53 protein-coding genes (1 of these 53 only partly in view) are annotated in these 57,114 nt (G+C 60.9%); 33 read left to right on the top strand and 20 right to left on the bottom strand.

The window, feature by feature from the left end:
* The 4 genes from ABNU55_RS00265 to ABNU55_RS00250 form a co-directional block, all read left to right on the top strand.
* Positions 1-104, top strand: partial view of an ectoine synthase gene (locus ABNU55_RS00265; RefSeq protein WP_290754477.1) — the 3' portion only. The gene continues 298 nt to the left of window position 1, outside the view; 104 of the gene's 402 nt are visible here — the last part of the coding sequence; its start codon lies off the left edge, out of view; the stop codon is at positions 102-104.
* A gap of 85 nt (positions 105-189) precedes the next feature.
* On the top strand, positions 190-1,623 hold the full coding sequence (locus tag ABNU55_RS00260; RefSeq protein ID WP_290754476.1) for an aspartate kinase: 1,434 nt from the start codon (positions 190-192) through the stop codon (positions 1,621-1,623).
* A complete protein-coding gene (locus tag ABNU55_RS00255) occupies positions 1,623-2,963 on the top strand; it encodes an MFS transporter (protein ID WP_348764173.1) in 1,341 nt (446 codons plus the stop codon). Before ABNU55_RS00260 ends, ABNU55_RS00255 begins: the two co-directional genes overlap by 1 nt.
* The gene (locus ABNU55_RS00250; protein WP_290752678.1) at positions 2,960-4,417 is read left to right on the top strand and encodes a sodium/proline symporter; all 1,458 of its coding nucleotides are present in this window, start codon (positions 2,960-2,962) and stop codon (positions 4,415-4,417) included. Before ABNU55_RS00255 ends, ABNU55_RS00250 begins: the two co-directional genes overlap by 4 nt.
* A 79-nt stretch (positions 4,418-4,496) precedes the next feature.
* Here the strand turns inward: ABNU55_RS00250 and fghA are convergent, their stop codons facing one another.
* The 3 genes from fghA to ABNU55_RS00235 form a co-directional block, all read right to left on the bottom strand.
* Positions 4,497-5,330, bottom strand: coding sequence for an S-formylglutathione hydrolase (gene fghA, locus ABNU55_RS00245; RefSeq protein ID WP_290752675.1), 834 nt, complete (start codon positions 5,328-5,330; stop codon positions 4,497-4,499).
* A 59-nt stretch (positions 5,331-5,389) separates the two neighbouring features.
* The gene (locus ABNU55_RS00240; protein ID WP_290752672.1) at positions 5,390-5,731 is read right to left on the bottom strand and encodes a YMGG-like glycine zipper-containing protein; all 342 of its coding nucleotides are present in this window, start codon (positions 5,729-5,731) and stop codon (positions 5,390-5,392) included.
* A gap of 210 nt (positions 5,732-5,941) precedes the next feature.
* On the bottom strand, positions 5,942-6,262 hold the full coding sequence (locus ABNU55_RS00235) for a hypothetical protein (protein ID WP_290752670.1): 321 nt from the start codon (positions 6,260-6,262) through the stop codon (positions 5,942-5,944).
* A 59-nt stretch (positions 6,263-6,321) separates the two neighbouring features.
* On the opposite strand from ABNU55_RS00235, the gene ABNU55_RS00230 reads away from it, so the two are divergent.
* Positions 6,322-7,416 (top strand): glutathione S-transferase N-terminal domain-containing protein, encoded by a 1,095-nt coding sequence (locus ABNU55_RS00230; RefSeq protein WP_290752667.1) that lies wholly within the window; start codon positions 6,322-6,324, stop codon positions 7,414-7,416.
* On the opposite strand, the gene ABNU55_RS00225 is transcribed toward ABNU55_RS00230, so the two are convergent.
* Positions 7,413-7,790, bottom strand: coding sequence for a VOC family protein (locus tag ABNU55_RS00225; RefSeq protein ID WP_290752664.1), 378 nt, complete (start codon positions 7,788-7,790; stop codon positions 7,413-7,415). The two genes, ABNU55_RS00230 and ABNU55_RS00225, sit on opposite strands and share 4 nt — an antisense overlap.
* 52 nt (positions 7,791-7,842) lie before the next feature.
* The gene (locus tag ABNU55_RS00220; protein WP_290752661.1) at positions 7,843-8,952 is read right to left on the bottom strand and encodes an S-(hydroxymethyl)glutathione dehydrogenase/class III alcohol dehydrogenase; all 1,110 of its coding nucleotides are present in this window, start codon (positions 8,950-8,952) and stop codon (positions 7,843-7,845) included.
* Between the two features lie 185 nt (positions 8,953-9,137).
* Here ABNU55_RS00220 and ABNU55_RS00215 point away from each other — a divergent pair, with 185 nt between their 5' ends.
* On the top strand, positions 9,138-9,974 hold the full coding sequence (locus ABNU55_RS00215) for a PRC-barrel domain-containing protein (protein WP_290752659.1): 837 nt from the start codon (positions 9,138-9,140) through the stop codon (positions 9,972-9,974).
* 74 nt (positions 9,975-10,048) lie between these two features.
* Here the strand turns inward: ABNU55_RS00215 and ABNU55_RS00210 are convergent, their stop codons facing one another.
* Both ABNU55_RS00210 and ABNU55_RS00205 read right to left on the bottom strand, forming a co-directional pair.
* Entirely contained in the window at positions 10,049-10,669 is a 621-nt protein-coding gene (locus ABNU55_RS00210; protein WP_290752656.1) for an ABC transporter substrate-binding protein, read from the bottom strand.
* Between the two features lie 10 nt (positions 10,670-10,679).
* The gene (locus ABNU55_RS00205) at positions 10,680-11,471 is read right to left on the bottom strand and encodes a VacJ family lipoprotein (RefSeq protein ID WP_290752653.1); all 792 of its coding nucleotides are present in this window, start codon (positions 11,469-11,471) and stop codon (positions 10,680-10,682) included.
* 180 nt (positions 11,472-11,651) lie between these two features.
* Between ABNU55_RS00205 and ABNU55_RS00200 the strand changes: the two genes are divergently transcribed.
* The 8 genes from ABNU55_RS00200 to metH are packed head-to-tail and all read left to right on the top strand — an operon-like array spanning position 11,652 to position 19,799.
* Positions 11,652-12,608, top strand: a complete 957-nt coding sequence (locus tag ABNU55_RS00200) for a metalloregulator ArsR/SmtB family transcription factor (RefSeq protein ID WP_290757846.1) — start codon at positions 11,652-11,654, stop codon at positions 12,606-12,608.
* Positions 12,605-13,513, top strand: coding sequence for a methylenetetrahydrofolate reductase [NAD(P)H] (gene metF / locus ABNU55_RS00195; RefSeq protein ID WP_290752648.1), 909 nt, complete (start codon positions 12,605-12,607; stop codon positions 13,511-13,513). The genes ABNU55_RS00200 and metF overlap by 4 nt, the downstream gene beginning before the upstream one ends.
* Complete coding sequence (locus tag ABNU55_RS00190; RefSeq protein ID WP_290752646.1) at positions 13,513-14,559, top strand: homocysteine S-methyltransferase family protein; 1,047 nt, start codon at positions 13,513-13,515, stop codon at positions 14,557-14,559. The genes metF and ABNU55_RS00190 overlap by 1 nt, the downstream gene beginning before the upstream one ends.
* 12 nt (positions 14,560-14,571) lie before the next feature.
* The gene (locus ABNU55_RS00185; RefSeq protein WP_290752643.1) at positions 14,572-15,141 is read left to right on the top strand and encodes a pyridoxamine 5'-phosphate oxidase family protein; all 570 of its coding nucleotides are present in this window, start codon (positions 14,572-14,574) and stop codon (positions 15,139-15,141) included.
* Positions 15,138-16,514, top strand: coding sequence for a sulfatase-like hydrolase/transferase (locus ABNU55_RS00180; protein WP_290752640.1), 1,377 nt, complete (start codon positions 15,138-15,140; stop codon positions 16,512-16,514). The genes ABNU55_RS00185 and ABNU55_RS00180 overlap by 4 nt, the downstream gene beginning before the upstream one ends.
* A complete protein-coding gene (locus ABNU55_RS00175) occupies positions 16,511-16,948 on the top strand; it encodes a gamma-glutamylcyclotransferase family protein (RefSeq protein WP_290752638.1) in 438 nt (145 codons plus the stop codon). The genes ABNU55_RS00180 and ABNU55_RS00175 overlap by 4 nt, the downstream gene beginning before the upstream one ends.
* Positions 16,945-17,160, top strand: coding sequence for a hypothetical protein (locus ABNU55_RS00170; RefSeq protein ID WP_290752636.1), 216 nt, complete (start codon positions 16,945-16,947; stop codon positions 17,158-17,160). The genes ABNU55_RS00175 and ABNU55_RS00170 overlap by 4 nt, the downstream gene beginning before the upstream one ends.
* A complete protein-coding gene (metH, locus tag ABNU55_RS00165) occupies positions 17,154-19,799 on the top strand; it encodes a methionine synthase (protein WP_348764217.1) in 2,646 nt (881 codons plus the stop codon). The genes ABNU55_RS00170 and metH overlap by 7 nt, the downstream gene beginning before the upstream one ends.
* A 104-nt stretch (positions 19,800-19,903) precedes the next feature.
* On the opposite strand, the gene ABNU55_RS00160 is transcribed toward metH, so the two are convergent.
* The 5 genes from ABNU55_RS00160 to ABNU55_RS00140 all read right to left on the bottom strand — a co-directional run bounded on the left by ABNU55_RS00160 (position 19,904) and on the right by ABNU55_RS00140 (position 25,113).
* A complete protein-coding gene (locus tag ABNU55_RS00160) occupies positions 19,904-21,019 on the bottom strand; it encodes an HlyD family secretion protein (RefSeq protein WP_290752631.1) in 1,116 nt (371 codons plus the stop codon).
* 16 nt (positions 21,020-21,035) lie between these two features.
* On the bottom strand, positions 21,036-22,754 hold the full coding sequence (locus ABNU55_RS00155; RefSeq protein ID WP_290752629.1) for a hypothetical protein: 1,719 nt from the start codon (positions 22,752-22,754) through the stop codon (positions 21,036-21,038).
* The gene (locus tag ABNU55_RS00150) at positions 22,751-23,194 is read right to left on the bottom strand and encodes a MarR family transcriptional regulator (protein WP_290752627.1); all 444 of its coding nucleotides are present in this window, start codon (positions 23,192-23,194) and stop codon (positions 22,751-22,753) included. Before ABNU55_RS00150 ends, ABNU55_RS00155 begins: the two co-directional genes overlap by 4 nt.
* A 98-nt stretch (positions 23,195-23,292) precedes the next feature.
* Complete coding sequence (gene yghU / locus ABNU55_RS00145; protein WP_290752624.1) at positions 23,293-24,159, bottom strand: glutathione-dependent disulfide-bond oxidoreductase; 867 nt, start codon at positions 24,157-24,159, stop codon at positions 23,293-23,295.
* A gap of 99 nt (positions 24,160-24,258) precedes the next feature.
* Complete coding sequence (locus ABNU55_RS00140; RefSeq protein WP_290752621.1) at positions 24,259-25,113, bottom strand: SDR family NAD(P)-dependent oxidoreductase; 855 nt, start codon at positions 25,111-25,113, stop codon at positions 24,259-24,261.
* A 64-nt stretch (positions 25,114-25,177) separates the two neighbouring features.
* Between ABNU55_RS00140 and ABNU55_RS00135 the strand changes: the two genes are divergently transcribed.
* Both ABNU55_RS00135 and ABNU55_RS00130 read left to right on the top strand, forming a co-directional pair.
* Positions 25,178-25,834, top strand: a complete 657-nt coding sequence (locus ABNU55_RS00135; protein ID WP_290752619.1) for a hypothetical protein — start codon at positions 25,178-25,180, stop codon at positions 25,832-25,834.
* 7 nt (positions 25,835-25,841) lie between these two features.
* Positions 25,842-26,588 carry a hypothetical protein gene (locus ABNU55_RS00130; protein WP_290752616.1) on the top strand — a complete coding sequence of 249 codons (747 nt, stop codon included), beginning with the start codon at positions 25,842-25,844 and terminating at the stop codon, positions 26,586-26,588.
* A gap of 10 nt (positions 26,589-26,598) precedes the next feature.
* Here ABNU55_RS00130 and mtgA read toward each other — a convergent pair whose 3' ends face one another.
* From mtgA to ABNU55_RS00115, 3 genes are read right to left on the bottom strand one after another with little or no spacing between them, the layout of a single operon-like run.
* Positions 26,599-27,303 carry a monofunctional biosynthetic peptidoglycan transglycosylase gene (mtgA, locus tag ABNU55_RS00125; protein ID WP_290752614.1) on the bottom strand — a complete coding sequence of 235 codons (705 nt, stop codon included), beginning with the start codon at positions 27,301-27,303 and terminating at the stop codon, positions 26,599-26,601.
* Complete coding sequence (gene queG, locus ABNU55_RS00120) at positions 27,300-28,430, bottom strand: tRNA epoxyqueuosine(34) reductase QueG (protein WP_290752612.1); 1,131 nt, start codon at positions 28,428-28,430, stop codon at positions 27,300-27,302. The genes mtgA and queG overlap by 4 nt, the downstream gene beginning before the upstream one ends.
* Positions 28,430-29,104: a glutathione S-transferase family protein gene (locus ABNU55_RS00115; protein WP_290752609.1), complete on the bottom strand. Its 675-nt coding sequence runs from the start codon at positions 29,102-29,104 to the stop codon at positions 28,430-28,432. Before ABNU55_RS00115 ends, queG begins: the two co-directional genes overlap by 1 nt.
* A gap of 110 nt (positions 29,105-29,214) precedes the next feature.
* On the opposite strand from ABNU55_RS00115, the gene ABNU55_RS00110 reads away from it, so the two are divergent.
* Positions 29,215-31,950 carry a M1 family metallopeptidase gene (locus ABNU55_RS00110; RefSeq protein WP_290752606.1) on the top strand — a complete coding sequence of 912 codons (2,736 nt, stop codon included), beginning with the start codon at positions 29,215-29,217 and terminating at the stop codon, positions 31,948-31,950.
* Between the two features lie 103 nt (positions 31,951-32,053).
* Positions 32,054-36,808, top strand: a complete 4,755-nt coding sequence (locus tag ABNU55_RS00105) for an NAD-glutamate dehydrogenase (protein WP_348764172.1) — start codon at positions 32,054-32,056, stop codon at positions 36,806-36,808.
* A gap of 183 nt (positions 36,809-36,991) precedes the next feature.
* Here ABNU55_RS00105 and ABNU55_RS00100 read toward each other — a convergent pair whose 3' ends face one another.
* Positions 36,992-38,113 carry an AI-2E family transporter gene (locus ABNU55_RS00100; protein ID WP_290752203.1) on the bottom strand — a complete coding sequence of 374 codons (1,122 nt, stop codon included), beginning with the start codon at positions 38,111-38,113 and terminating at the stop codon, positions 36,992-36,994.
* Positions 38,110-38,394, bottom strand: a complete 285-nt coding sequence (locus ABNU55_RS00095; RefSeq protein ID WP_290752201.1) for a YrhK family protein — start codon at positions 38,392-38,394, stop codon at positions 38,110-38,112. The genes ABNU55_RS00100 and ABNU55_RS00095 overlap by 4 nt, the downstream gene beginning before the upstream one ends.
* A gap of 172 nt (positions 38,395-38,566) precedes the next feature.
* On the opposite strand from ABNU55_RS00095, the gene ABNU55_RS00090 reads away from it, so the two are divergent.
* The 7 genes from ABNU55_RS00090 to ABNU55_RS00060 all read left to right on the top strand — a co-directional run bounded on the left by ABNU55_RS00090 (position 38,567) and on the right by ABNU55_RS00060 (position 48,339).
* Positions 38,567-40,075: a helicase HerA-like domain-containing protein gene (locus ABNU55_RS00090; protein WP_290752198.1), complete on the top strand. Its 1,509-nt coding sequence runs from the start codon at positions 38,567-38,569 to the stop codon at positions 40,073-40,075.
* A gap of 166 nt (positions 40,076-40,241) precedes the next feature.
* Entirely contained in the window at positions 40,242-43,088 is a 2,847-nt protein-coding gene (locus tag ABNU55_RS00085; RefSeq protein ID WP_290752196.1) for a TonB-dependent receptor, read from the top strand.
* Between the two features lie 88 nt (positions 43,089-43,176).
* Entirely contained in the window at positions 43,177-44,211 is a 1,035-nt protein-coding gene (locus ABNU55_RS00080; RefSeq protein ID WP_290752194.1) for a phytase, read from the top strand.
* A gap of 117 nt (positions 44,212-44,328) precedes the next feature.
* Positions 44,329-45,477 carry a DUF2891 domain-containing protein gene (locus ABNU55_RS00075; protein WP_290752192.1) on the top strand — a complete coding sequence of 383 codons (1,149 nt, stop codon included), beginning with the start codon at positions 44,329-44,331 and terminating at the stop codon, positions 45,475-45,477.
* 104 nt (positions 45,478-45,581) lie between these two features.
* Positions 45,582-47,018, top strand: a complete 1,437-nt coding sequence (locus ABNU55_RS00070; RefSeq protein ID WP_290752190.1) for an aldehyde dehydrogenase family protein — start codon at positions 45,582-45,584, stop codon at positions 47,016-47,018.
* Between the two features lie 139 nt (positions 47,019-47,157).
* The gene (locus ABNU55_RS00065; protein WP_290752187.1) at positions 47,158-47,676 is read left to right on the top strand and encodes a redoxin domain-containing protein; all 519 of its coding nucleotides are present in this window, start codon (positions 47,158-47,160) and stop codon (positions 47,674-47,676) included.
* Positions 47,677-47,781: 105 nt separating this feature from the next.
* Positions 47,782-48,339: a hypothetical protein gene (locus ABNU55_RS00060; RefSeq protein WP_290752184.1), complete on the top strand. Its 558-nt coding sequence runs from the start codon at positions 47,782-47,784 to the stop codon at positions 48,337-48,339.
* Positions 48,340-48,425: 86 nt separating this feature from the next.
* Here the strand turns inward: ABNU55_RS00060 and ABNU55_RS00055 are convergent, their stop codons facing one another.
* A complete protein-coding gene (locus ABNU55_RS00055; protein WP_290752181.1) occupies positions 48,426-49,208 on the bottom strand; it encodes an SDR family NAD(P)-dependent oxidoreductase in 783 nt (260 codons plus the stop codon).
* Positions 49,209-49,276: 68 nt separating this feature from the next.
* On the opposite strand from ABNU55_RS00055, the gene ABNU55_RS00050 reads away from it, so the two are divergent.
* On the top strand, positions 49,277-49,690 hold the full coding sequence (locus tag ABNU55_RS00050; protein ID WP_290752178.1) for a YkvA family protein: 414 nt from the start codon (positions 49,277-49,279) through the stop codon (positions 49,688-49,690).
* 2 nt (positions 49,691-49,692) lie between these two features.
* Here ABNU55_RS00050 and ABNU55_RS00045 read toward each other — a convergent pair whose 3' ends face one another.
* Positions 49,693-50,997 (bottom strand): penicillin-binding protein activator, encoded by a 1,305-nt coding sequence (locus tag ABNU55_RS00045; protein ID WP_290752175.1) that lies wholly within the window; start codon positions 50,995-50,997, stop codon positions 49,693-49,695.
* 107 nt (positions 50,998-51,104) lie between these two features.
* On the opposite strand from ABNU55_RS00045, the gene rsmI reads away from it, so the two are divergent.
* The 3 genes from rsmI to ABNU55_RS00030 are packed head-to-tail and all read left to right on the top strand — an operon-like array spanning position 51,105 to position 52,982.
* The gene (rsmI, locus tag ABNU55_RS00040) at positions 51,105-51,914 is read left to right on the top strand and encodes a 16S rRNA (cytidine(1402)-2'-O)-methyltransferase (RefSeq protein WP_290760663.1); all 810 of its coding nucleotides are present in this window, start codon (positions 51,105-51,107) and stop codon (positions 51,912-51,914) included.
* On the top strand, positions 51,907-52,296 hold the full coding sequence (locus ABNU55_RS00035; protein WP_290752171.1) for a YraN family protein: 390 nt from the start codon (positions 51,907-51,909) through the stop codon (positions 52,294-52,296). The genes rsmI and ABNU55_RS00035 overlap by 8 nt, the downstream gene beginning before the upstream one ends.
* 38 nt (positions 52,297-52,334) lie before the next feature.
* Entirely contained in the window at positions 52,335-52,982 is a 648-nt protein-coding gene (locus ABNU55_RS00030; RefSeq protein ID WP_290752169.1) for a BON domain-containing protein, read from the top strand.
* Here ABNU55_RS00030 and ABNU55_RS00025 read toward each other — a convergent pair.
* Positions 52,979-53,782, bottom strand: a complete 804-nt coding sequence (locus ABNU55_RS00025) for an META domain-containing protein (RefSeq protein ID WP_290752168.1) — start codon at positions 53,780-53,782, stop codon at positions 52,979-52,981. The two genes, ABNU55_RS00030 and ABNU55_RS00025, sit on opposite strands and share 4 nt — an antisense overlap.
* Positions 53,783-54,045: 263 nt before the next feature.
* On the opposite strand from ABNU55_RS00025, the gene ABNU55_RS00020 reads away from it, so the two are divergent.
* The 4 genes from ABNU55_RS00020 to ABNU55_RS00005 form a co-directional block, all read left to right on the top strand.
* Entirely contained in the window at positions 54,046-54,552 is a 507-nt protein-coding gene (locus ABNU55_RS00020; RefSeq protein ID WP_290752165.1) for a fasciclin domain-containing protein, read from the top strand.
* A gap of 159 nt (positions 54,553-54,711) precedes the next feature.
* The gene (gene gshB, locus ABNU55_RS00015; protein WP_290752163.1) at positions 54,712-55,662 is read left to right on the top strand and encodes a glutathione synthase; all 951 of its coding nucleotides are present in this window, start codon (positions 54,712-54,714) and stop codon (positions 55,660-55,662) included.
* A 28-nt stretch (positions 55,663-55,690) separates the two neighbouring features.
* Positions 55,691-56,110, top strand: coding sequence for a hypothetical protein (locus tag ABNU55_RS00010; protein ID WP_290752161.1), 420 nt, complete (start codon positions 55,691-55,693; stop codon positions 56,108-56,110).
* An 88-nt stretch (positions 56,111-56,198) separates the two neighbouring features.
* On the top strand, positions 56,199-57,114 hold a 916-nt coding region (locus ABNU55_RS00005; protein WP_348764171.1), incomplete at its 3' end, for an ATP-binding protein.

Here is a 57,114-nt window from a genome sequence, read left to right as displayed (position 1 = left end):
AACTGCACATGGCCTGCTGCTTCAATCCGCCGGTGACCGGCAAGGAAGTTCACCTTCCGGACGGCTCCTATGCGGCAGCCGAAGACCTTGAGGACGCAGATTAAAGCGCCTCCCAAACCAGACACGTAGCCCGGCCAGTCCGGGCTACGTGCTCACTAAAACCAGACCAATTCCTGGGGACGAAATCCCATGACGCATACAGTTGAAAAGATCGGCGGAACCTCGATCGCGAACACGCCGGTTATCCTGGACAATGTCCTGATAAACGGGCGCGAAGGCGCTGATCTCTATAACCGCATTTTTGTGGTGTCGGCCTATGCCGGCATGACCAACCTTCTGCTCGAGCACAAGAAGACGGGCAAGCCCGGCGTCTATGCCCTCTTCGCCAAGGCCGAGAACAAGTGGCAGTGGAGCGAAGCCCTAACCGAGCTGGCCGCCGCCATGCGCGAAAAGAATGAAGAAATTTTCGGCGACCACCCCGACAGGAAAGTCGCGGACAATTTTGTGCTTGAACGTGTCGAAGGCGTCCGCAACTGCCTGATCGACCTTCACCGCCTTTGTTCCTATGGCCAGTTCCGTCTCGACGAACACCTGATGACGGTGCGCGAGATGCTTGCAGCCCTCGGCGAGGCGCATTCAGCACACAATACGACGCTGCTTCTGCGCCAGCACGACATCAATTCGGTCTTTGTCGATCTGACCGGGTGGCGTGACGAGGAAAAGATGCCGCTGGACGAGCGCATTCAGACGTCTTTGAAGGATGTCGACTTCTCCAAGGAGCTTCCGATCTGCACCGGCTATGCAAGCTGCAATGAAGGCATGGTGAAGCTCTATGACCGCGGCTACACCGAGGTCACCTTCTCTCGCATCGGCGCTATCACCGGTGCTTCTGAAGCGATCATCCATAAGGAATTCCACCTTTCCAGCGCTGACCCGAAACTGGTTGGCAATGACAAGGTGCTGAAGATCGGCAAGACCAATTATGACGTCGCCGACCAGCTTTCCAATATGGGCATGGAAGCGGTTCACCCGAAGGCTGCGAAAGGCCTGCGTCAGGCTGGCGTGCCGCTTCGCGTCAAGAATACGTTCGACCCGAGCGATGCTGGCACGATCATCACCGATGATTTCCATCCTGAAGAGGCCCGTGCCGAGATCGTGACCGGCATAAAGAACATCTACGCCTTCGAACTGTTCGAACAGGACATGGTCGGCGTCAAAGGCTATGACGCAGAAGCGCTGAAGGCCCTGACACGTCACAAGGTATGGATCGTATCGAAGAGCTCGAATGCGAACACCATCACGCACTATGTCGACTGCACCCGCGAAGCACTGAACCGGGCAGCGGCTGAACTCGAAGCCAAGTTCGAGAACGCAGAGGTGACGACCCGCAAGCTCGCCATCGTTTCGGTCATCGGCGCTAATCTCGACGTACCGGGAATGACGGCGAAGGCGACGACTGCGCTCTATGAAGCCGGCATCAATATGCTTGGTCTTCAAAAGCTGACGCGCAGCACCGACCTGCAGCTTTTCGTTGCCGAAGAGGACTATGATGAAACCGTCCGCGTCCTGCACAAGGCGCTGGTCGAAGATGGGAAGTCCTCGGAAATTCGCACTGCCGCCTGATGCCCTATACAGGGTCGATCAACGAACAGGCGACAGAACACCGGAAGGATCGTCTCGGGTCATACCGTAACGTTCTGGCGGTTACGAGCGCCCTGACATTGCTTCAGGGCGCTTCGGCTGCCCTATCCGTCATGATCGCGCTGAGCCTGGCAAATGCCGGCGCATCGAATGCTGCCCTTGGTCTGGTTGCGGCGTTCTTTGCGGGCGGGTTCCTTACCGGAGCCCTGCTATCGCCAGCGCAGATTGCGCGGATAGGGCACATCCGGTCCTTTTCCTTCTTTGCTGCCATCGCCATCATTGCTTCGCTCAGCTTCACGCTGGGCGTCAGCATTATTGGCTGGGCAATTGTGCAGGGCGTTATCGGCATCACAACGTCCGCCCTGCTGACAGCCGGCGAAAGCTGGATTGCAGATGCCGCGCCCGCCCAGAGCCGGGGGTCAATCCTCAGCTTCTATCACGTAGTCGCCAAACTCGGCGCGATTGGCGGGCCCTTTATCGTCATGGCCGCTGCAGGTGGCGGAACCGGCTTCATGCTGGTCGCAGTCCTCTTCGCCCTCACCATCCTTCCCGTGACAGCGACCCGGCAGATCCAGCCGGAAATCAGTACCAGCAAGCCATATGGGCCAAGGAAGATTTTCAGGCTTGCACCAGCCGCTGCCATGGCGGCTTTTTGTGCCGGCGCCGTCAGTAATTCCGTCGCCCAGCTCTATCCGATCTATGCCCAGACCGTCGCGCCGGCCCAACCGGCGAGCTTTTCAGCGAACTTCAACGCCGCCGTTCTGGCGGGTGCGATGGTCGGTCTCTGGCCCGCCGGCATGATCTCTGATCGCATAGACCGGCGCATGGTGATCGCGGGCACCGGTATTATCGGGGCCTTGTGCGCACTTGGCCTTGGCCTTCTGGCCGGGCATGTTCCCCAGTTCGCCATCCTTGCACTTGGCTTTGGATATGGCGTTGGCGCGCTCTCCTATTATGCGGTGGCCGTCGCCCATGCAGCAGACCGCGCAGATGCGTCGCAGGCCACTCCCATGATGGCCGGTATCCTGATCCTCTGGGGGGTCGGTTCGATCGCCGGACCCGCCGTCGCAGGGCTGGTTATGACGCCTCTGGGAGGGGAAGGCCTGTTTTTCTTTGCGGCCGGCGCCCTTGCTCTTCTGGCCGCGCTGATGTTCACACGTATAGTCAATACCGTCCCTGTCGACCTTGAGGACAAGGAACCCTTCAACGCCACCCAGGCGACCAGCCTCGCGCTATCGGACCTCGACCCGCGCGGCGAAGACACAAGTGAGCAGTTCGACCTGTTCCTGGCCTGGATGGCATCACAAGAGACCGACGAATGATATTAGCCAGCTTTGTAGTCATCCTGATCATCTTCCTTGGCGTGGGTCTGGCCTCGGCCAGAAAAGCTACGGGGGAGAGAAAGGACTACTACATTGCCGGTCAGAGCGTCTCTCCCTGGCTCGCCGGGCTTTCCGCCGTTGCCACCAACAATTCCGGTTATCTGTTCATCGGTGTGATCGGCTATGGCTACGCCACAGGCCTGTCCGCCGTCTGGCTTATGTTTGGCTGGATCGTCGGCGACTTTATCGGCTCGACATTCATTCACCGCAAACTGCGCACGGCCACGGGCGTGACCAATGAGGCCTCGTTTGCCTCTGTCCTGTCGCGCTGGCATGGCGACGACTTCGCGCTCTGGCGCAGGATTGCTGCCGTCATCATGGTCGTGCTGCTGATCGTCTATGGCGCCGCCCAGATCACAGCCGGCGCAAAAGCGCTGGAAGGCGTTTTCGATGGCTTCAACTGGCGCATTGGCGCGATTGGCTCGGCGGTCATCATTCTTGCCTACTCGATTGCAGGCGGGATCCGGGCCTCCATCTGGACCGACGCGATCCAGTCAATCTGTATGCTGGTCGCGCTCTTCATCCTGTTCTTTGTCGGCGTCAGCTGGGCTGGTGGCTTCACAGGCATGATCGATCAGCTTCGGCCGATGGATGACGGCACATTCATGAACCTGCTGCCGGAAGCTGACGAACTTCTCATGACAGGCGCCCTCGGCTTCGGGCTCTTTGTTCTTGGCTGGCTGTTTGCCGGTTTCTCCGTTGTGGGGCAGCCGCACATCATGGTGCGCTTCATGGCGCTCGACGATGACAAGAACATGCAGCGCACGCGCGCCTGGTATTATGGCTTCTTCATCGTGTTCTATATCCTGGCTGCAGGCCTTTCCCTGCTCGCCCGGGTCTATATGCCCGACGCGGCCAGTATCGACGTGGAGCTTGCCCTTCCACGCATGGCAGAGGCGCTTCTGCCAGATGTTCTCGTCGGCCTTATTCTCGCGGGCATCTTCGCGGCTACCATGTCCACAGCCGACTCCGTTGTCCTATCGTGCTCAGCGGCGATTACCCATGACCTCGTCCCGCAGAGGCTCGAAAAGCCATGGCTGCTAAAGGCGGCCACAGCGTCGGTTACGATCTTCGCCCTCGCTCTGGCCCTGATGGACAATCAGAGCGTCTTCAGCCTGGTGATCATCGCCTGGTCTGCGCTTGCGGCGGCCTTTGCGCCGATGCTGACGCTTTATGCCCTCAACCGGCGCATCAGCGAGCCAACCGCCATCGTTATGATGCTTCTCGGGATCGCGATAACGCTCGTCTGGCGCTTCGGGCTCGGCTGGCAAGGCGGTGTCTATGAGGGCCTGCCTGGCATCCTGATCCCACTGATCATCGGCTGGGTGCTGTCGCGCCCCGCCACGAAGACCGAACTGGAGCAGAGCCCCGTCGTGGAAACGCCGGAGCCGTAAGCTCTCAGCCCAAAGGTTCAAAAAAGCCCGCCCGGATCTCTCCAGGCGGGCTTTTCATTTGTGTCTTATCTCACGCCGCTCAGCCGTAAAGCGCCTTGGCGTGGTGCATGATGTGATCATCCATGAAGGTGGAGATGAAATAGTAGGAATGATCATAACCGGGCCGCAAGCGGATCGCGAGCGGCTGGCCCGCTTCACGGCAGGCCTCTTCAAAGAGACCCGGCTTCAGCTGCTCTTCCAGGAACTGGTCATCCTCGCCCTGATCAATGAGGATCGTGGTGTCGAGCTGGGTCTTCTTGACCAGTTCGCACGCATCCCATTCCTTCCAGGCTTCTCTGCCATCTCCGAGGTAAGCGCTGAACGCCTTCTCGCCCCATGGCACCTGACTGGGCGCGACGATTGGGGAGAATGCCGAGACGCTGCGAAAATGTCCGGGATTGCGCAGCGCAAGCACCAGCGCGCCATGGCCGCCCATGGAATGTCCGAAGATGGACTGGCGGCGCATATCAGCCGCGAAGTTGGACCGGATGATGGAAGGCAGTTCCTCCATCACATACTGGTCCATCTTGTAGTGCTTGGCCCAGGGCTCCTGTGTGGCGGTGAGATAGAAACCGGCCCCCTGCCCCAGGTCATAAGCCTCGTCATCGGCGACATCATCGCCGCGCGGACTGGTGTCTGGCGCAACGATCATGACGCCGAGTTCGGCCGCCTTCCTCTGAAGGCCGCCTTTCTCCATGACATTGGCCCAGGTACAGGTCAGGCCGGACAGATACCAGAGAACCGGAACGGGCTCCTCGTCGGTTTGCGGCGGATCGAACACTGCGAACCGCATGTTGCAACCGAGAATCTCGCTTTCATGTTCATGAACGCTCAAATCCCCGCCGAAAGTCACCCAGTCTGATACTGTTTCCAATTCTTCTGCTCTCTTCTCTCTGCTTGTTCAGTCAGATGTAGCACAGCTGTGCCACATTCCTACCGCGAGCGAAGGTCACCATTTTCCCAATAGGTATTGCCCGTGTTGGGATCGACGAAATAATAGCGATCCGCGCGCTGGTCATAACGCCGCTCGGCCTCGACCTGTTCACCACCAACGAAGCAGCCGCCCTGCTGCCGGCAACCGGTATAATAACCTGCCGCTGCACCAACTGCACCGCCCACGAGGGCGCCTGTGGCTTCGTCCCCGGCGACGGCTGCACCGGCAGCAGCACCCACTGCGGTACCGATTGCGGCATTGCGCTGGGGCGCGGACGCATTCTGACAGGCCGTTAGCGTCAGAGCTGACGCGGCTGCGCTCATATAGATAAGGGTTTTCATGAAGAATCTCCTCTGGCTCGTTTCGCGGCGCCAGCTCCTCTCAACGGATCGCTCCGGAGGAAGCGGCGCATCCAGCCTCAAAACCTTGATGGAAATTGAGGCCGCACACCCCGAGCAACGCAGCCGGGAAATACCCGTTCCAGTTGCGCAGACCTCAGCGTTCTGAGCGCACGAGTGAAATAAAGCGGACGGCAGGGGCGCCAGAGGAGATCAGGCGTTACGGATGCGCTCGGCTTCCTCGGCCACAGCAAGGGCCAGCTCCCCGTCCTCACAGGGCACCACACGGACGTCATAGGCAAAGGTCTCGTCACGGGCCATCTGCGTCGCCTTGGACCGGAAGACCTCGACATTCTGTTCGATCTTGAAACCCACCTCATTCCCGATGGAGATGATGACCTCGACAGCTTCTTCAACCGAGGACGCCCAGACCTTGAGAGACATGACTGAAGGACCGACCCGGCCATCGGGAACAGCATGTCCCTCCATCGTGTCTCCGCCCGCGACAAGCGAGAAGTGCTTGAACTCAGACATGTAATATCTTTCCTATCAGCCCCACACACTCACGATAGGCACGGGAAAACGTAATTCATATGACGAGCTACACATTATACGGCGCCGAGGTCAGTTATTTCACCGGGAAGGCACGCGCCTATCTGGACTGGCGCGGCGCCGATTATGAGGAAAAACCCGCCACGCAGGAGGTCTACAAGACGCTGATCCTGCCCAATGTCGGCTGGCCCGTCATTCCGGTCGCGACGATGCCGGATGGGACCGTTGTCCAGGACACAGCCGACATCATGCAAGCTGTCGAAGCGCGCGAAAGCGCCAGTCCGCCAGCCTGGCCTGCTGGTCCTCTGCAACGTTTCGTCAGCGAACTGCTTCATCTTTATGGCGACGAATGGCTCGTCATTCCGGCGATGCACTATCGCTGGAATTACAATGAGGACTGGGCCTATGGCGAGTTTGGCGCCCTGTCCGCACCCCAGCTTTCCCCGCAGGAGCAATATGAACTTGGCCGCAAGAATGGCGCGCGCTTCAAGGGCGCCCTCCCCATTCTCGGGGTCAGCGATGCGACCATACCCGGGATCGAAAAGAGCTATAAAAGCTTTCTGGCAGAATTCTCCGCCCATCTGGGAGAGCACCCCTATCTTCTGGGCGCACACCCCTCACTGGCCGACTTCGCCTTCTATGGCCCGCTCTATGCGCACCTCTACCGGGACCCGGAATCAGGGAAACTGATGCAGAGGCTGGCGCCTGAAGTGTGGGACTGGGTTGAGAGGATGAGAGCCGGCGGTCAGACTCCGGGCGGCGACCTCATTGGAAGCGATGCCATTCCCGCCACATTAGAGCCCATCCTCGCGCGGCAGATGCGCGAACAGCTGCCCGCGATCGAGCGGACCGAAAAGCTGTTTGCGGACTGGGCGGCTTCAGCAGAGCCGGGGGCTCGCGTACCGCGGGCGCTGGGGGACATCCCGATTGAGATCGAAGGCCACATGGGGCCTGCCAAGGCGCGCAGCTTCCCGCTCTGGCGCCTTCAGGCGGCGCTCGACGTCTATAATGACATGGAAGAGAAAGACCGCTCACGCGCCGACGCCCTTCTGGAACGCATCGGCGGGAGCGGTCTCAAGACCTTCAAATTGCCCGCCAGGCTCAAGCGGGAAAACTGTCAGGTGGTTCTGGCCTAACCGCGGCAGAGGGCGCAGAGCTTGTTGCCGTCCGGATCGCGCAGATAGGCAAGGTACATTTTCTGGCCGCCGCCTTCGCGCCAGCCGGGCGGATCCTCAATGGGTTTGCCGCCGGCTGCAGCGCCCGCCTTGTGCCAGGCGTCGGCTTCGTCCGTCGAGTTCATGGCAAAACCGATCGTCATGCCATTGCCCGGCGTTGCGGCCTCGCCGTCAATCGGCTTGGTCACGAGGAAAACGCTGCCATTGTGCATGTAGATCAGGCGCCCCTTGGGATCGGTGATCCCTGGCTTGCCGCCCACTGCGCCGAACAGGGCGTCATAGAACTCCTTGGACCGGTCGATGTCATTCGAGCCGACCATCATATGGCTGTACATGTTTTGAATCCCCTTCTTCAAATGACTTGTTTGAATGATATCGGGTCGAGGCCTAGTACACCACCACGCTCCGGATGCTCTCGCCAGAGTGCATCAGGTCGAAGCCCTTGTTGATGTCTTCAAGCTTCAGCACGTGCGTGATCATCGGATCGATCTCGATCTTGCCCTTCATGTACCACTCGACGATCTTGGGTACATCCGTGCGGCCTCTGGCACCGCCAAAGGCAGAGCCTTTCCAGACGCGGCCCGTGACCAGCTGGAAGGGGCGGGTCGCGATTTCCTTACCGGCTTCGGCAACGCCGATGATGATGCTTTCACCCCAGCCGCGATGGCAGCATTCAAGCGCCTGGCGCATCACATCCGTATTGCCCGTACAATCGAAGGAATAGTCCGCCCCGCCCCCTGTCAGCTCGACAAGGTGAGAGACGGTATCGCCGGAGATTTCCTTCGGATTGACGAAATGGGTCATGCCAAACCGGCGGCCCCACTCTTCCTTGTCAGGATTGATATCGACGCCGACAATCATGTCCGCCCCGACCATTTTGGCCCCCTGAATCACGTTGAGACCGATACCGCCAAGGCCGAAGACAACGACATTTGAACCCGGTGTGACTTTTGCCGTATTCGTCACGGCGCCGACACCTGTGGTGACGCCACAGCCGACATAGCAGGTCTTGTCGAAGGGGGCTTCGGGGTCGATCTTCGCCACCGCGATTTCCGGCAGCACGGTGAAGTTCGAGAAGGTCGAGCAGCCCATATAGTGGTGCAGCTTCTGACCCTTATAGGAAAAGCGGCTTGTGCCGTCCGGCATGACGCCCTTGCCCTGCGTCGCGCGGATCGCGGTGCAGAGATTGGTCTTGCCCGACAGGCAGCTTTTGCACTGGCGGCATTCCGGTGTGTAGAGCGGAATGACATGGTCGCCCGGCTTAACACTCGTCACGCCCTTGCCGACCTCACGCACCACGCCCGCGCCCTCATGGCCGAGAATGCTGGGGAAAAGCCCCTCGCTGTCGAGGCCGTCCAGCGTGTAGGCATCGGTATGGCAGATACCCGTCGCCATGATCTCGACGAGCACCTCGCCATCCTTTGGACCTTCAAGGTCCACCTCAACGATTTCGAGCGGTTTCTTGGCTTCGAAAGCAACAGCTGCGCGGGTTTTCATGAATGTCTCTCCTGCTTGGATCGGCGCCACCATGCCGGGGCCTCTCTGCGCGCACAAGACGCCAAGTCTGCCGCAGATGAATCTGACTCACATCCCCCCTTTTGAGCGGCCCTGTCGTACGCCGCGTGGAACAAGGGCTCACCACCAGTCGTTTTGTTTTCGCGAAGTAACAAGGAGAATGCATCATGAAAAAACTCATGATTACTGCAGCAGCGTCCGCCCTGATAATGGGTGCAGCCGCCTGCTCGAACGAAAACGACGTCGCGATGAACGACAATGGCTACGATGAAGCCGAAATGGAGACGGCTGACACCGAAACCGCGCCTGAAATGACCGATGAGGCCGAGGCGCCGGACGTCGAAACGGTCTATCTCATGTCCGGCGATCTCAGCGCTGGAGAACTTATCGGCGCCAAGGTGATCGGTGCAGATGGCGAAGATGCCGCCACGATCGATGACTTTATCATCAATAGCGACGGCCAGATTGACCGCGTTGTGTTCCGCAGCGGCGATTTCATCGACCTGCTCGGCACCCAAGGTGCGCTCGCCTTTGATCAGCTCGACCTTGAAATGGCAGCCGACAATGAGCCGCGCTTTACTGTTTCCATGACGGAAGAAGCGCTTCAGAACGTCGAGGAATACGATCAGGACGGGCTGAATGATTACAGCCTCGCATCGGAAATAATCGGTACCACCGCCGACTTCACCAATTCCGACGAGTCTGCGCGTATCAATGACATCATCATCTCCGCAGACGGTGAAGCCAAATATGCCATCGTCGGCGACACGATCATGGACAATGATCGTCAGCTCGACTTCGACCGCATCATTGTAGATGACGATGGCGACGCGCTCATGATCGACGCAGCAGCAGACGATCTCGCGATGATGCCGATCTTTATCTATGAAATGGAAGACGATGCATCAGCGGCAGACAGCGAACGCAACTCCATGAGCGATTGGGACGCTGATGAAGCCGACACCAATGCTTCTGACGACATGATGGACGACGATCAGAACTAGATGGACGTTCAGCCCTTTGAAAAAGCCCTGCCGGTTGGCAGGGCTTTTTTATATGTGGAAGGGTCTGGGTTACCCTAGCGCCGGCCCGCCACGACATCACGGGTCATACGTTCGATCCGGTTGATGAGAGCATCAACAGAGCCGTTCGTGCGATCCAGCAGGGACAGAAACTGGGCCTGTTGCTCAATCGCCAGCCAGATCAGATTGCCATTCACGTTCAGGGCGACGTCCACCACCTGATAGCCGTCATTGCGCTTGAGCACACGCCAGCGGACACTCATCTCCTGGCCATCGGCGCGCGGGATCTTCGTATCGACGATCGAGTCGCGCGGCGTGCGGTCTGTTGATCCTTCAACGATAACCTCATTGCCGCGATAGGCATCGAGTTCATTCTCATAGACGGCAAGCGCGTATTTCTTGAAGGCCGCCTGAAAGCGCTCGAACTCTTCCGGCGTGAAGCGGTTTGCATATTTGCCTATGACGAAGCGGCTGACAGCTTCGATGTCTGCGAACTCATCCATATAGCGGCTGAAAAGCGCGGTACGCTCGTCACGGCTGAGCGAAGGGTCATTCAGCGATTCAAGCACTTCATTGGCATTGTCTTCGACAAAAGCCTCAGTGCTCGCATCCGCGAAGGCGGGGCTGGCTGCAGCTGCCAGTGCGGCGGCCGCAATAAGGTGTCTGGCAATTTTCATGGTCGTCGTCCTACTGGTCTCCGGCGCCTGTCCCCTCGGCGCTTTCCTCATCATAGACATCAAAATCAGGCAAATCCTGGTATGGATCTGCCTCTGTCTCGCCATTTCGGATGGCAGCCTCGCGCTGCGAGGAATAATTGCGGCGAAGCGCAATATAAGGTTCCGGCTGCGAGCGCAGCGTTTCAATCGGTTCGATCAGGCGCGCGCGCGTATCAATCAGACCGAGAACGGTCCGGCCCACGGCGATGTGGTCGTCGAGATCCGGATCGCTTTCGAATTCAGTCCAGGTCAGCGGGTCCAGGGCCCGGTCTGTGGCAATTCCGAATGTGTCGCGGAAATTGCTTGGCCCGAGCAAAGGCAGAACCAGGAACGGTCCTGGCTCAACGCCCCACACACCCAGCGTTTGCCCGAAATCCTCATTATGTTCGGTAACGCCAAGCGTACTGGCAACATCAAAGATGCCAGCCACACCAATGGTCGAGTTGATCAGGAAGCGACCGAACGTATCTGCAGAGGCCTGCGCATTGCCCTGAAGCATAGAGTTCGCGAAGACAACGGGCTGGCGAATATTGGTCAGCACATTGTGCACACCGTCACGGGCAGGCTCTGGCACGACCGCGCGGTAGCCACGTGCCACCGGCTCGATCGCCGCTTTGTCGACCGCCTCGTTGAAAGCGTACACATTACGGTTGAAGCCTTCAAAAGGATCGGAGACGCCCGAGGCGGTGTCAGTCGTGTCCTGTGTCGTCGCGCAAGCCGTAAGCGTGGTAAGCGCGATGAGGGCTGAAACTACTGTCTTCATGATAACTTCCGTATGCTGGAGGCAGCATATGTGCGCAGCCTGCCCGGCTTTCAACGCCAACACTTCAATGAATAAGTAGATATCGACGTATGGTGGTCTATCGGTCACACCGAAGCACAGCATATTGTCATCCATATAAAGGCATGTTTATATGCTGATATGAGACAGCCTTCGGAAACCATGGTAGAAGCATTGCGCGCCGCTGGCGAGCCAACGCGGCTGCGCATTCTGGCTTTGCTGCGCCATGGGGAGCTGTCGGTCGGTGAGCTTGTGACCGTTCTGGGCCAAAGCCAGCCCCGGCTCTCCCACCACCTCAAGGCACTGACGTCAGCAGGCCTGACCGAACGTCTTCCCGAAGGCGCATGGGTCTTCTACCGCATTCCGGCCTCTGGCTGGGCCGGCACCCTGACTGACCACCTTTTTGACCTCATCGATGAAGCAACGGGCGATTTCCCGAACGACCTTTCACGGCTTGATGCGGTGCGTCAGGCCCGTCAGGCTTCGGCCGAAACCTATTTCAGCTCGATCGCGTCGGACTGGGACCAGATCCGGTCCATGCATTACCCAGATGAACTTATCGAAGCGGCCATACTGCGCGCCGTGGGGCCTGGCCCTTTCCGCAAAGTGGTCGATCTTGGCACCGGGACAGGCCGCATGCTCACCCTGCTCGGCAATCGTGCGCAGGAGTCCGAAGGCCTCGACATGTCGCATCAGATGCTGACCCTGGCGCGGGCCAAACTTGCCGAGGCCGGAGTCACCCAGGCGCGCGTGCGTCAGGGAGACGTCACTGCAACACCTTTTGAGCCGGCAAGCGCCGACATGGTCATTGTCCATCAGGTGCTTCACTATCTGGAAGACCCGGAAAAAGTGGTGCGCGAGGCAAGCCGCATCCTCAGTCCGGGCGGCACGCTGGTCATCGTGGATTTCGCCCAGCACGATCACGAATTCATGCGCGAAGCCTTCGGCCACCGGCGTCTCGGCATTCGCGAAGACACAATGAAACTCTGGGCCGAACAGGCCGGCTTGCACCTTGACGAGGCGCTGCGCTTCGAGCCGCCCAAAGACCTGGATCAAGGCATTGCCGTTCTCATCTGGCGTGCCCGGAAACCGCAACACAAAGAGGAAGTTGCCGCATGAGCCACCTATCAGTTGCCACCCGGCAGGGCGAGAAGGGCCCGAATGTCTCCTTTGAGTTCTTTCCCCCGAAGAATGAGACCATGGATGAGCGCCTGTGGGAGTGCGTGCGCCGGCTGGAGCCGATGGCGCCTCACTTTGTTTCGGTCACCTATGGCGCCGGCGGGTCCACCCGTGAGCGCACCCACGATACGGTCAAGCGCATCGTGACCGACACCCGCCTGACACCGGCAGCGCACCTGACCTGCGTCGGCGCCCCGCGTGAAGAAGTCCTGCAGACAGCCGAAGATTATTATGAAGCCGGCGTCCGCCACATCGTCGCCTTGCGCGGGGATGCGCCGCAGGATGAAGACTATGACAAGCCCGAGGGGCGCTACACCAATGTGGTCGACCTCGTCTCCGACCTTCGTGCGCACCGCCCGGACCTTGGCAAGGTGTTCGAAATCTCGGTGGCCTGCTATCCTGAGCCCCACCCGGATTCGCGGGGCTGGGAGCAGGATCTTGCCCACCTGAAACGCAAGCAGGAGGCCGGCGCGGACCGCGCGATCACGCAGTTCTTCTTTGAACCGGAAGTCTATTTCGAATTCGTCGACAAGGCCCGCGCTGCCGGCATCACCATGCCGCTCGTTCCCGGCATCATGCTGCAGCCCAATTTCAACGGCCTTAAAAAGTTCGCCAAGATGTGCGGCGCCAGCCTGCCGGACTGGCTTCACAAGCTTTATGAAGGCCTCGATGATGACGCCGATACCCGTGACCTCATCACGGCCAATGTCGCAGCCGAGCTCTGTCACAAGCTCGCCGATGGCGGCGTCGAGCAATTCCACTTCTACACACTGAACCGGGCAAATCTGGCGCTTTCGACCTGCCACCTGCTCGGCCTGAAACCCGCAACGGCGGAGGCGGCCTGATGGCAAACGAGACACTGATCGACCAGCTTGAAGCAAAGGCCAGGGAAGAGATCCTGATCCTGGACGGCGCGATGGGCACCATGCTCCAGAAATATGCCTTCTCCGAGGAGCAGTTTCGCGGTGAGCGTTTTGCCGACTGGGACACGGCGGTTCAGGGCAATAACGACCTCCTGAACCTTACCCAGCCGGATGCTGTCCGCGACATCCATGCGAAATTCATCGCGGCTGGCGCCGACCTCATTGAGACGAACACGTTCAGCGCGACCACCATCGCGCAGGGCGACTATCACATGCAGGATATCGCGGCCGAGATTGCAGAAGCCGGCGCCCGCGTCGCGCGGGAAGCTGCCGACGCCGCAGACAAGCCTGTCGGGGTTCTCGGCGCAATCGGGCCGACCAACAAGACATTGTCGCTCTCGCCGGACGTCAACAATCCGGGCTATCGGGAAGTGACCTTCGACGATGTGCGAGCTGCCTATCTGCAACAGGCACACGCCATGGCGCCGCATATCGACTTTTTCCTGATCGAGACCATCTTCGACACGCTGAATGCCAAGGCTGCCATCAAGGCGCTTCTGGATTTCCGCGCCGAGACGGGCAAGGAGATCCCGGTCATCATTTCCGGCACGATTACCGACGCCTCCGGCCGTACGCTCTCGGGCCAGACCGCCGAAGCCTTCTGGCACTCGGTCCGTCACGCGCAGCCATGGGCCATTGGTCTCAACTGCGCTCTCGGCGCCAAGATGATGCGCCCGCACATCGCGGCCATTTCAAAGGTCGCCGACACACGCGTTATTGCCTATCCAAATGCCGGTCTACCGAATGAGTTCGGTGAGTATGATGAGCTGCCCGAACAGACAGCGGCGCAGCTGGAAGAATGGGCAAAATCAGGCCTGGTCAATGTGCTTGGCGGCTGCTGCGGCACAACCCCGCCACATATCGAGGCCATTTCCAAGGCAGTGAAGGGCAAGACGCCCCGAAACATCCCGGAACCACCTCGCGCCATGCGTCTATCCGGGCTAGAACCGTTCCAGCTCGCAAGCTGACGGGAGGCAATCATGAGCAAGACGTATGAGAAACTCGATGACAAGCTCATCGAGTTCATCAAGGCACAGAAAATGTTCTTCGTCGCGACAGCGCCCCTGTCGCGCGACGGGCATGTGAATGTCTCGCCCAAAGGCTATGACAGCTTCGTCGTGATCGATGAGAGCACGGTCGCCTGGCTCGATCTTGGCGGCTCCGGCATCGAAACGATGGCGCATCTAAAGGAAAATGGCCGTATCACGATCATGTTTTGCGCCTTTGACGGCGCGGCCAATATCGTGCGCCTCTATGGGCAAGGCGAGGCAGTGCAGTTCGATGATCCACGCTTTGCCGGTCTGCTGGCCCTCTTTTCCAATTTCGACAAGGCGCGCGCCATCGTCACCGTTAAGTTGGATCGGGTTTCCGACAGCTGCGGCTGGGGCGTACCCTTCTATGAGTTCAAGGGCGAGCGTGAACAGCTTCAGCGCTATGCCAACAATCCCCGCACAGATGGACGCACCTGGGAACAGCGCTGGTATGAAGGCAATGCCGAAAGCACTGATGGCCTGCCCGGCGTCACACGGACGAATGAGGCCGCAGAATGATAACGCCCCAAAGAAGAGAAGTAGTCGCAGGTTTGGCAGCAGTCGCCGGCCTCGGTGCTTGTGCCACGAACCTTCGTCGAAGCTCTACTTCAAAGCCCAATGTTGTACTTATCATTGCAGACGATCTAAGAGCTGACGCGATAGCAAAAAGAGACAAGCTAGGCATCAAAACACCTCATATCGACGCGTTAGTTGCCGAGGGGCACAGCTTCGATGATGCTTTCGTAACCACTTCGATATGTCCTACCAGCCGCGCCTCAATCATGACCGGGCAATTCGCATCTAACCATAAATATTGGAATTGGAGTGAGATCACTCAGGCTCAGCTAGACCGCGGTCTGTATGGACTGATGAAATCTGCTGGTTATCAAACAGCGTACATTGGAAAATGGGGATTAGGAACAGAATCCCGCGAAAACTTTTTCAATATTTGGTACGGATTTGATAACTTTAAGTTATATTACGACGAAGAATATGGCGGAAAGCATCTAACTGAATTCATCGGCGCGAAGGCCGTCAATGCTATCAATCAGTTAAAAGACGCCCCATTCTTTTTAACGTTTGCGACGCTCGCGCCGCATACGCAACACCGCGAACCTTATTGGGACGCAGATCACGTTTACGATGAAAGCTATAAAGAGCTTTTCTATCCAACCGCACCTAGCGCCACCACGGAAGCTTTTGATCGACTGCCAGAGTTTCTCAAAACGTCAGAAGGCCGTGAACGTTGGAGACAGAGGTTTGGTAATCCTGAAACCGCGTCCGAAACTCTTCGAGACTACTATAGACTGGTCAACGGGCTGGATGCGCAAGTTGGTCGAATTGTATCTGCTTTAAAAGAGAGGAACCTGTACGACGACACCCTGATCGTATTCACTTCAGACAATGGGATGCTTTTGGGCGAACATGGTCTTTCTGGCAAATGGTGGATGTTCGAAGAGTCAATTCGAGTTCCACTTGTGATAAAAATGCCTTCTGGCAGCCGCAGAGAGCCTATACCGCAAGTCGCTCTTAACATTGATGTTATGCCGACAATTCTAGAAGCGTGCTCGCTTCAGATACCTCAAACTGTGGATGGTAAGTCCTTGTTGGCGTCGGGGCCTCAAAGAACCCAATTCTTTTACGAGCATCTATTCGATCATCCGAGGATCATTAAGAGCGAAGGAATTTGGTCGCCTTCTTACAAATACATCAACTACGGCGTTGGCGGATCGACCTACGAAATGCTCTTCGATCTTCGAATAGATCCATACGAGTTGAACAACTTAGCGTTACTTCCAGGCTCACAAGTCATCCTCTCTGAATATAGAGAGAGATTTAAATCTGAAAAAGCTCGGGTTCAAAGAGCCCATACCGATGAGGCCGCAGAATGATAACGCCTCCTGTCTCTGCCCGTGATTTTTTCATCTTCTACGGCCTGCTCAAGCAGGGCTTTCCTGGCGGCCCCAAGAACGTTGACCTTAAGCGTCATGGAGAATTTCTTGGCCCCTGCAGGTTCAAGGGCGCCATGTTCGATATGGGCGACTATCCGGGTGTTGTGCGCCAGAAAGGCATCTGCCACGGCATGCTTTACCGCCTCGATCATCCGCGCATTGCCCGAAAGCTTGACGCGTTTGAGGGCGTGCGCACCGATGCGCCGTCCAAGGCGCTTTATCGGCGCGAAAAGGTCTCTATCGTTGACGATTTTGGACGCCCTTGCGCCAAAGCCTGGGTCTATGTCTACAACCGCCCGGTAACGGGCCGTCCAATGGTTCGCTCAGGCTTCTGGGCTTCGCCGGAGAGCAGAAGCCGTCAGAGGGTCGCATGACGCCTCTTATCAAATTCATCATCTGCTTTCTCATCGCTGTTGCCGCTTACGGTCTTGGCCGGTTCGCCGCCAGCACGCTGTTTGACGATCTCGCACTGGTCTGGCTTGGCGCCATTGGCGGCGCCTCTGCGGCCACGGCCTTCTTCATTTCCGGGCGCCTGCTCGGCATCGTGAACTTCAGGAAAAAGGATCCCGATCAGGATCAATCATGACAAATTCCACAGCCTCCCAGATCTTCATCAATATCGGTGAGCGCACGAACGTCACCGGCTCTGCGAAATTCCGCAATCTCATCAAGGCGGGTGACTATGACACCGCTGTCGATGTCGCGCGCCAGCAGGTCGAGAATGGGGCGCAGATCATCGATGTGAACATGGATGAGGGGATGCTGGACGGCGTCGAGGCCATGACCACCTTCCTCAACCTCATCGCCGCCGAGCCCGATATCGCACGTGTCCCGGTGATGATCGACAGCTCCAAATGGGAGGTGATCGAGGCAGGGCTAAAATGCGTGCAGGGCAAGGCGGTTGTGAACTCCATCTCGCTCAAGGAAGGCGAGGAACAGTTCCTGGAGCAGGCCCGCAAGGTACAGTCCTATGGCGCGGCCACGGTTGTGATGGCCTTCGATGAAGAGGGTCAGGCCGACACGGCAGCGCGCAAGATCGAAATCTGCACACGCGCCTACAAGCTGCTGACTGAGAAAGTCGGCTTTGCGCCTGAAGACATCATCTTCGACCCGAACATTTTCGCCGTCGCGACCGGGATCGAGGAGCACAATAATTACGCCGTCGATTTCATCGAGGCCTGCAAGGCGATCCGCGAGACGCTCCCCCATTGCCATATCTCGGGCGGGCTCTCCAACGTCTCTTTCTCCTTCCGCGGCAATGAGATCGTGCGCCGGGCCATGCATTCGGTCTTCCTCTATCATGCGATCCCGGCGGGCCTGGACATGGCCATCGTGAATGCCGGCCAGCTCGACATCTATGACAATATCGATCCGGAGCTTCGCGAGGCGGTCGAGGATGTAATCCTCAATCGCCGCGACGATGCAACCGAACGCCTGCTCGACATGGCCGAACAGTATCGCGGCCAGAAAGGCGAAACCAAGAAGAAGGATATGAGCTGGCGCGAGCAGCCGGTCGAGAAACGCCTCGAACACGCGCTCGTCCAGGGCATCACCGAATTCGTTGTCGAGGACACCGAGGAAGCCCGTCAGAAGGCTGAGCGTCCGCTTCATGTCATCGAGGGCCCGCTCATGGACGGCATGAATGTCGTCGGTGACCTTTTCGGCGCCGGCAAGATGTTCCTGCCTCAAGTGGTGAAGTCAGCCCGCGTCATGAAAGCGGCTGTCGCCCACCTCACCCCCTTTATCGAGAAAGAGCAGAAGGAGCTCGGCCTCGACAAGGTGTCCAATGGCAAGGTCGTCCTCGCCACGGTGAAGGGCGATGTGCACGATATCGGCAAGAACATTGTCGGCGTCGTGCTGGGCTGCAATGGCTATGACATTGTCGATATGGGCGTCATGGTGCCTGCTGAGAAAATCCTCGAAAAGGCGATTGAGGAAAAGGCCGACATGATCGGTCTCTCGGGCCTCATTACGCCGTCGCTTGATGAGATGGTCTTCGTTGCCGCCGAGATGGAGCGTCAGGGCATTCACCTGCCCCTGCTGATCGGTGGGGCCACGACCTCTCCGGCGCACACCGCCGTGAAGATCGACCCGGCCTTTCCGTCTGCCCCGGTCATCCACGTCAGCGATGCGAGCCGCGCGGTCGGCGTCGTCAGCGCGATGATGAATACCGAAGAGCGCGAGACCATGTGGGGCACGACCAAGGCCCGCTATGACCGTATCCGCGAAAGCCGCTCTGGCGGCCCGCCCACCCCGCGCCTGCCGATCAAGGAGGCGCGCGAGCTGGCTTTCAATGCGACCAAAGCTTCCGCGCCTGCGCCAACCTTCACCGGCGTGAAGACGTTTGAGGATTTCGATCTCAACGACCTCAAGGACTATATCGACTGGACGCCCTATTTCATGAGCTGGGACCTTGCGGGCAAATTCCCGCAAATCCTGGAGGATGAGAAAGTCGGCGAGGCGGCATCCGACCTCTGGCGCGATACGCAGACCATGCTGCAACGCCTCTTGGGCGAAGCCTGGTTCAAGCCAAAGGCGACCATCGGCTTCTGGGAAGCCAGACGCGAGGGCGACGACATCAGGCTCGCCTCCGGTGAAACGCTCCACACGCTGCGCCAGCAGATGAAGAAAACCAATGAGAAGCCGAACTTTGCGCTCTCTGACTTCCTCTCATCCGACGGGGATCATATCGGCGCCTTCTGTGTGACTGCCGGACCCGAGGCCGATGCGATCTCAAAGGACTTCAAGGAGAAGGGCGACGACTATTCCGCCATCATGGTTCAGGCGCTGGCCGACCGTTTCGCGGAAGCCATGGCAGAATGCATGCATGAGAAGGTCAGAAAAGAGCTTTGGGGCTATGCCCCGGACGAGGCCTATGACTGCAACGACCTGATCAAGGAAAAGTATCGCGGCATCCGTCCGGCGCCCGGCTATCCGGCCCAGCCCGACCACACAGAGAAAGAGCTGATCTTCAAGCTGCTGGAAGCCGAAGAACGGATCGGCGTGTCGCTGACCTCGAGCTTTGCGATGAGCCCGGCGCCGTCGGTTTCCGGCCTCTATTTCGCTCACCCCGACAGCGCCTATTTCGCCGTCGGCCGCATCGAACGCGACCAGGTCGAGGACTATGCCAGACGCAAGGGCTGGGACCAGAGAACCGCCGAACGCTGGCTCGCGCCGATCCTCAATTACGATCCGTTTGCTGTGAGTACGGACGAGGCCGCTTAGCTTAGCTTGCCCCACCCCTGAAACCGGCCTCATCCTGCACCTATCGCAGGTTAAGCCACCCGCGAGACGTGGCCATGGATGACAATGCTCTCGCCGGGTCCAGCCTATGGCGCTTGCGAGACGAGGCTTCGCGCCGGGGCGCCGGGGGCAGATCTTTTGCCTGTCGGCTGGCCTACAGGCTCTGCTGCCGTGTCAACGTGCACCACGACCGACATGCCAGGCACCAGCTGGTCCAAACCCGCCTGCCCGGTGTCGATATCAATCATCACCGGTATGCGCTGTGCGATCTTGATGAAATTGCCCGTCGCATTGCTGGCGCTGATGACACTGTATTGAGACCCTGTCGCCGGTGAAAAGCGCGAGATCGTTCCCGTGAGCTCCTTGCCGCCCAACGCATCTACTTCAAATGTCACGGGCTGGCCGATCTGCATGCCTTCCAGCTGGGTTTCCTTGAAATTGGCGATCACCCAGATGTGCTCCGGCACAATGCTGGTGAGCCGGGTGCCGGGCGTCACATACTGGCCGGTCCGCGCGCCGATCTGACCAAGCCGACCGTCGACAGGCGCGGTGATCTCAGTATTGGCAAGGTCGATTTTCGCAAGGTCGATTGTCGCTTTCGCCTGGTCGATTTCCGCGTCGAGCGACTGTCTGCGGCTGGATATCGACGCGAGGTCCTGGCGCGCCGCCGCAACCTCTGCGAGCGCTTCCTGTAGCGCCGCATTCGCCTGATCCCTCGAGCCGGCATGTTCCTCGGCTTCCAGTTCGGAAATAGCGTGGCTTGCCTGCAGTTTGCTAAAGCGCTCAAGACTGGATTCAGCGAGCGACAGGGATGACCTTGCAGACTGGGCGCGGGCTTCGGCTGAACGGATGTGCGCACGGGCAGTTTCCGTGTCCTGTTCCAGCGTCGCGATCGCGGCTTCTTTCGCAGCCAGCACGGCCTGCGCCTTGGCCAGCTGCTGGCGGTAGATGCGGTCGTCTATTCGGATCAGCAGGTCGCCCTTCGAGACATGCTGGAAGTCCTGTACGGCGACCTCCGTGATCGCACCGGACACTTGCGGGGCCAGCATGGTGACCTCGCCCTGGATGTAGGCATCCTCGGTCAGTTCCAGACTGCTCTGGAAGGGAGGCAGCTTCCAGGCATAGAGAATGGCGAACAGGCCGGTAATGCCGATGATAATGGCGAGGAAAGTGGCGATATGTCGAGACAGGCGGGACAACATGGGAGGATCAATCAGTTCAGGTTGCTTGGGGTTGAAGGGGAGCAGGAGCGGGCTCGGACGGCTCAGCTGAATGGGCCCGCAGCCCGTCGATCGCCATGTGGGCGAGGAGTGCAGCGAGTGCGACAGCTGAAATCACGGCAATCGTCAGGAAAGCATCATTATAGGCCATGACGGAGGCCTCGGTCTGGGCCTGGCCTTGCAGCACAGCCACGCCCTGTGCCGCACTGGCGCCGGCGTCCGTTGTCGAACTGCCAAAGGCGCCGCCATATTTGGCAAGCCGTTCCTGGACGAGCGGATCAGTCATACTCAACTGCTCGTCGATGCGCTCAAGATGTAGACGTTTGCGAAAGGTGATAAAGGTCGAAAATAGCGCTCCACCGAGAATACCGCCGACCTTCTGCGTCGTCAGGAAAACGATGACAAAGCTCAATATATAGTCATAGCCCCTCTCCAGGGCCGACATCATGCCGGACAGCAGCGCTGGCGGCAGGAAGAGCGCAGAGGCCAGCGCGATCAGCGCCTGGCTGACAAACATGTCCGATGGCACCGTCTGGCTGGTGGAATTGGAATCCATGAGCGCCCCGATGACCAGCAGGATCAGCGCAACGATGTGAAACGGGCGCTCACGCCCCGGTTTCAGCGTGACGGCACAGATCACGCCGCCCGCAATCGTCATCCCGATGATGATCAGATTGAGGACCTGCATCTGCTCATTCATGAGTCCAAGCGAGCGGAAAAGACCCGCAGCGCCCGACGTCTGCTCCGACAGGACAATGCGGAACAGAAGCAAGACAGCAGAAAATTGCAGGACTGCCGGGCTCATGATCCAGCGTATGTCGAGCAGCGGCACCTTGCGGTTCAACTCGATCACAGCCGCAATGGCAGACGACACGATGCCGAGCGCCAGCAGCCAGCCGATCCAGGGCGTACTCGTCCACCAGTAGGTCGGGCCGAAGACCAGCGCCACAGTGATGGAGCCCATACCAATGGCGATGAAGATGTAGCTGGTGATATCGTTCGGATGCACCTTCATCGTATGTTGCGGCTTGCCTAGCGGCAGCAGATATATCAGTCCGAAAGCGATCATGGCGAGCGCAGCTTCTAGCGCCGTCAGCCCATGCCAGAGGCCAATTTCGAGCAAGTAGGGCGAGACGACCTGTGTCAGGGCGGGCCCCATGAAGATAAGCGTAAGTGCGGCGCAAAGGCCGTAGTTCATCTTCCTTTCCGGCGGCAGCGGCTCCAGCATGTACAGGAAGGCGAGCGATGTCATCGGGGCTGCGGCTGCACCGCTCATGAAACGGACGGCCATCGCAGATTGCAGGTCTCCGGCGGCATAGTTCAGCAGGGCAGCAGCGAGAAAACCAATGATGCTGATTTCAGCAAAATTGCGCAGGCCAAACTGGTTGCGCACCTTGATGAGCACCAGCGTCAGCGAGACATTTGGCGCCAGATAGGCCGCCGACAACCAGAGCGTTTCAGCCTGAGTGGCACTGAAACTGCCCTGCAACTGAAGCAGGTTCGCTGAAATTACGCTCTGGCCGAACCCTTGCGACAGGGCCAGGGTGAGTGAAGCAGCAAAATAACCGGCTGCCCGCAGCGGGTGCATCGGGACAAATGGCACCGCAGCTTCGGCGGCCGCCTCTTCCGGTTCTTCAGGCCAGGTGACACGCTCGTCAGTGTCCGTTTCGACATTCGTATCCCGAAGATCGGCCGGTTGAAGCTCGTCGGACGTCACGCCTCCGCCTCCCCGACATTTTCAATCATGGCGGCCAGGACGCGCCGTGTCGTCGCGATATCCTCCGATGAGATACCTTTCAGTACATCGGCCTGGAGGGTGAGGGACAGATCAAGCACCTTGCGGGCCTGCTTTTTTGCCGTGTCGGTCAGGGTGACCCAACGCACCCGCCGGTCGTCGACATCGACCTCTCGTGCGACAAGTCCGGCTTTCTCCATGGAATCGATGGTCCTGGCCATTGTCGGCCCGGCCACTTCCATGGCTGTCGCCAGCTCGCCCTGCGTCATGCGTGTCTCGCGCACCAACAGGAGCAATAGCCGCGCCCGCGATTGCGTCATGCCCTCATGCTTGCGGACACGCGCGTCGAACAAGGTTCGCACCTTGCGTGTAACGACGGCGAACTCCTGGAGGAAGGTCTGGGTAGGTGGGGTATCGGGCATGCGAAAATATCTAGCTAGCTAATAGATAGCTTGCTAGATATTATAGCCTGAGCCGATTGCAACCCTGTCAGCTGATTTTCGTGCCGGGCGTTACTCCGCTAGCCCTCCAGCTTGTCCTGCGTCTTGGTGTCGAAGTCGCTGGCGTCGTGGCGTTCGCGCAGCTGCGATGACGGGTCGCCGAAGGTGCGGTTGACCATGCGGCCGCGTTTGACCGCTTCGCGCTCGGCGACCTGATCGGTCCAGCGGATGACGTTCTTGTATTCGTTAACCTGCAGGAACTCACCAGCCTCATAGATGATGCCCTTGGCAAGGGCGCCATACCAGGGCCAGATCGCCATGTCGGCGATGGAATATTCGTCGCCTGCCATGAACTCGCGGTCAGCCAGGTTGCGGTCGAGCACGTCCATCTGGCGTTTTGCCTCCATGGCGAAACGGTCGATGGCGTATTCGATCTTGACCGGCGCATAGGCGTAGAAGTGGCCGAATCCGCCGCCAAGATAAGGTGCAGACCCCATCTGCCAGAAGAGCCAGTTCATGGCTTCGGTGCGCTTGTAATGGTCTTCCGGCAGGAAGGCGCCAAACTTGTTGGCGAGATAGAGCAGGATCGAGCCGCTTTCGAAGACGCGGGTGACCGGGTCGGTCGTATGGTCGGCCATGACCGGGATCTTGGAGTTCGGGTTGAGCTCGACATAGCCGGAACTGAACTGGTCGCCCTCCCCGATATTGATCAGCCAGGCATCGTATTCTGCGCCCTTGTGGCCAGCCGCCAGAAGCTCTTCCAGCATGATGGTGACCTTCACGCCATTGGGCGTGCCGAGCGAATAGAGCTGGATCGGGTGCTCACCTACAGGGAGCTCCTTGTCATGGGTCGGCCCGGCAATCGGACGATTGATCTTGGCAAACCGGCCGCCGCTCTCACGGTCCCAGGTCCAGACTTTTGGTGGGGTGTATTCGGTGTCGCTCATCTTGGGTCTCCATCCTTGCTCTTTGCATCTTCTGTCCCACAGAGAGGTAGGCAGCGCCGACGGGCAATCAATCGGCGGGGCGGACGCTAATCGGGCAGATCAGTTTTTCTGAGCGGCGAAGATGGTCCGAAGGCCTTCGCGATAGGTCGGGTATGTTGGCCGCCAGCCGGTCGCCGCCTTGAGCTTTGAATTGGGCACACGCTTGCATTCGGCATAGAAGCTGCGCGCCATCGCGCTGGCCTCTGCCTCGTCCAGGCTGACATGTTCCGGCCGCGGGACGCCGAGGAGATCGGCGGCAAAATCCATGACCGCTTCCGGCGGCGCCGGTTCATCGTCACAAAGGTTGAAGACCCCCGAAAGGTGCGGATGCTCGATCAGGGCAAGAAGGCCCGCGGCGAGGTCATCGACATGGATGCGCGAGAAGACCTGGCCGGGTTTGACCATCTGCTCATCCTTGCCGTCCTGAATACGCTCGATCTGCGAGCGTCCGGGGCCGTAGATGCCCGGCAGACGGACAAGGCGCGCATCGGGGCGCACGCTCAGCCATTGAGCCTCGGCTTCGGCCCGCCGCTCGCCGCGCCTGGAGCCGGGATTGGCAGGCAGCCATTCAAAGGCCCAACCGCCATCAAGGTCGCCATAGACGCCGGTGGTCGACAGATAGGTAATAGAGGCGGCTTTCGCGGCATAGGCGCCGGCCAGGGCAAAGCCGGGGCAGCCCTCATCGCGGGGCGGGGTGGAGATAACCCAGTGACTGCCTTCTCCCGCCTGCTCGATACCTGCCGCATCATCGGTGAGGACGGGGGCGATGCCGTCCTGCTCCAGCCCGTCTGCCTTGTCTTCGCTGCGCGCGGTGCCTGAAATCGACCAGTTGCCCTGCTCTTGGCAAAGGGCCACCAGCGCCTTGGCCGAATAGCCGGGGCCGATCAGGAAGAGCTTGCGTGAAGGATCTGTCATTTGCGCACCCATGGCTCGCTTATTACCGAAGTGTCAGTCTAGTCTTCAGAGGGCCCGTATCCAGTTGTCAGCCTATATTGCGCTTCTCATCGCTGTTCTTCCTGTTTCGCAATCTGCGACCGGTGACGCCGTTCGCGCCGAACAGGCCCGTCTGAACGCGTGTATCGAAACCTCGCAGGAAGACCCCGAAACGGCGCTGGAGGACAGTCTGCGCTGGCTGGGCGAAGGCGCCCGCCCGGCAGCCCGCTACTGCAACGCCATGGCCCTGCTCGGCCTTGAGAACTACCGCGAAGCGGCTGTACGGCTGGAAGAGCTTGCCAATGCGCCGGATGCGGGCGGCCTCACTGACCGGGCAGTCTACCTCGCGCAGGCGGGCAATGCCTGGCTGATCGGCGGTTATCCCGATGCCTCCATCGTGGCGCTCAGCGACGCGCTGAAGATCGCGCCGGAGGACGCCGATATCCTGACAGACCGCGCCGCCGCCTATCTCGGCACCGGCCAGGTGGACAAGGCGATGGCCGACCTCGATCAGGCGCTGACTCTCAGGCCGAATTTCGTGGATGCGCTGCAGATGCGCGCCAGCGCCCATCTTGAAAAGGATGACCTTCAGGCAGCCGAAGCCGACATCAACAAGGCGCTTTTGCTGGACGGAGACAATATCGACACGCTGGTGCTGCGCGGCGATATACGGGAGGCAAAGCGCCTCGCCGAAGAGGACTAGGATCGGCTTGGCGGGGGCCTTCGCATCCCGGTTTTTGAGGCGCAGCTGGCCCTTTCTCGCCTCTTTCGGTATCAATGGCGCGCTCATTGCCCTCCTCCTCAACCTGCCACAGAGATCGCTGCCCGCAGACCCGGACACACCGGATATCATTCCGGTGACCCTGGTCGAGCAGGCGTCGGAGCCGCCAGAAGCTGAAGAGACAGCGGAGCCCCGCGAACGAGAGCCAGACCAAGAGCCCGCCCCCGAACCGGACCCACCGCCCCTTGCCGATCCCGAACCACTGAGACCTCTGGCGCTGCCGGCTACGGAGACACCCACGCCCAGCGAACGCACCCCTGTCCAGTCACCCGTGATCGCAGCGCCCGGCGAAACCGCCGATGCGGGGCGGATGGCAGGCGGCGACAGCGAACTTCCAGAGCTTGACCTGCCAATTCTCGCCGGGCCTCAGGCGCGCACCAGAAATGCACTGCGCGGGCTAAGCTGCAACAGGCTCGGCAAGGAGAGGCCTGCCTGGTGTGATGATGGCGACGGCGATGTGCTGGAAGCGGTGGCCAAACCCGGCTTTGCTGAAGACCCCACCATGGCCCCAAAGGAATGGGCGGAATTCGAAATCCCACAACGGGAGGAATGGTGCCAGCAATCCGATGGCGTCATCCGGGATGTCGTTATTGAGGACCAGAATCCATACCGTCAGGGCGCCGCCGCGGCCGTCGGCACACTTGCCAGAAGCTTTGAAGGGGGCTGTCCGGAGTAAGGCGCCCCGCTCAGCGCGACAGCACGCAGTCGGCCAGTCCATCGCTGGCAACGACCCGCATGCGTGATTGCAGCGTCCCGGCCCGGCCATTCACATAGGGGCCCGGCGGATCGAGGCGCCATTCATGCGGATTGGGTAGTACCGCCGCCATCAGGGCCGCTTCGCGCTCTGTCAGCTCACTGGCATGTTTGCCGAACCGGACGCGCGCAGCGGCCTCGGCGCCAAAGATGCCATCGCCCCACTCAATCGTGTTGAGATACTGCTCCATCACGCGGCGCTTGCCCCAGACCGTATCGATGAAAAGGGCAAACCAGGCCTCGCCGCCCTTGCGTACAAAGCCGCCGCCATTCCAGAAAAAGATGTTCTTCGCGGTTTGCTGGGTGATGGTGGAGGCGCCGCGCTGCGAGCGGCCCTCGCGGCGTTCTTCAATCGCCTTCTCGACGGCCTCGAAGTCAATGCCGTCATGGGAGCAAAAGCGGGTGTCCTCAGCCGCGATGACTGCGCGCACCAGGTTCGGCGATATCTCTTCAAGCGGGACGATGACGCGCCGGAAATCCTCACCCTCAAGCGTTCGCTGCACCATGAGGATACTGCCCGGGACTGGCACCCATTTCAGGGCAAATGCATAGAGATGGACCAGCACAAAAAGCGCCAGCAGGATTTTGAAGACGCGAAGGGCCCAGCGCCCGGCCTTGGAGCCGCCGCTCTTGCTCACTGATTTACTGCCTGCCATTCGCCCCGCACATCCTCATCGTGTTCCAGCTCCAGCCGGTCTGCCTTCTCCGCCGCGAACCTTGTCTTATCAAGCCGCCCGAGCGCCCAGATGGCGGCCGCCCGCACAATGGCCGCTTCATCGCCAAGATGCGGGATCACCGACTGGTCGACCAGCGACGGCTCCCCGCTGTTTCCAATAGCGATAAGCACATTGCGCAGCATCCGGTTCCGGCCCGTCCGCTTGACGGGCGATCCGGCAAAGACTTCCCGGAAGCTCGCATCGTCGAGCGCGGCAAGATCGGACAGCTCCGGCAGCTTCAGTTCCGCGCGCGCCCAGAGCTTCTGTTCGGCCGAGCGGCTGGCGAACTTGTTCCAGGGACAGATGGCGAGGCAATCGTCGCAGCCATAGATCCGGTTACCCATCGCAGCGCGGAATTCATGCGGGATATGGCCCGGATACTCAATGGTGAGATAGGAGATGCAGCGGCGCGCATCGAGCTGATAGGGCGCGGGAAACGCCTTTGTCGGACAGACATCGAGACAGGCAGTGCACGAGCCGCAATGATCGGTCTCCGCTTCATCTGGCGTGAGTTCCGCATCGGTCAGGATCGCGCCAAGAAACAGCCAGTTTCCGAAGGTCCGGCTGAGCAGATTGGTATGCTTGCCCTGCCAGCCGAGCCCGGCTTTCGCCGCCAGCGGCTTTTCCATGAGGGGGGCGGTGTCGACAAACACCTTCACCTCTGCCCCGCTCTCTTCGGCGAAGGCGCGGGCGAGCTGTTTCAGCCGCTTCTTGATAAGGTCGTGATAATCGCCGCCGCGCGCATAGACAGAGATGTTGCCAAGCGTCTTGTGCTCCAGCGTCTCGAGCGGATTGGTGTCCGGCCCGTAATTGACTGCCAGCATGATGGCAGAGCGCGCGCCCTCCCACATGGCCTGCGGGGTCTTGCGCCGCTTCAGCGTGGCTTCCATCCAGTCCATCTCGCCATGGCGCCCCTCCTCGACAAAGGCTTCCAGCCTCTCTCCGGCCTGCCAGGGCTCATCGGCCCGGCAAATGGCGCAGTCTGCGAAACCGAGCGCCAGCGCATCCCTTTTCAGGCGGGCTTCCAGCGTTCCGGTTTCCTGCGTCATCAGAAGTCGAGGTCTGCATAGTGGCTGGGCGGGCGCGTGCCCTCCACCTTGTCCGCCAGGAGCGGGCGGAAGGACGGGCGCGACTTCATACGCACATACCATTCCTTGAGGTCCGGCGTCAGGTCCCAGGGCACATCCCCGAAATAGTCATAGGCTGAGAGGTGGGCGGCAATGGAGAGATCCGCCAGGCTCAGCGTGCGCCCGGCCATATAGGTCCGCATCCCTGCGAGACCTTCGAGGAACGCGATCTTGCTTTTAAGGGCGTGCACCCCTTCGCGAAGGCGCGCGGTGTCGGACTGTTTGGCACGGCGCACCCACTGGTTCTCGCGTTCCGCCAGAAGGGTCCGGTTGACCTCGCCGAAGGAGTTTTCGCTCCACTGCCAGAGCCGGCGCACCTCGGCGCGGTCCTTGGCCAGGAAGGGCAACAGCCGCTCGCCCGTTTCGCCCTCTTCTAGATGCTCGAGGATGGCGTGACTGCCGGACGCGACGATCTTCTGCTCGCCTGTCGTATCCATCAGGACCGGCAGCTCCGTCCCCGGCGGCAGGTCGGGCAGCTCTGCGATCGGCGCGCCCGGCCGGCAGGCGCGCATGTCGACCTGCGCCTTCTTCTCACCGAGCGCGAGACGGACCGTCCGGGCCGCAGGATCGAGCGGCCAATGCCAGAGCCGTTTCATGAAACTTCCCTTCTGGATGTCTTCATTCCAGTTCAGACCTTTTATCCGCGAGGACTTTGCGCAATCAGTACCGGCAATCGATTGTTCAATTACTGTCCGGAGACTCGCGCATGTCGCTTAACAGGTTCAAAACGTCCATCCTAGCAACTGCTGCCAGCCTTGCGCTGCTCGCAGGCTGTGGCCCCAGGGATGCGGGAGACACCGCACCTTCCGAAACTGCGGAAAATGAACCGGTCCGTCTTGAGACCCCGCCTGCGGGGCAGCTGCCGGAAGGCGTGCGCCCGACCGCCTACCGCCTCGACCTGACGACGGATCCAGCGAAGGACGGCTTTACCGGAACGGTTGAGATCGACATCCGCCTCGACCAGCCGCATTCGCGCATCTGGCTGCACTCGCTCAACCAGACCATCAATAGTGCGGTGGTGCGCCTGGACGACGGGACCGAGATCGAGGGCACGTTCGAAGGCAGCCTCGCCGATGGCGGTGTTTCCAAGATCGACTTTGCCGAACCGGTGCCGGCAGGAAACTCCACCCTCGTGATCGACTATCGCGCGCCGTACAATTTCGGTCTCGCCGGCCTCTACAAGGCGACACAGAACGACCGGCCCTATCTGGCCACCCAGATGGAGCCGATTGATGCGCGCCGCATGTTCCCCGGCTTCGACGAGCCGCGCTTCAAGACGCCGTGGACGCTGACGGTGACAGCGCCGACCGGCAATCAGGTCATCGCAAATGCACCTTTGACCGGCACCACCCAGCTCGAGAATGGCATGGTGCGCCATTCCTTCGCGCCCACACGCGAAATCCAGTCCTACCTCGTCGCGCTGGCCGTCGGCCCCTATGACATGCGTGAGGGTCAGCCGCTGCCGCCCAATTCGCTGCGGGCCAAACAGGTGCCATTCCGCGGCTTTGCCCCCGCCGGCAAGGGCGACCAGCTTGAGGTCGCGATGGACATCACCGACGACATTGTGAGCCAGCAGGAAACCTATTTCGACTACCCCTATCCTTACGCCAAACTCGACATCATCGCGGTGCCGGACTTTGCCTATGGCGCGATGGAGAATGCCGGCGCGATCATCTACCGCGAGAGCGCACTGCTGATTTCCGACCGGACCTCTCTCGACCGGCGCCGCGGGATCCTGACGACGCATGCGCACGAGCTGGCGCACCAGTGGTTCGGCAACCTCGTCACGCCCGAATGGTGGAATGACATCTGGCTCAACGAGGCGTTCGCGACCTGGATGAGCTACAAGACGATGAACGAGCTCTTCCCCGACCAGGGCTATGACCGCGCCACGCAGCGCCGCGGGCTTTATGCGATGGGAACAGACAGCCTGAAATCGGCCCGCCAGATCCGTAACCCGATCGAGAGCAATGCCGACATCAACGACGCGTTTGACGGCATTACCTATTCCAAGGGCGGCCATGTCCTCTCCATGTTCGAATCCTATCTCGGCGAGGAGGGTTTCCGAAAAGGCATCCGCCTGCACATGAAGCGCTTTGAGGACGATGCGGCCAATGTCGACGACTTCATGCAATCGCTCGCCGAAGGCAGCGGCGACGATGCGGTGGTCGAAAGCTTCAGGTCCTTCATCTTCCAGCCCGGCATCCCGTATCTGAATGTCGAGGCGACCTGTAAGGAGGACGAAACCGGCCTCATTACCGTGACCCAGCAGCGCTATGCACCGCTCGGCTCCGACATCAATGTGGATGGCCAGACCTGGCAGGTACCGTTCGCCATGCGGGTGTCAGGCCCGGACGGCGAAGAGGTCGTCCGCGAGATGCTGACCGGCAAGACCACCGAATTTCCGCTTGAGGCAGGCTGCGCCGACTGGGTCATGCCGAATGCGACCGGCGGCTACTGGCGCTTCCATACCTCCGATGAGAACTGGGACGCCCTGATCGACAACTTCGGCGCGCTTTCGGCCGCCGAACAGCTCTCCCTGCTCGACAGCGTGACGGCCGCCTTCCGCGCCGGTGACGCCCCGGCGTCTGCCGTTCTGGCCGCGCTTGAGGCTGGCGCCGAGGCAGACTGGGACGTGGCAATTGCGTCGATCGCCATGGCGGGCAGCTATTATGCCAGCCTGCCAGAGGATGACCGCGCCGCCATGAGCGACTGGGTCGAGGAGACCTATCGCCCGGTCTATGATGCCCTGAAAGCCCGTGAGGATGAACTGAGCCAGAACGAGACCCTGCTTTTCAACGACCTCTATGCCGGCCTTCTTGAAATGGGCGACATGGAAGCAGAGCGTGAAGCCCTCGCCCAGCAGGCGGCCCGCTTCGTCGGTGTCGAAGGAGAGCCCGACCCATCGGCTGTCTCGCCGGAACAGTTCGAAGCGGCAATGAAATACGGGACGCGGATGGGCGGGGAAGACTTCTATGAAGCTGCCCTCGACTATGCCCGCACCACCGATGCCCAGCGCGAGCGCCGGGCCATCCTCGCGATCCTTGCGCAGAATGTCGACGAAGAGAGACTGGAGGCGCTTTACGAGGAAGTCGCTGGCGAGGACTGGCAGGGTCAGGAAGCCTGGTCGGTGATGCAGCAATCGCTTGAGAACGAGGCCAATCGCGACAAGGCGTGGGAGCTCTATCAGGCGAATTTCAGCGACTTCGTCGCGCGCACCCCGGAAATCCGCAAGCCCCAGACGGCAGGCGCCGTGTCTTCCTTCTGCGAAGCCGGGGACATTGCAGAAGCACGGGACTTCTTCACCTCCAACAGCGAGGCCATTCCGGGCTATGAGCGCTCGCTGGCGCAGGCTGAGGAATCGGCAAATCTCTGCGCGGCCTTCCGCAGCGAGAAGGTTGGCGAGCTTTCCGCAGCGCTCAACAGCGAAAACGAAGACTAAAACGGACTGTGCCCTTCGCACCTGCAGCGTGCGAAGGGCACTGGCCCCAGCCCTTCGAGACAGATAGAAGCGGGCTTTGAAAGAGCCATTCAGGAGCTTCGACATGTCGGACGCCGGTCAGAACGCCACTACGCCAGTCGGTCAGGTGCGGCTGGAAGATATCCTGCAGAACTTCCGCGACGCGGCCGAAACCGAACACCTCGCCTTTCTCTCTTCAGAAGACATCGAGGCACAGGCCGCCAGCATCAGCGAACTGGCCGCGGCCTATGAAGGCGGGCCCGCCAGTATAAGAGTTCGCGACGGACGCGGCGATGATGGCCGCCTGACCGGAACGAGTGTCCTTGAAACCGTCACGCGTGACTCTCCCTTCCTGGTCGATTCCCTGCTTGGCCTGTGCGCCGAACAGGGCCTGGAAGTTCGCGCCCTTTTCCATCCGATCCTGAAAAGCAGCGAGGGCGTTCGCCTGTCGCTCATCCAGATCCACGTGCCCGCCCTCAGCGCGGCCGAATGCAAGACACTCCACGATGGCGCCAAGGCCACCTTGCGTGATGTGGCCATGGCTGTTGCAGACTTTTCCAGCATGCAGGCGCGCATGCAGACCGAGATCAACCGGCTGGAGAACGATCCTGCCTGTAGAGAAGACGTCTGCAGGGAAGCCGTTGCCTTCCTGAACTGGCTTGCAGACGAGCATTTCGTCTTCCTCGGCGTGCGCGACTACCATTTCGAGACGGCATCCGATGGCTCAGTGCGGCCGGAAGAGCCTGTCATGGTGGAGGGCTCAAATCTCGGCCTGCTGCGCGATGAGGACCGGAATGTCCTGCGCCGCGGGTCCGAACCGCTTGTCCTGACGCCGGAGATCGGTGCCTTCCTGTCCGAACCCAATCCGATCATTGTCGCCAAATCGACCCTGACGTCCCGCGTCCATCGCCGCGCCCTCTGCGACTATGTCGGGGTCAAACACTTCGACGAGAAGGGCAATGTTGTCGGCGAGACCCGTTTTCTGGGGCTCTATACGGCTGAGGCCTATAATCAGAGCGCGCGGGAAATTCCCCTCGTGCGCCAGCGCGTCGCGCGCGTCCTCGAAGCGACCGGCGCGATTGAGGGCAGCCACGACTACAAGGCCCTGTCCAACATTCTCGAGACCTGGCCACGCGATGAACTGCTTCAGGCCGAGGCGGAGACGCTTATCCCGCTGCTGCAGGGCGCGCTTCACCTTGTCGGGCGCCCACGCACCCGTGTCTTCGTGCGCCGCGACCAGTTCAACCGGTTCGTCTCCGTCCTCGTATTCGTTGCACGCGACGCCTATGATTCCAGCGTGCGCGAACGCATCAGCGCACATGTCACCAAGGCATTCAGGGGGGAGCTAATCTCCTTCCAGCCGCGCTTCGATGCTTCCCCGCTGGCGCGGGTACATCTGCTGATCGAGCTGCCCGACGGGTCGGTCCAGCCCGACCTCAAGAGGCTGGAGGCAGATGTCGCCGCCATTGCCCGCACATGGGATGACGCCTTCCGCGAAGCGCTGAGCGATCTCGGCCTGCCAGAGGATGAGTTCGAGCGTGCCAATGCCTTCCGCGTCGGCTTCAACGCCGCCTATCGCGAGGCGTTCGGGCCGCACGAAGCCCTCATTGATGTGGAAGCGATCCGCGACCTCGGCGCCGACCGCCCTATCCGCCTGCGCGCCTTCCGGCCCGAAGGCATGCCGGACCATGAAATCTCCGCCAAGATCTATTCGCGCAGCGGATCGATTGCCCTGTCCGACTGCGTTCCAGTCTTTGAGAATATGGGGCTCTTCGTCGATTTCGAGACCGGCTATCCGGTCCAGCCAGACCCCAAACCCATGGCCGACGGCCCCGACACCTACTGGGTGCATTCCTTGCGCATGCGCACCGCCGACGGCACCCCTCTGGACATAGAGACCGTCGGGGCCCGCTTTGAAGAGGCCTTCGTTGCCATCTGGGACGGGCGCGCTGAGAATGACCGGTTCAACGGTCTCGTCTTTTCCGCCGGCGCGAGCTGGCGCGAGGCGGCCCTTCTGCGCGCGCTCTGCGCCTATCGCCATCAGACCGGTCTCGATCCGGCCCGCAGCACGCAGATCGAAGCGCTGAAACGCCATCCGGGTCTCAGCCGCGACCTGCTCGAACTGTTCTATATCCGCTTCGATCCCGGGGCAGGCAAGGACTTGGAGAGCCGCCGTGAGGCTGCCGAAACCAAGCGCGAGGAGATCGAGACCCATCTCAATGATGTCTCCTCTCTGGACGAGGACCGCGTGATCCGCCGGGTGGCCCGCCTCATCATGGCAATCCAGCGCACCAATTTCTGGCAGCGCCGCCCCGATGGCAGCCCGCACCCCTTTATCAGTTTCAAGATCGCCAGCCAGGAAATCAGCGACCTTCCCGCCCCCAAACCGTTCCGCGAGATCTTCATGGCAAGCCCGCAGGTCGAAGGCGTTCACTGCCGCTTCGGCATGGTGGCGCGCGGCGGTCTTCGCTGGTCTGACCGGCGCGACGATTTCCGCACCGAAGTGCTTGGCCTCGTAAAGGCCCAGCAGGTCAAGAATGCGGTCATCGTCCCGGTCGGCTCCAAGGGCGGCTTCTTTCCCAAACAGATCCCCCCGACCGCCACACGCGAAGAGCGCAACCAGGGCGGTATCGCGGCCTATCGTACCTTCATCAATTCGCTTCTCGACCTCACCGGCAATCTGGTCGACGGGAAGGTCGAGCAGCCTGCGGATACGGTGGTCTGGGACGGCGACGACCCATATCTCGTCGTCGCCGCCGACAAGGGCACGGCGACATTCTCCGATATCGCGAACGAGATCAGCCTGGAGCACGGCTTCTGGCTCGGCGACGCGTTCGCCTCTGGTGGCTCGGCCGGCTATGACCACAAGAAGATGGGCATTACCGCGCGCGGCGCCTGGGAAGCGGTCAAACGCCACTTCCGCGAAATGGGCAAGGACATCCAGACCGAACCCTTTACCGTTATCGGCTGCGGTGACATGTCCGGGGACGTCTTCGGCAATGGCATGCTGCTGTCGAAGCAGATCCGCCTTACCGCCGCCTTCAACCACATGCATATCTTCATCGACCCGGACCCGCAGGACACCGAGCGGCTCTGGGAAGAACGCAAGCGCATGTTCGACCTGCCGCGTTCGTCCTGGATGGATTACGACCAGTCGCTGATTTCCGAGGGCGGCGGCATCTTTGATCGCAGCGCGAAGTCCATTCCTCTCAGCGACCAGATCAAGAAGATGACCGGTCTCAAGACCGATGAAGCAACACCCGACGAGTTGCTGCATGCCCTGCTGAAGAGCGAGTGTGAGCTACTCTGGTTCGGCGGCATCGGCACCTATGTGAAAGCCACGAGTGAAACGCAGGGCGATGCCGGCGACCGCGCCAATGATGCGATCCGCGTAAATGGCCGCGACCTGAAGGCCAAGGTTATCGGCGAGGGCGCCAATCTCGGCCTCACCCAGGCCGGCCGGATCGAGTTTGCCCTGAAGGGCGGACGCATCAATACCGACGCTATCGACAACTCAGCTGGTGTCGACAGCTCCGACCATGAGGTAAACATCAAGATCCTCTGTTCGGAAGCCATGCGCCACGGCTCGCTGCCAAGCGGCCAGCGCAACCATCTCCTGGCGCAGATGACCGATGATGTGGCGGCTCACGTTCTTGCCCACAATTACTCCCAGACCGGCGCGCTCAGCCTGGCTGAGGCGACGGCGGCCCGTGACCATCAGGCCAATGAACGGCTCATGTGCTATCTGGAGGGCCGCGGTGTTCTGGACCGTAAGGTCGAGGGCCTGCCGGAAACCTCTGAGATGACCGAGCGCGCCCAGAACAAGGCCTGGCTCACCCGGCCCGAACTCGCCGTTCTCATGGCGTGGTCGAAGATCACCCTCTTCGATGACATCGTTTCATCCGACGTGCCGGACGATGCCTATTTCTGGCAGACACTTCAGTCCTATTTCCCCGACGATCTGCACGGTTTCGACGAGGCGATGGAGGCCCACCGTCTTCGCCGCGAGATTATCGCCACCGTCCTCGCCAACCGCCTGATCGATGCCGGCGGACCGCTGATGCTGCTGCGGCTTCGGGAACGGACCGGCGCCACAAATGCCATGATCTGCCGTGCCTTTGAGACGGCCGCATCGCTGCTGGAGCTTCCAGCCTATCGCTTCGACGTTCACGGGCTCGACAACAAGGTGCACGCCCGCGTTCAGACAGAGCTGCTGCAGATCGCTGCCGATGCCGTGGCAGACACGGCTGCGGCCCTTATCCGTAACGCGCCCGACATGCCCGTCGGACAGGCGATCGACCGCTACGCGTCCATCTTCGGCAAGATCGACCACGATCTTGAAAGCTCGCTGGAAGGGTTTGAGGCGCAGCAATTCCGCAAGCGGGTCACGGCGCTTGCCAATGCCGGCATCGAAAAGCCGCTGGCCATGCGGGCAGCGTCCATGCCGCTGCGCCCTGTCGGGGTGGAACTTCAGATGCTCATTGAAGGCGCCGGAACCTCACCGGCGGCCGCCCTCAGCGCCTATATGAAACTGGGCGACACGCTGCGTCTCGACCGTCTGCGCCATGACGCGCTCAACGGCCTCGACAATGCCAATTACTGGGAACGGCTGGCCACCCGCCGTCTCATTGAGGATCTGCGCCGCCATCAGGCTCAGGCCACCGCTGAAGCGCTCAATGCAGGCGATGTCGATCAGTGGCTGCGGGAGCGTGACAGTGAGCGCAAGGCGCTTGTCCAGCAGCTCCACACCCTGTCATCGGCGAATGCGAGCTTTGCCCAGTTCACACTGGCTGCCGACGCGGTGCGCAGCTTCATGGCCGGATCTGCAAGAACGGAATAAAATGCCTTGAAATACAAGGGGCAGAAATAAACGGGCCCGCCGGACGGGGACGTGTCCAGCGGGCCCTACAGGCCACTCCGCAGGCTGGGTGGGGGGACGCACGCGGAGGCCTGATTGTGTTTGAAAGCTAGAACACACGCATTCTGACCCTGTATATGTGGCGCAGTGCCACGCGTGCCAAGGTCAGTTCGCAGTGCTCTCTGCAGTTTGCCTTTTCGTCGTTTCCGGCTGCCCCGTAAGGGCCCCTCCGGGGTCGCCATCTGCTGACAATAACACTGCAATCCATCGTGTGGTTGCTGACTGGGCGCACAAAATCATCAGTAGAACTGTAAGTGGCGCAGACAGGAACATTCCCGGGATTCCCCAGATCGCGCCCCATATCGCCAGAGAGAGAAGAACCACCAGGGCAGAGATATTGAGCGAGTCGCCCATGATCCTTGGCTGGACGAAATTGCCGATCATGAACTGCCAGAAGCTCACGGCGGCGAACACGATGACCGAGAAGAAATAGCTGTCCTGTGCGCCGCCCGGCACCCAGCCGGGCACGTCAGGCTGCACCAGCGCAAACAGGAACGGCACAAAGGCGGCCACGATAGAGCCGATCGTGGGTATATAATTGAGCACGAATATGAGGCCCGACAGGAAGATCGCATTGTCGACGCCAAGGGCGACCAGCGTGATATAGGTCAGCACCGTAATCATCACTGAGATGACGGTCTGGGTCCACAGATAGGTCTCGATCCCCCGCCGCGCGGCGTGGCCGATCTCGCTGACCTGGTCTCGCCGTTCCTTGTCCCTGAAAATCCGGTCGAGCTTGGGCGACCAGGCGCTTTGCGCCAGAAACAGGAACGCGACATAGATCAGGATGACAACAAGGTCTCCGGACAGATCTCCCAGCGCGCCTGCAATCGTCGCGAAGAAACGCTGGCCGCGCTCGTCGAAGATGATCTCGGTCAATGTCGGCGCCGAGCCCATATTGACGATACCATAGGCGTCGCTGATGAGGCCGTTGATCTTTTCCTCATAGTCGCCGGCCTGGTCGCTGAACTGGCTGACCCCCTGGGCAAGAAGGCCGATGAATATGCCAAACCCGACCAGAGTGCCCAGAATGGAGACTGCCCGGCTCGCCGCTTGCGACATGAAGGATAGCCGCGCATCGATCACGCGCGCAAACCCCTCCATGACGAGGAACAGGAACACAGCCAGCGCGAAGGGCGCGAGAATCGCACGGCCGAGATAGAGAAGCGCAATGATCACGCCGGTGGCGATGATCCAGATCCCGACAATACCGGATCGCATGTTCATTTTTGGGCCTGGCCTCCAGCTTCACCCTGCTTCGACAGACGCGACATGTGAAAGTCGCGCGCCAGATGTATGCACGGGCGCACCGCGAAGAAAATAGAGCCGATCAAAAACAGCCAGGTCGCGGTCGTCTGCGTCTCCTCGCTGAAGAAAAGTGCAGAGCCGACAATGAAAGCAATCGCGGCAAGCGCGTCCACGCCATCATAGACTTTCTGGTACTGACCATAGACCTCACCGTGTTTATGGGTCTCGAAATTCATCCACTTGCGGGACTGTTTGCTCATGAGGGCCTCCTTTCACCGCTTGCAATGCACGGCTGGAAGATTGGCTCCTGCGACGTGGAAATACAATTCAGCCTGCCTGAAAGACGCCCGAAAGCAGTCGGGCCTGTCAACACTTTTCCCCGCTTGCGATTGGGTCTAGCTTCCCGCCGACCGTTGAGGGGAAACCAGCGTAATGAATGACCGGATATATCTCGGCGGCGGCGGGGCCGAGCAGAACGAGCCCCAGAGCCTTCTGCTGAAGCAGGCCAATCGCCACGGCATCATCGCAGGCGCGACCGGGACCGGCAAAACCGTCACCCTGCAGATCATGGCCGAAGGGTTCTCAAATGCGGGCGTGCCGGTCTTCTGCGCCGATGTGAAGGGCGACCTTTCCGGCATAGCCAAGGCGGGCAGCGAGACCTTCAAACTGCATGAGGCGTTCATGTCGCGCGTCCGGAAGATCGGCTTTGATACATATACCTACCACGACGTGCCTGCGGTCTTCTGGGACGTCTTCGCCGACCAGGGCCATGCCGTCCGCGCCACCGTCGCCGAAATGGGGCCGACCCTCCTGGCCCGGCTTCTGGACCTCAATGAGACGCAGGAAGGTGTCCTGACCGTCGCCTTTGAATATGCCGACGATGAGAACCTGCTTCTTCTGGACTTCAAGGACCTCCAGAAACTCCTCATCCATCTTGGTGAGAAGGAGGTGCGCGACGATGTTTCGCTGCGCTATGGCAATATCGCGCCCGCCTCGCTCGGCGCTATCCAGCGCGACCTCCTGCGGCTCGAACGTGAGGGCGCCGAGCGCTTCTTCGGCGAACCGGCGCTCGATCTGTTCGATCTCATCCGCACCGCTGCGGACGGGCGCGGGATCGTCAACGTGCTGGACGCCACAGAGCTCATCAACTCGCCGAAGCTCTATTCGACCTTCCTGCTCTGGCTTCTGTCAGAGCTGTTCGAACAGCTGCCCGAGATCGGCGATCCGGACAAACCGAAGCTCGTCTTCTTTTTCGATGAGGCTCACCTCCTCTTCAAGGACGCGCCCAAGGCGCTTATCGAAAAGATCGAACAGGTTGTCCGTCTGATCCGGTCCAAGGGGGTCGGCATCTATTTCGTCACGCAGAACCCGCGCGACATACCAGACAGCGTGCTGGCCCAGCTGGGCAACCGTATCCAGCATGCCTTGCGCGCCTACACGCCGAGTGAAAGAAAGTCGGTCCATGCCGCCGCCGAGAGCTTCCGGCCGAACCCGGCCTTCGACACTGAACAGGTAATCACAGAGCTTGGCACCGGCGAGGCGCTCGTCTCTACGCTGGATGAGAAATCCGCGCCCTCCATGGTCCAGCGCACTCTCATTCGTCCACCTTCCTCACAGCTGGGCCCCATCACCGCCGGTGAACGAACCGCGATGATGAAAGCCAGCCCGGTCGCACATCGCTATGATGAGCCGGTCGACCGGGAGTCGGCCTATGAGCGCCTCCTCGCCAAGGAGGAAGCTGCCGCGCGGGAGGCAGAGCGCCTTGCCCGGCAGGAGGAAAGTGCCCGGCATGAGCTTGAGAAAAAGAAAGCCCGGCGCAGACCGTCATCCCGCCGCCAGACCGTCAGCGAAGCGGCCGTCAAGACGGCCGTCCGGCAGGTGGCGCGCGATGTCGCCCGCTATGTAATGCGCGGCATCCTTGGCAGCATGAAGCGCAAATAGACGCCGGTTTTGCGCCGCCACTTCCCCACCTCGGCCGGCTGCGTGTTGCAGGCACGCCCTGTCACGGAAATGTTGCGGACCTGTTACCTGTCTGACGTAAAAGCTTCGCAGAACTGACGCTGAAGACTGGTAGCGGCCTCTCCGTATTCAAGAGGGGTGTAGTTCCATGAAATTTCGATACAGCAAGCTTGTCTCAACCGCGCTGATCAGCGCCGGTCTCGCGCAGATCGCCGCCGCCGATATCGTGCGCGGCCAAGTCACCGATGCGTCCGGCGAGGCGCCGCTCGCAGGCGCAATTGTCCGCATTGAGGGCCTTAACCGCTCGACCACGACCGACCGTTATGGCGACTATCGCTTTGCCAACATCCCGGCAGGCGAGCACACGGTCACGGTCTCCTATATCGGCGCTGCCCCTGTCAGCGAGACGGTAAACGTCCAGAACGAAACAGAGCTCGACATGCGCGTCGGCAGTGATGTGCGCTATCTCGACAATGTGCTGGTCGTCGGCTCGGCGGCCGCGCAGGCTGGCGCCATCAACCAGCAGCGCGCCGCAGATGCCATCATCAACGTCATCGACTCAGACGGTCTCGGCAACTTCCCGGACACGACGGTGGCGGACTCGCTCGCCCGCGTGCCCGGCCTGTCGATTGAAACCGACCAGGGTGAAGGCCGCTACGTTTCCATTCGCGGCATCAACACCGACCTGATCGCCGCCTCCATCAATGGCGTGCGCACACCCTCTCCTGAAGACCGCCGCGGCGTCCTTCTCGATGGCGTGCCGTCGGACCTCCTGGACGGGATCACCGTTCAGAAATCACTGACGCCGGATGTCGATGCCGACAGCCTTGGCGGCGTGATCGACCTGAAGACCATTTCCGCCTTCGACCGCGACGGCCGCTTTATCCGCGCCAAGATCGAGGGCGCCTATAATGAAATCTCCGAAGACCTCTCGCCCAAGGCGACACTGACTTATTCGGACGTGTTCAATGACAGGCTCGGCGTTGCCCTGTCCGTGAACTATCAGGACCTCGCCATCGAGGCGCACAACAATGAGACCGGCGAATGGGGGTTCCTGGATGACGGGACCGCCTTCCTGAATGATGACTATGAGCAGCGCTGGTATGACCTCAACCGCGAACGCATCGGTTTCATTGCCAATTTCGACTGGCGGGTGAGCGACAATACCGAACTTTATCTGCGCACCCTCTATAACAATTACGAGGATGACGAGGTCCGCAACAAGTTTGAGTTCCGGGATCTCGACGATGCCGAGGATGATGGGGTCGTCACCGCCGATACGCAGACCGTTCCGCTGAACGAGATGGATGCCGAGGTGCGTCAGCGCCGCGAGATCCGCCAGATCCAGACCTATGCGCTGGGTGGGCAGTCCTACTGGCAGGAATGGAACTTCGACTATGAAGTCTCCTACGCCTATGCCGAGGAGGATGACAGCGACAATCACGATGTCACCTTCCGCTTTGAGGATATTCAGGATGCGGCCGCCGATGCAGGCCTCTCCGACTCGGATGTCCTGATCGACTTCTCCAATCCGAAAAAGCCGAAATTCTCCGGCCCCCTCCTCGACCTTGTCTACGACCCGTCGAATTATTTTCTCGATGCGTTTGAGGAAGAAAACACCGTCAACGAAGACACCGAAACCTCGGCACGCTTCGACATTTCCCGCGACAGCCTGATCGGCGACACGCCGGTTGAATGGAAGGCCGGGATGAAGCTGCGCGATAGGGAAAAGACCCGCGATGCCAATGTCACCTTCCATGAAGCCGACGATTTCAACCTGTCGCCTTTCGTGGACAAGCAGCTGGTCTCCGGCTGGCGGCTGGCCAATCCGATGCCGGCCTGGCCCGACCCGGACCTGACCCGCGCGCTGCGCAATGGCGCTGGTGAGGGCTTCGAGCTGGACGAGGACTCGACCAATTTCGACAGCCTTGCCGAAGACTTCACCATCGACGAGCAGATCCTCGCCGCTTACGCCATGGGCACGTTCGACCTTGGCAATCTGACGCTGATCGCCGGCGTTCGCATGGAAGACACCAAGACAGACCTCAGCGGCAATATCTTTGCCGAGGAGGATGACCCGGCCAATGTCGAGCGCCGCGATGTCTCCAATGACTATACGCACTGGCTGCCATCGGTGAACGCCAAATACGCCTTCAACGACAAGCTGGTCGCACGCGGCGCCTATTATGCTGCGATTGTGCGGCCGTCCTTCGGTCAGATGGCGCCGTTCACAGCCTTCAATGATGACCGCGATGAGCTTGAGCTCGGCAACCCCGGTCTCGACCCGTATGAAGCAGACAATTTCGATCTCAGCCTGGAATACTATCCGACCGAACTTTCCGTTCTGTCTGTCGGCATTTTCTACAAGGAGATCGACAATGGCATCTTCCCGGCGACCTTCACCCGCGATGAGACCGATGCAGGCGATCTTGTCCCGCTCAGCGACTTCATCGCTTCCGTACCCGTCGACCTCAGCTATCTGACGCTGGACCAGCTTGCTGACGTGGAGGAGGTCAACTCCTTCATCAATGTCGGCTCCAGCGAAATCTCCGGCATTGAATTCAACTATGTCCAGAGCCTTGAGGACCTGAACGAGATGCTGGACGGCTTCCTCGTCTCGGCAAACCTGACGCTGACCGACAGCGACAGCACGCTGCCGGATGGCCGTGAAGTGCCCTTCCTCAAACAGTCGGAAACGATCTGGAATTTTGCCATCGGCTATGACAAGGGCCCATGGGATCTGCGCGTGTCGGCCAATTATCGCGGCGACTATGTCGATGAGTTGTTCGAGGAAGACCTCGACCGCTACACCGACGACCGTCTTCTGGTCGAGGCCTCAGCCAAGTACAGCGTCAACGACCACTTTCAGCTCTACCTTGAAGGCAAGAACCTGACCGATGAGCCGGAATACTATTATTTCGGCAGTGAGCGGCGCCTTTCCCAGTATGACGAGTTCGGCACGACGGTCGTCTTCGGCGCGCGCCTGACCTATTGATCGCTGGCATAGGGCCAGAAAAGCAGGCCGGGGCGCGTGGCGTTTCCGGCCTGTCCTGTTTATTCCTACCCATTTCAGGAGACTTTCCATGATCTTCCGCACACTTCTACTCGCTGGCGCTGGTGTCCTTGCCCTCTCTGCCTGTGAAACGAACGAGGCCTGGGTCGATGACGGCATTGTTGCCGCGCCCGTGGCTGCATCTTTCGAAACCGATCCGATGACCGGCACGGGCGACCGCGCCGACGATCCTGCCCTCTGGGTACACCCGGACGACACCGCCCGCAGCCTCATCCTCGGCACCAACAAGGATGAAGGCCTGCACGTCTACGACCTCTCCGGCGCAGAGCTCCAGTTCCTCGATGTCGGGCAGATCAACAATGTCGATATTCGCGGCAATGTCGCAGCCGCCTCGAATGACGAATTCAATACGATCACGATGTTCAGCGTCGATCCGCAGACCGGCGCCGTCTCGCATACAGGCGACATTCCGACGGGCAAGGAAGAGCCTTATGGCCTGTGCATGGGCGAGATCGACGGGACCACGCTCATCCTGCCGACCTATAAGGACGGCGCCATGCAGATCTGGTCGCTGGATGCGGGCAACCCGCAGCTTCTTCGTACCGTTCAGGTCGGCCAGTTCGGCCAGCTGCAGCTGGAGGGCTGCGTGGTCGATGATGCCACCGGTCTCGCTTTCATCGGTGAGGAAGAGCACGGTATCTGGCGCCTGGATCTTCGCACGCCGGACAGCCAGCCGGAAATTGTCGACACGATCGCCGCAGGCAATGGCCTCGTCGCCGATGTCGAAGGCCTTTCGCTGTGGGCCGGAGAAGGCACCGAGGGCTATCTCGTCGCCTCCGCGCAGGCCGCCGACCGCTTCGTCGTCTATGACCGCGCCGCCCCCCACGCCCCGCGCGGCGTCTTCACCGTGACCGAAAGCGAGGATGGCAGCGTGGATGCGGTCAGCCATACCGATGGCCTCGACGTATCGTCGGCCGCCCTGCCCGGCTACCCACGCGGCATCGTGATCGTGCAGGACGATGCCAATCCCGTCTCCGAAGTCGACCAGAACTTCAAGGTGGTTGACTGGGCGAAGGTCGAGGCGGCGCTTGGGCTCGACGACTAGGCTGGCCTCCTTGCAGGACTCCTTGAAAGGGCCGGCCGGTGCGTCGGCCCTTTTGCTTGCGCCCGCTAACCCCCGCCACTAGCCTTCGCCTGACATGACAGAAGGAGTTGCGACGACGTGGCCAAAGCCTCCATCAAGCCCGCCCTTGCCGCCGCCATGCTGGCCTTCCTGCCGGCCCAGGCCGCTTCAGCGCAGGACGCCGAGCGCATGAGTAGCAAGACCACCCCCGCAGAAGCGCCCGCGCGGACCGACCGGTTTGCCCGCCTCGCCCTTGATTGCGTTCACCGCGAATACCCGAACAAGATCAGCCATGTCCTCAATTCGGACCAGGACGCCCTCCCGCCACATGAGCTGACGCCGACCTTCTATGGCTGTTTCGACTGGCACTCATCTGTCCATGGCCACTGGCTGCTGACCCGCATCCTGACCACAGCCCCGGATACCGCGCTCGAAGAAGAAATACGCACCGCGCTCGCCCAGAGCTTCACCGAGGAGAACCTCGCCGGCGACCTTGCCTACATCCAGGGCGAGGACCGCGCCTCCTTCGAGCGGCCCTATGGCATCGCCTGGTATCTGCAGCTTGTCGCCGAACTCGAAGAGAGCGACGACCCGCAGCTCTCGCAATGGCGTGAGACGCTGCGCCCGCTCGAAGACCAGATTGTCGCCAATACGATGGACTGGCTGCCAAAGCTCTCCTATCCGATCCGGCTCGGCACCCATAACCAGACCGCGTTCGCCTTCGGCCTCATGCTCGATTATGCCCGCACGGTGGGGAATGAGGCGCTGGAAGAGACGCTGACCGGCAAGATCCGCGACTTCCACATGGGCGACACCAATTGCCCCATCGGCTATGAGCCCTCGGGCGAGGACTTTCTCTCGCCCTGTCTCATGGAGGCCGATCTGATGCGGCGCATCCTTGACCCGGCGGACTTCGCGGCCTGGCTCTCGGATTTCCTGCCCGGCCTGCCGGAGGATGGCAGCGCCGACTGGCTGGAGCCTGGCATCGTACTGGACCCGTCCGACGGCAAGCTTGTCCATCTCGACGGGGTGAACCTCTCGCGCGCCTGGGCTCTGGAAGGCATCGCCGCCGGTCTGCCGGAAGACGATCCACGCCGCGACAGCCTGCTGGCGGCTGCGGAAGTTCACCGCGAGACCGGCATCGCGGCGGTCTCGGACGTTCACTATTCCGGCAGTCACTGGCTGGCGAGCTTTGCCACCTATCTGGAGACACGCCGCGGCCTCACGGGCGCCGGCGCACCCGGCTGAGGCTTAATCGGAATTCATGAAGGGTGACGGGGCGATAGCGCTTTTATTTGCCGCCTCGCATACCTAGATACGGGCTGAGACAGCTCACCCAGCGGAGGACAATCATGCAGGACTATCTCAAATTCTATATCAACGGCGAGTGGGTCGATCCGGTACAGCCGCGCACGCTTGAGGTCGAAAACCCGGCCACTGAAGAGCCATTTGCACGGATTTCCCTTGGGTCGGAAGCCGATGTGGACAAGGCTGTCGAGGCGGCCCGCACAGCTTTCGAATCCTTCTCCCAGACCTCGGTTGAGTTCCGCGCAGAGCTGCTGGAGAAGATCGCGGCCGGCATCCAGGAACGCGCCAGCGACATGGCAAAGGCCATCTCCGACGAGATGGGCGCGCCGATGTGGCTTGCCAACGCCGCCCAGGTTCCTGCCGGCATGGGTCACTATATGGCCGCTGCCAAGATCCTGCGCGAATACAAGTGGGAAGAAGAGCGCGGCGCCACCCTGATCCGCAAGGAGCCGATCGGCGTCTGCGGTTTCATTACGCCGTGGAACTGGCCGCAGAACCAGATCGCCTGCAAGGTGGCCCCAGCCATCGCGACGGGCTGCACCATGGTTCTCAAACCGTCTGAAATCGCACCGCTCGACGCAATGATCGTTGCCGAGATCATGCATGATGCCGGCGTGCCCCCTGGTGTCTTCAACCTCGTCAATGGCGACGGCCCGGGCGTTGGTGCCTACATGTCCCAGCACCCCGGCATCGACATGATGAGCTTCACCGGCTCCACCCGGGCAGGCGTTCTCGTCAGCCAGGCTGCCGCCCCGACGGTCAAGCGCGTTGCGCTGGAGCTTGGCGGCAAGTCGCCAAATGTTGTCCTGCCGGACGCAGACCTCAACAAGGCTGTCGCTGGCGGCGTCATGAACATGATGACCAATACCGGCCAGTCCTGTAACGCCCCGTCCCGTATGCTGGTCCAGCGCGACAAGCAGGATGAGGCCATCGCCATCGCCAAGGCGACGGCTGAGAAGGTGAAGGTCGGCGCGGGCGCCGACGCCCCGAAGGGCGCCATGGGCCCCATTGCCAACGGCAATCAGTGGAACAAGGTCCAGGACCTCATCCAGAAGGGCATCGACGAAGGCGCAACGCTCGTCACCGGCGGCACGGGCCGTCCGGAAGGCTTCAACAAGGGCTATTTCGCCAAGCCGACCGTGTTTGCGAATGTCACCAATGACATGACCATCGCGCGTGAGGAAATCTTTGGCCCGGTCCTCTGCATCCTGCCTTATGACACTGAGGAAGACGCGATCCGCATCGCGAACGACACGGTCTATGGCCTGTCCTCCTATGTGCAGTCCGGCGATATCAAACATGCGCGCGAAGTCGGCAACAAGATCCGTGCCGGTAACGTCCACATCAACGGCGCAGGCCCGGACTTCGCAACAGGCGCCTTCGGCGGCTACAAGCAGTCCGGCATCGGCCGCGAATGGGGCGATTATGGCTTTGAGGAATTCCTCGAAGTGAAAGCCGTCTTCGGTAACCAGCCAGCCTAGGCACCGCCCTCAAGGCAAACTCATTCACGAAAGCCCGCGGCGTCAAACCCGCGGGCTTTTTTTGTCTTGCCATATGAATACCGGAACGTGGCCGCCTCTCACCTGTTGGCTTCGCACAGCCGAATATTCAGGAGCGCACATGACGCAGATAAAGCCAGGCCAGCCAGAAGGCCCCCTTTCCCTCAATCTCATCAATGGCACGAACTGGACCCTCAGCGAGCAGGACGACGTGGCACATCCGTGGCGCATGATCGTGGTCTATCGCGGCCTTCACTGCCCACTTTGCAAGAAGCAGCTACAGGAACTTTCCGGCAAGCTCAGCGATATCGCCGATGCCGGTATCAGCGTTGTCGCCGCAACGATGGAAGAAAAGTCCCGCGCAGACAAAGCTCATAGCGACTGGGAGCTGGGCGATCTGCCTGTTGCCTATGGGGTTGGCGCGGACTTTGTCGATGAATTCGGCCTCTTTACGTCCAGTGCCATCAATGACGATGAGCCAGACGTCTTTGCAGAGCCTGCCCTGCTCGTCTTCAAGGGCGAGAACTATCATATGGGCTGGGTCCAGTCGGTCCCCTTTGCCCGGCCCGCCCTCGATGATGTAATCGAGACCATCAAATTCGTTGAGAAGAAGGATTACCCGCCGCGCGGAACGCGGTAGAATGCAGCTGGCCCTGCAACAATGGCAGCAGAGTCGGCGCATCGTTGTCTGGCATTCAGTTTCGCGCGCTATAGTTTCAAAAGAAACAGGACAGGGTTCAGAACCATGACCAGAAAATATCTCATCCCCGCACTCGCATCCCTGGCGGCGCTGGGCGCCTGCGCGACAGCCACGCCTTACCAGGCCGCGACCCCCTCTGATCGTGGCTATACCAACCAGCAGATCGAACAGAATCGCTGGGTCGTCACTTTCTCCGGCAACAGCCTGACCGACCGCCAGACGGTTGAGACCTATCTTCTCTACCGCGCGGCCGAGCTCACCGTGCAGAACGGCTATGACAATTTCCGCATGGTCCGCCGGACGACGGATGCCGACAGCAATCTGGTTCCGGTTGGAGGTGGCTACAATTACAGCTATTTCAGCCCGTACTACCGTTTCTATGGGCCGCATGGGCGCGCCGTGGCCTATTATCCCTATCACTGGGGCGCGTTTGACGATCCGTTCTATTCACGCGCGCCGGACTATCGTGAAGTGACACGTTTTGAAGCCTCTGCCGAGATTCTTCTGGGCCGCGGCCCCTCGCCGGACGACCCGGCCTATTTCGACGCGCACGACGTTCTCGCCAATCTGTCCGGCCAGATCATGCGTCCGCAAGCACGCTAGGCTCACCGGACCGGCCCCAGCCCCTCACCAAAAAAAGCCCGCCTCTCTGGGAGGCGGGCTTTTCTCATTTCAGGGCGTTTGCGCGTTTAGCGCGGCGCCATACGGATCGCGCCGTCGAGGCGGACGTCTTCACCGTTGAAGTAGCCATTGGTGATCATCGTCTCGGCCAGATGGGCATACTCTTCCGGATTACCGAGACGCGCCGGATGCGGCACCTGGGCGCCAAGCGCCTGCTTCACATTCTCCGGGGCGCCCTGCAGAAGCGGGGTGTTGAAGATGCCCGGCAGGATCGTGTTCACGCGGATGAACTCACGGCTGAGGTCACGGGCAATTGGCAGGGTCATCCCGACCACACCGCCCTTGGAGGCCGAATAGGCCGCCTGGCCGATCTGGCCGTCTTCAGCGGCAACCGATGCCGTGTTGACGATCGCGCCGCGGTCGCCGTCTTCCAGCGGGTCCAGCGTCATCATGCCAGCGGCCGATTTCGCGATGCAGCGGAAGGTGCCGACCAGGTTGATCTGGATGATCATGTCGAACTTGTCGAGCGGGAAGTGTTTGACCTCACCGCTTTCCTTGTCGCGCGAGGCCGTTTTGATGGCGTTGCCGGTGCCGGCGCAGTTTACAAGGATACGCTCCTGGCCGATGGCCGCGCGGGACTTCTCGAAGCCGGCATCGACCGAGGCTTCGTCAGTGACGTTCACCTTGCAGAAAACGCCGCCGAGTTCCTTGGCGAGCGCTTCGCCCTTTTCCTCGTTGAGGTCGAACAGCGCGACCTTCACACCATGCGAGGCAAGACGCTTTGCGGTTGCAGCGCCGAGGCCCGATGCGCCGCCGGTGATGACTGCGCTGATGTCTGAGCTAAGTTTCATGTCTGATAGGTCTCCCTTGATCGTTCGACGGATGCGAGCGATCTATAGAGGCAAGAAAGGCCCTGCCAATGCGTCACCCAACGGAAATTGTGATAGAGAACGGTGAAGACGGCCCGCGCCGCCTGCCAATTGCCCTGGAAAGCGACCGGGCGCGCACGCGCCGGGGCTTCATGCCGAAGCTCCTGCGCCTTGCAGGCAAGCTGCCCTTTGCGGACGATCTCGCCGCGGCCTATTTCGCCGCCATCGATCCGGCCACCCCGCGCAAGGCGAAAGCAGTCCTGTTTGCCGCGCTCGCCTATTTCGTGATGCCGACCGATTCCGTGCCCGACTTCATCGTCGGCTTCGGCTTTGCCGATGATGCCACTGTCCTCGCCACAGCGCTGTCCATTGTGGGCGCACAGGTTCGCGACCGCCACAGACGCTCTGCCCGCCGCCTGCTCGGCCTTTCAGAGCCGGAGACAGACGACAAAGAAAGCCGTTAGGTCTAGCTGACGCCCGGATCGAAGCTCTGCGCGGCCGGGCTGATCTCGACTGCGCCTTCCGAGCCTGAAATCTGATAGACCGACAGGCGCCGCTGCGTCGTGCCCTGCCCGTCAAAACGGAAGAGACCGTTCACCCCCACAAACCCGTCTTCGGAGGACAGTTCCTCGCGGGTGACCTCGCCATCCTCACCCAGCTGCGCGACCATGGCTGCCGCATCATAGGCCGTCGCGGCCAGTGAGCTTGGGGCACGCCCATAGATGCGCTGGTACTGGGTATTGAAGGACTGGACGTCCTCACGCGGGGGGCCGACAAACCAGCCGCCCCGCAGCGACGGCTCGCGCCAGATGCCCGGGTCATCCCAGCCGGACAGCCCCATCATCTGCGCGCGCCGGCTCATCCCGTAATAGCTCAGCAGAGGGGCCACCCGGCGAAGCTGCGTGCCCCGCTCCGGGATAAGGATTGCCACCGGGCTGCCGCTTTGCTGCGCGCTATTGACCGCCTGGGCGATATAGCGCGCCTCGGAATCGGGGGACTGGGTACTGGCCGGATAGAAGCCGCTGGCCGCCACGCGTCCGCCGACACGGCTCGCCTCGCGCTGCAGCGCCGTCTCGATCCGCTGGCCGAGATCGCTCTGCGGGCCGAAATAGGCAAACTGGCGATAACCTTGCGAGACCGCATGGTCGACAAGCGCCGCAACTTCCTGCTCGGGCGTGATCGAGGCCAGCCATGTATTGCCGCCAGCCACGTCCCGGTCATTGGAGAAGCCGATCACCTGGGTCTCCCCGGCAAGGCCCTCGCGGTTGATGGCGGCGATATTCGTGCCGAAAAGCGGACCAAGGATCACATCCGCACCCTCATCCAGCACATCGCGGGCCTGCGAAACGGCGAGGCTTTGCGAGCCTGCCGTGTCCTTCGGCAGAATCAGCATGCCCTCGCCGCCATGATCGAACAGGGCCATTTCAATGCCGGCCAGCATGCCTTCGGCTTCCTCGCGCACGCCGGAATTGGGGTGGGAGAAGGGCAGCAGCACACCCACGCGGAAGACGTCGCGTCCATCCATGAAGTCGGGCGTGAAATAGTCCGGATTGACCTCTTCGACGGTTTCGGCTGGCGTGATGCCCTGGTCGTCATGAATCCCGTCTGGGCGGTCCGACTGCTGGGGACGCGTATCGGGCCGGGTCTGACCCGTCTCGATCGGGGCTGGCGGACGGGTCGGATCGCTCGCGCAGGCGCTGACCAGCAGAAAACTTGCCAGTGCAAGGCTTGGCGCAAGGCGCGCAAAGCGCGATGGTAGCCGAAATGTCATCCAGTTTCCCTTCTTCTCGAACGAACAGCCGCCCGTCTGGCGAGACTAGTGCCGGGCCGGAGCCTGCGCAACACAACGCCGCGCGCCTCGACCCCGGCCTCTATATTGTGTCGACACCGATCGGCAACCTCCGCGACATCACACTTCGCGCGCTCGACACGCTCGCCTCGGTGGATGAAGTTCTCGCCGAAGACACGCGGGTCGCCCGCAAGCTCATGGATGCCCATGGCATTCACGCAAAACTGAGCCCCTACCATGACCATAATGGGGCAGAGCGCCGCCCCGGCCTCCTCCAGCGTCTACAGGATGGCGAACGCCTCGCCCTGATTTCCGATGCCGGCACGCCGCTTGTCTCCGACCCGGGCTGGAAACTCGTCCATGAGGCGCGCGAGGCCGGTGTGCGGGTCATACCTATCCCCGGGGCGTCCGCCATGCTGGCCGGGCTTGTCGCCTCCGGACTGCCAAGCGATCAGTTCATGTTCTGCGGCTTCCTGCCGGTGAAGTCCGGCGCCCGCCGCAAGGCGGCCGAGGACCTGAAGACCGTGCCTGCCACGCTGATCTTCTATGAAGGCGGCTCGCGGCTGGCCGCGTGTCTCTCGGACCTTGCCGAAATTCTTGGCGAGACCCGCGACTGCGTCGTCGCACGTGAACTCACCAAACTCTTCGAGGAAGTGCGCGCCGCGCCGCTGCGTGAACTTGCCGATCACTATGGCGAAGCCGGCGCGCCCAAGGGAGAAATCGTCATCCTGATCGGCCCGCCCGGCAGACAGGAGGCGAGCGCCGCCGACATCGACACCGCCCTGCAGGACGCCATGCAACGCCTGCCGATGAAGGCCGCAGCCAACGAAGTCGCGGAGGTATTCGGCCTCTCAAAGCGCGACCTCTATCAGCGCGCCCTTCAGCTAAAGAATGGCTAGGACCGCGCGCAATCGCGCCGCGGCCGAAGCACGCGGCCGCCGGGCCGAGACGCTTGCCGCGCTCTGGCTGCGGGCCAAGGGCTACCGCATCCTCGACAGGCGGGTGCGCCTCCCAGTCGGAGAGATCGACCTCATTGCGGTACGTGGCCGCACGCTCGCCTTTGTCGAGGTGAAGGCACGAAAGACCTTCACAAGCGCCGCGAATGCAGTCACGCCTGCTTCCTGGCAGCGGATCAACCGGGCCGCCGCCAGCTGGACGGCACGGCGCAGCACGCTCCAGACCCATGACTGGCGGTTCGACCTGGTCGTCATCCAGCCCTGGAAGCGGCCTGTTCACCTTGCTGACCAGTGGCGCCCAGATTTTGCCCCAAGCGGTCGCTAGGGCTTTGTCTGAAGTATAAGAAGATCGAGAGGCAGACCATGGTCCTTCACCGTTTCCTCGCCCCCGCGCTCCTTGGCGCCTTCAGCCTTGGTGGCTGTGTCGCAGCCGCCGTTGGCACGGCCGGCGCCGTGGGCCTTGCAAGCGTCCAGGAGCGCACGCTGGGCGAGGCGGTCGATGACGCCACAGCGTCGAATGAGATCAAGGCCAAGCTGCTGAATGAAAACGGCTATGGTGAGGTGGATGTGGAGGTCGCCAATGGTCTCGCCCTCCTGTCGGGCCGCGTCTCAAGTCCCGAAATGCGGGTGCGCGCAGAGCAGATTGCGTGGAGTTCGAGCCGCATCACCGACGTGGCCAATGAGATCCAGATCGAGAAGCCCGGCGGTTTCATGGCGAATGCTTCGGACGAGCTGATCACGGCGCGCGTGCGCTCCTCGCTCCTGTCGGCCCGCAATGTCAAAAGTCTCAATTTCAATATCGAGACCTATAATGGGGTCGTCTATCTGATGGGCCTTGCCCGCTCGGAGGAAGAGCTTGAGACCGCCGCCCAGCGCGCCAGCGTCGTGCAAGGCGTCGAACGCGTCGTCTCCTATGTCCGGGTGCGCGAACCGCACCAGCGCCAGGCCGCGCCAGCCGGCAACACCGGCGGCGGCAGCGATGAAGAATTGCTTGGCGGAAACGTCTATTAGCGCGCCGTCAGTGTCTCGCCGGAATCGGCGGTCATCGTCAGAAGGCCGTTATCATCCAGGCTGAGCTGTGAGACGTTTTCCAGGAGATCGAGGTAGAACTGCTCCTGATCCATAACCTCCGGCATGCAGGCTTTGCGGGTCAGCGCAATCGGCCCGATCGTCAGCAGGCTGTCCTCGACCGAGCCGCTCGCCGTATAGGCATTGCACGAGGCCTGACCGTTGATCTGGCCGTCTTCGGAAATACGCAGCGTGATCGGCGCGGCGGTCATCACCGGCTCGCCATTCAGCCGCGCAATCATCCAGTCTCGTCCTGCCAGATCCTCCAGCGTGACCTGCCCGGCCCCTGCCGGTGACAGCATGATCATGCCGAGATCCTTGCGCGCATCGTTTGCGACGAAGGTCATTTCATCGCGTGTCTGCCAGAGAAGCTCGCCATCCGGCATGCGAATATCGGCGCTGAATCCCAGCGGCCCGGCTTCGGCCTCGGCCGCCTCTTCGCGCACCACGATCTCGAACGGGATGGGCACCTGCCGCCCGTTGAGGGCAAAGCTTTGCTCAGCCAGGACAGGCGTGCCCTCGCCGTCCACGTCGCGCACGATGAGATGGGCAATCGCTTCTTGCGGCAGGGCGATGCGCTGGCGATAGCTCAGCGAGCCGAAAACATTGGTCTGCGCCACGATGGCGGAAAAACCATTAGCCTCTTCAACTGACGCTGCTTCAGTGCGCGCCGGCGCTTCGGGCGACTGCGCGCAACCGGTGACAAGGGCCAGGGCGGCAAGGGCGGTGAACGCTTTCATCATGGGCGGGTCTGATCCTGTGGCTGCGACAGGAAGAATATGGACCAGCGGGCGCTTTCGGCCAACCACGCTTTCGGTCCGCGGGCTTTCAGGCTCACGTTTAAGTGATCGCCCGCCGGTCTGATCCAGCGCACCTGGAGGGCCGTACCAATAGTATTAGCCGATCTTATTTTGTTTTTATATCCTTGTTTTAAATATATTTTTTTAATGATCCAGTGGTCTCCGCGGCGCGTAGTGACGGTATCACAACCCAAAGGAGACACTTCATGAAAACCCTCTTTGCAGCCGTCGCGACGACCGCCCTCTTTGCTGGTGGTGCCAGCGTCGCCTATGCGGACCACCATTCTGAAATGTCCGAAAAGAAGAACATCGTCGAGACCGCAGCCTCCAAGGATAGCTTTTCGACGCTCGTTACCGCTGTGACCGAGGCTGAACTGGCCGAAGCACTTCAGGCCGAAGGTCCATTCACCGTCTTCGCCCCGACAAATGATGCGTTCGCCGCCCTGCCGGAAGGCACCCTGGATACGCTGCTCATGGACGAAAACCAGGGCCAGCTTCAGGACATCCTGAAGCTCCACGTGGTGTCCGGCAAGATCAAGTCCGGGGACATCGCTGAAGGCACGACCGAGGTCGAAACACTTGGCGGCGACACCATCGAAGTCGTGAATACCGATGGCACCATCACTGTCGGCGGCGCCAAGGTCATCATGGCCGATGTCTACACCTCGAACGGCGTGATCCACGCCATCGATGGCGTCATCCTGCCTGAATAAGTTCCTTCCTTCCCAGGAACATCAAGGTGCGCCCCTTCCTTCCCGGGAGGGGCGTTTTTGTGCGCGCGGCGAAAAGGAATGCCGTTCCGGCGCTTATCAAGGCGCCCAATCACCTTCATATAAGCGATCGAGTAAAGATGATCGGAGGGCCCCTGCGCCATGAGCTTGCGAATTGCGATCCAGATGGACCCGCTGGAATCGGTGGACATCAATGCAGACACCACCTTCGCCCTGGCCGAAGAGGCGCAGGCACGCGGCCACAAGCTGTTCGTCTACCAGCCCGGACACCTCAGCTTCGATACCGGCAAGCTCATCGCCCGCGCCCGGCCCGCAGAGGTTCAGCGCGTCAAGGAAACGCCCGGCCTGTTCGGTGAAGAGCGCGAGCTTGATCTTGCCGCCGATGTCGATGTGGTCCTGATGCGTCAGGATCCGCCCTTTGACATGTCCTACATTACCGCCTGCCACCTGCTGGAGCTTCTGAAAGGCCAGACACTTGTCCTCAATGATCCGGAATTCGTGCGCTCCGGTCCGGAAAAGCTCTTCCCCCTCCTCTTTCCCGAAATCATCCCCGACACGCTCATATCGCGCGACCTGAAAGCCATTGAGGCCTTCCGTCAGCGTCATCGCGACATCATTATCAAGCCGCTTTACGGCAATGGCGGCGCGGGCGTCTTCCGCATGAAGGAAGATGACAGCAACTTCTCCTCCCTGATGGAAATGTTTCTCGAACGCACGCGTGAGCCGCTCATCGCCCAGGCTTTCCTGCCGGCCGTCAGCAATGGCGACAAGCGCGTCATCCTCGTCAATGGAGAGCCGGTCGGCGCGATCAACCGGCGTCCGAAGAAAGGCGAAACCCGCTCCAACATGCATGTCGGCGGCACCGCAGAACCAAGCGAGCTCAGCGACATTGACCGCAAAATCTGCGCGGCCATCGGGCCGGAGCTTCGCAAACGCGACCAGTTGTTCGTCGGGATCGATGTGATTGGCGACAAGCTGACAGAGGTCAATGTCACCAGCCCGACGGGGATACAGGAGCTGAAGCGCTTTACAGGCATCGACGCGGCCGCCATCTTCTGGGATTGTGTGCAAGACAGAGTTGCCAAAACCTGACTTTAGGCCCCACTCTGGAGGTATGAATATGAAAGCTCTTTCCGTCGCCGCCGGCCTCACGCTCGCCATTGCCGGAACGGCCTGTTCCGAACAGGTTCCGGCAGAGCCCGAAAACGTCACCGCCGCGCCGCCGTCCGAGACGGCTTCGGCTGAGACCAGCTCCACAAGCGGCTCCCGCTTCAATCTTCGCATTCCAGGCGGTGAACCAGCCTCGCAGACCAGCACCAGCGGAGGCTTCAACCTTCGCGGTCCCGGCGCGCCCTCACCGGCCAGCGGACCTTCCGGCATGCGCATGCCGGAAAGCACGCTTGAGACCGACCCGCTCGGCAACGTCCCGGAAGTGCAAGGCCCCACCCTCAATAACCCGGCAGCCAATGTTGCCGCCGGCGTCCAGACCCCGGCACCCGGCCCGGATGAGGATGACGACGATCTCATCCGTCTCGACTAGGCTAGGTCTGCCCGTTTAACCTTCGGGCGATTTCGTTCTTTCTTTGTTCCGGGCCGTATGCTAGGCAGGGAGCGGAAAGGAAATCGCCATGGTCTGCCGTGTCACGACTTTTGCCTTTGAAGGCATAGAGGCCAAGCCCGTGGACGTTCAGGTCCACATCGCTTCCGGAAATCCCTTTTTCACGATTGTCGGCCTGCCGGACAAGGCCGTGGGCGAGAGCCGCGAGCGTGTGCGCGCCGCCTTTTCCGCCATCGGCCTTGCCATTCCACCCACACGCATAACCGTCAATCTCGCGCCGGCTGACCTGCCCAAGGAAGGCAGCCACTATGACCTCGCTATCGCGCTCGGCCTGCTGGCCGCCATGGGCGTCATAGCGCCGGACGCCCTGGACGGGCATGCGGCGATCGGGGAGCTCTCTCTTGATGGCGCGCTCGGTCAGACGCTTGGTGTGCTGCCTGCGGCCATGGCCGCGCAGGCCATGGAGCTGCGTCTGATCTGCCCGGCTGTCTGCGGCCCTGAAGCGGCCTGGGCCGGAGAGGGCACCATCGCGGTGCCAAGTCTCATTTCCATGATCAACCATTTCGCGGGCCGCGCCAGCCTGCCGGCGCCGGTCGCCGGAGAGCTCGCCCCGCCTGTCGCCGCGGCGGACCTTGCCGATGTGAAGGGCCAGGACGGCGCCAAACGCGTGCTCGAAATTGCGGCCGCGGGCGGGCACAATCTCCTCTTCTGCGGTCCACCCGGTTCCGGCAAGTCGATGCTCGCCCAGCGTCTTCCCGGTCTCCTGCCGCCGCTTTCGGCCACGGAGCTTCTGGAAGTCTCGCAGATCCAGTCAGTCGCCGGCATGCTTGAGCGCGGACAGCTTTCGCGCCAGCGCCCGTTCCGCGCACCGCACCATTCGGCCTCCATGGCGGCCCTCGTGGGCGGCGGGATCAAGGCCCGGCCCGGAGAAGTATCACTCGCCCATCATGGCGTGCTTTTCCTCGACGAACTTCCTGAATTTCCCG

The sequence above is a fragment of the uncultured Henriciella sp. genome (genome assembly GCF_964005855.1).
In the GTDB taxonomy this organism is placed as follows: domain Bacteria; phylum Pseudomonadota; class Alphaproteobacteria; order Caulobacterales; family Hyphomonadaceae; genus Henriciella.
Note: the sequence above shows the minus strand (reverse complement) of the source record. Positions and strands in the feature narration are given on the sequence as shown.

Coding starts and splice junctions, on each gene's coding strand:
- ABNU55_RS00110 (WP_290752606.1), top strand. CDS start 29,215: ATGTCGCTTAACAGGTTCAAAACGTCCATCCTAGCAACTGCTGCCAGC.
- ABNU55_RS00150 (WP_290752627.1), bottom strand. CDS start 23,194: ATGCCCGATACCCCACCTACCCAGACCTTCCTCCAGGAGTTCGCCGTC.
- ABNU55_RS00090 (WP_290752198.1), top strand. CDS start 38,567: ATGAATGACCGGATATATCTCGGCGGCGGCGGGGCCGAGCAGAACGAG.
- ABNU55_RS00175 (WP_290752638.1), top strand. CDS start 16,511: ATGATAACGCCTCCTGTCTCTGCCCGTGATTTTTTCATCTTCTACGGC.
- ABNU55_RS00140 (WP_290752621.1), bottom strand. CDS start 25,113: ATGACAGATCCTTCACGCAAGCTCTTCCTGATCGGCCCCGGCTATTCG.
- ABNU55_RS00185 (WP_290752643.1), top strand. CDS start 14,572: ATGAGCAAGACGTATGAGAAACTCGATGACAAGCTCATCGAGTTCATC.
- ABNU55_RS00250 (WP_290752678.1), top strand. CDS start 2,960: ATGATATTAGCCAGCTTTGTAGTCATCCTGATCATCTTCCTTGGCGTG.
- ABNU55_RS00180 (WP_290752640.1), top strand. CDS start 15,138: ATGATAACGCCCCAAAGAAGAGAAGTAGTCGCAGGTTTGGCAGCAGTC.
- yghU (WP_290752624.1), bottom strand. CDS start 24,159: ATGAGCGACACCGAATACACCCCACCAAAAGTCTGGACCTGGGACCGT.
- ABNU55_RS00070 (WP_290752190.1), top strand. CDS start 45,582: ATGCAGGACTATCTCAAATTCTATATCAACGGCGAGTGGGTCGATCCG.
- ABNU55_RS00045 (WP_290752175.1), bottom strand. CDS start 50,997: ATGACATTTCGGCTACCATCGCGCTTTGCGCGCCTTGCGCCAAGCCTT.
- ABNU55_RS00010 (WP_290752161.1), top strand. CDS start 55,691: ATGAAAGCTCTTTCCGTCGCCGCCGGCCTCACGCTCGCCATTGCCGGA.
- ABNU55_RS00215 (WP_290752659.1), top strand. CDS start 9,138: ATGAAAAAACTCATGATTACTGCAGCAGCGTCCGCCCTGATAATGGGT.
- ABNU55_RS00160 (WP_290752631.1), bottom strand. CDS start 21,019: ATGTTGTCCCGCCTGTCTCGACATATCGCCACTTTCCTCGCCATTATC.
- queG (WP_290752612.1), bottom strand. CDS start 28,430: ATGACGCAGGAAACCGGAACGCTGGAAGCCCGCCTGAAAAGGGATGCG.
- ABNU55_RS00225 (WP_290752664.1), bottom strand. CDS start 7,790: ATGTACAGCCATATGATGGTCGGCTCGAATGACATCGACCGGTCCAAG.
- ABNU55_RS00080 (WP_290752194.1), top strand. CDS start 43,177: ATGATCTTCCGCACACTTCTACTCGCTGGCGCTGGTGTCCTTGCCCTC.
- gshB (WP_290752163.1), top strand. CDS start 54,712: ATGAGCTTGCGAATTGCGATCCAGATGGACCCGCTGGAATCGGTGGAC.
- ABNU55_RS00085 (WP_290752196.1), top strand. CDS start 40,242: ATGAAATTTCGATACAGCAAGCTTGTCTCAACCGCGCTGATCAGCGCC.
- ABNU55_RS00060 (WP_290752184.1), top strand. CDS start 47,782: ATGACCAGAAAATATCTCATCCCCGCACTCGCATCCCTGGCGGCGCTG.
- ABNU55_RS00230 (WP_290752667.1), top strand. CDS start 6,322: ATGACGAGCTACACATTATACGGCGCCGAGGTCAGTTATTTCACCGGG.
- ABNU55_RS00030 (WP_290752169.1), top strand. CDS start 52,335: ATGGTCCTTCACCGTTTCCTCGCCCCCGCGCTCCTTGGCGCCTTCAGC.
- ABNU55_RS00095 (WP_290752201.1), bottom strand. CDS start 38,394: ATGAGCAAACAGTCCCGCAAGTGGATGAATTTCGAGACCCATAAACAC.
- ABNU55_RS00190 (WP_290752646.1), top strand. CDS start 13,513: ATGGCAAACGAGACACTGATCGACCAGCTTGAAGCAAAGGCCAGGGAA.
- ABNU55_RS00205 (WP_290752653.1), bottom strand. CDS start 11,471: ATGAAGACAGTAGTTTCAGCCCTCATCGCGCTTACCACGCTTACGGCT.
- ABNU55_RS00200 (WP_290757846.1), top strand. CDS start 11,652: ATGGTAGAAGCATTGCGCGCCGCTGGCGAGCCAACGCGGCTGCGCATT.
- ABNU55_RS00115 (WP_290752609.1), bottom strand. CDS start 29,104: ATGAAACGGCTCTGGCATTGGCCGCTCGATCCTGCGGCCCGGACGGTC.
- ABNU55_RS00210 (WP_290752656.1), bottom strand. CDS start 10,669: ATGAAAATTGCCAGACACCTTATTGCGGCCGCCGCACTGGCAGCTGCA.
- metF (WP_290752648.1), top strand. CDS start 12,605: ATGAGCCACCTATCAGTTGCCACCCGGCAGGGCGAGAAGGGCCCGAAT.
- ABNU55_RS00170 (WP_290752636.1), top strand. CDS start 16,945: ATGACGCCTCTTATCAAATTCATCATCTGCTTTCTCATCGCTGTTGCC.
- ABNU55_RS00235 (WP_290752670.1), bottom strand. CDS start 6,262: ATGTCTGAGTTCAAGCACTTCTCGCTTGTCGCGGGCGGAGACACGATG.
- ABNU55_RS00255 (WP_348764173.1), top strand. CDS start 1,623: ATGCCCTATACAGGGTCGATCAACGAACAGGCGACAGAACACCGGAAG.
- ABNU55_RS00065 (WP_290752187.1), top strand. CDS start 47,158: ATGACGCAGATAAAGCCAGGCCAGCCAGAAGGCCCCCTTTCCCTCAAT.
- ABNU55_RS00050 (WP_290752178.1), top strand. CDS start 49,277: ATGCGTCACCCAACGGAAATTGTGATAGAGAACGGTGAAGACGGCCCG.
- ABNU55_RS00055 (WP_290752181.1), bottom strand. CDS start 49,208: ATGAAACTTAGCTCAGACATCAGCGCAGTCATCACCGGCGGCGCATCG.
- ABNU55_RS00020 (WP_290752165.1), top strand. CDS start 54,046: ATGAAAACCCTCTTTGCAGCCGTCGCGACGACCGCCCTCTTTGCTGGT.
- ABNU55_RS00260 (WP_290754476.1), top strand. CDS start 190: ATGACGCATACAGTTGAAAAGATCGGCGGAACCTCGATCGCGAACACG.
- ABNU55_RS00220 (WP_290752661.1), bottom strand. CDS start 8,952: ATGAAAACCCGCGCAGCTGTTGCTTTCGAAGCCAAGAAACCGCTCGAA.
- ABNU55_RS00105 (WP_348764172.1), top strand. CDS start 32,054: ATGTCGGACGCCGGTCAGAACGCCACTACGCCAGTCGGTCAGGTGCGG.
- ABNU55_RS00240 (WP_290752672.1), bottom strand. CDS start 5,731: ATGAAAACCCTTATCTATATGAGCGCAGCCGCGTCAGCTCTGACGCTA.
- ABNU55_RS00025 (WP_290752168.1), bottom strand. CDS start 53,782: ATGATGAAAGCGTTCACCGCCCTTGCCGCCCTGGCCCTTGTCACCGGT.
- ABNU55_RS00035 (WP_290752171.1), top strand. CDS start 51,907: ATGGCTAGGACCGCGCGCAATCGCGCCGCGGCCGAAGCACGCGGCCGC.
- ABNU55_RS00100 (WP_290752203.1), bottom strand. CDS start 38,113: ATGAACATGCGATCCGGTATTGTCGGGATCTGGATCATCGCCACCGGC.